Annotated in this window: 63 protein-coding genes, 2 tRNA genes and 1 other RNA gene (1 of these 66 running past the window's edge); 7 read left to right on the forward strand and 59 right to left on the reverse strand. The window is 37.0% G+C overall.

The window, feature by feature from the left end:
* The 16 genes from HMPREF9013_RS00405 to HMPREF9013_RS00475 form a co-directional block, all read right to left on the reverse strand.
* The coding region (locus tag HMPREF9013_RS00405; protein WP_006626387.1) for an Ig-like domain-containing protein at positions 1-1257 on the reverse strand (1257 nt) is incomplete at its 3' end.
* A 209-nt stretch (positions 1258-1466) separates the two neighbouring features.
* Entirely contained in the window at positions 1467-1976 is a 510-nt protein-coding gene (locus HMPREF9013_RS07145) for a TetR/AcrR family transcriptional regulator (RefSeq protein ID WP_006626388.1), read from the reverse strand.
* 100 nt (positions 1977-2076) lie between these two features.
* Positions 2077-2844: a nucleoside phosphorylase gene (locus HMPREF9013_RS07150; RefSeq protein WP_006626389.1), complete on the reverse strand. Its 768-nt coding sequence runs from the start codon at positions 2842-2844 to the stop codon at positions 2077-2079.
* Entirely contained in the window at positions 2841-3050 is a 210-nt protein-coding gene (locus HMPREF9013_RS00420) for a hypothetical protein (RefSeq protein ID WP_006626390.1), read from the reverse strand. Before HMPREF9013_RS00420 ends, HMPREF9013_RS07150 begins: the two co-directional genes overlap by 4 nt.
* Complete coding sequence (locus HMPREF9013_RS00425) at positions 3047-3496, reverse strand: hypothetical protein (protein ID WP_040333197.1); 450 nt, start codon at positions 3494-3496, stop codon at positions 3047-3049. Before HMPREF9013_RS00425 ends, HMPREF9013_RS00420 begins: the two co-directional genes overlap by 4 nt.
* Before the next feature lie 12 nt (positions 3497-3508).
* On the reverse strand, positions 3509-4402 hold the full coding sequence (xerA, locus tag HMPREF9013_RS00430) for a site-specific tyrosine recombinase/integron integrase (protein ID WP_006626392.1): 894 nt from the start codon (positions 4400-4402) through the stop codon (positions 3509-3511).
* Positions 4392-5690 (reverse strand): methylenetetrahydrofolate--tRNA-(uracil(54)-C(5))-methyltransferase (FADH(2)-oxidizing) TrmFO, encoded by a 1299-nt coding sequence (gene trmFO / locus HMPREF9013_RS00435; protein WP_006626393.1) that lies wholly within the window; start codon positions 5688-5690, stop codon positions 4392-4394. Before trmFO ends, xerA begins: the two co-directional genes overlap by 11 nt.
* On the reverse strand, positions 5687-7717 hold the full coding sequence (topA, locus tag HMPREF9013_RS00440; protein ID WP_006626394.1) for a type I DNA topoisomerase: 2031 nt from the start codon (positions 7715-7717) through the stop codon (positions 5687-5689). The genes trmFO and topA overlap by 4 nt, the downstream gene beginning before the upstream one ends.
* Before the next feature lie 11 nt (positions 7718-7728).
* A complete protein-coding gene (gene dprA / locus HMPREF9013_RS00445; protein WP_006626395.1) occupies positions 7729-8454 on the reverse strand; it encodes a DNA-processing protein DprA in 726 nt (241 codons plus the stop codon).
* 35 nt (positions 8455-8489) lie between these two features.
* Positions 8490-9092 carry a ribonuclease HII gene (locus HMPREF9013_RS00450; protein WP_006626396.1) on the reverse strand — a complete coding sequence of 201 codons (603 nt, stop codon included), beginning with the start codon at positions 9090-9092 and terminating at the stop codon, positions 8490-8492.
* A complete protein-coding gene (gene ylqF, locus HMPREF9013_RS00455; protein WP_006626397.1) occupies positions 9076-9936 on the reverse strand; it encodes a ribosome biogenesis GTPase YlqF in 861 nt (286 codons plus the stop codon). Before ylqF ends, HMPREF9013_RS00450 begins: the two co-directional genes overlap by 17 nt.
* Positions 9930-10487 (reverse strand): signal peptidase I, encoded by a 558-nt coding sequence (gene lepB / locus HMPREF9013_RS00460; protein WP_006626398.1) that lies wholly within the window; start codon positions 10485-10487, stop codon positions 9930-9932. Before lepB ends, ylqF begins: the two co-directional genes overlap by 7 nt.
* Before the next feature lie 68 nt (positions 10488-10555).
* Positions 10556-10906: a 50S ribosomal protein L19 gene (rplS, locus tag HMPREF9013_RS00465; protein ID WP_006626399.1), complete on the reverse strand. Its 351-nt coding sequence runs from the start codon at positions 10904-10906 to the stop codon at positions 10556-10558.
* A 207-nt stretch (positions 10907-11113) separates the two neighbouring features.
* The gene (locus tag HMPREF9013_RS07650; protein WP_050772069.1) at positions 11114-11389 is read right to left on the reverse strand and encodes an HAD family hydrolase; all 276 of its coding nucleotides are present in this window, start codon (positions 11387-11389) and stop codon (positions 11114-11116) included.
* On the reverse strand, positions 11386-11901 hold the full coding sequence (locus HMPREF9013_RS00470) for an HAD hydrolase family protein (RefSeq protein ID WP_006626401.1): 516 nt from the start codon (positions 11899-11901) through the stop codon (positions 11386-11388). The genes HMPREF9013_RS07650 and HMPREF9013_RS00470 overlap by 4 nt, the downstream gene beginning before the upstream one ends.
* Complete coding sequence (locus HMPREF9013_RS00475) at positions 11891-12589, reverse strand: 2-phosphosulfolactate phosphatase (RefSeq protein WP_006626402.1); 699 nt, start codon at positions 12587-12589, stop codon at positions 11891-11893. The genes HMPREF9013_RS00470 and HMPREF9013_RS00475 overlap by 11 nt, the downstream gene beginning before the upstream one ends.
* 84 nt (positions 12590-12673) lie before the next feature.
* On the opposite strand from HMPREF9013_RS00475, the gene HMPREF9013_RS00480 reads away from it, so the two are divergent.
* Positions 12674-13141 (forward strand): hypothetical protein, encoded by a 468-nt coding sequence (locus tag HMPREF9013_RS00480; RefSeq protein WP_006626403.1) that lies wholly within the window; start codon positions 12674-12676, stop codon positions 13139-13141.
* Between the two features lie 8 nt (positions 13142-13149).
* Here HMPREF9013_RS00480 and HMPREF9013_RS00485 read toward each other — a convergent pair whose 3' ends face one another.
* The gene (locus HMPREF9013_RS00485) at positions 13150-13419 is read right to left on the reverse strand and encodes a GNAT family N-acetyltransferase (protein WP_006626404.1); all 270 of its coding nucleotides are present in this window, start codon (positions 13417-13419) and stop codon (positions 13150-13152) included.
* A gap of 7 nt (positions 13420-13426) precedes the next feature.
* Entirely contained in the window at positions 13427-14080 is a 654-nt protein-coding gene (gene trhA, locus HMPREF9013_RS00490; protein ID WP_006626405.1) for a PAQR family membrane homeostasis protein TrhA, read from the reverse strand.
* 102 nt (positions 14081-14182) lie between these two features.
* On the opposite strand from trhA, the gene HMPREF9013_RS00495 reads away from it, so the two are divergent.
* Positions 14183-14620 (forward strand): DUF1836 domain-containing protein, encoded by a 438-nt coding sequence (locus HMPREF9013_RS00495; protein ID WP_006626406.1) that lies wholly within the window; start codon positions 14183-14185, stop codon positions 14618-14620.
* 31 nt (positions 14621-14651) lie between these two features.
* On the opposite strand, the gene trmD is transcribed toward HMPREF9013_RS00495, so the two are convergent.
* The 18 genes from trmD to HMPREF9013_RS00580 all read right to left on the reverse strand — a co-directional run bounded on the left by trmD (position 14652) and on the right by HMPREF9013_RS00580 (position 30688).
* Positions 14652-15332: a tRNA (guanosine(37)-N1)-methyltransferase TrmD gene (gene trmD / locus HMPREF9013_RS00500; protein WP_006626407.1), complete on the reverse strand. Its 681-nt coding sequence runs from the start codon at positions 15330-15332 to the stop codon at positions 14652-14654.
* Positions 15329-15826, reverse strand: coding sequence for a ribosome maturation factor RimM (gene rimM / locus HMPREF9013_RS00505; protein ID WP_006626408.1), 498 nt, complete (start codon positions 15824-15826; stop codon positions 15329-15331). The genes trmD and rimM overlap by 4 nt, the downstream gene beginning before the upstream one ends.
* A gap of 36 nt (positions 15827-15862) precedes the next feature.
* A complete protein-coding gene (locus HMPREF9013_RS00510; protein ID WP_006626409.1) occupies positions 15863-16111 on the reverse strand; it encodes a KH domain-containing protein in 249 nt (82 codons plus the stop codon).
* A gap of 2 nt (positions 16112-16113) precedes the next feature.
* Positions 16114-16398, reverse strand: coding sequence for a 30S ribosomal protein S16 (gene rpsP, locus HMPREF9013_RS00515; protein WP_006626410.1), 285 nt, complete (start codon positions 16396-16398; stop codon positions 16114-16116).
* A gap of 75 nt (positions 16399-16473) precedes the next feature.
* Complete coding sequence (gene ffh / locus HMPREF9013_RS00520) at positions 16474-17874, reverse strand: signal recognition particle protein (protein ID WP_006626411.1); 1401 nt, start codon at positions 17872-17874, stop codon at positions 16474-16476.
* A gap of 53 nt (positions 17875-17927) precedes the next feature.
* On the reverse strand, positions 17928-18449 hold the full coding sequence (locus tag HMPREF9013_RS00525) for a GNAT family N-acetyltransferase (RefSeq protein ID WP_006626412.1): 522 nt from the start codon (positions 18447-18449) through the stop codon (positions 17928-17930).
* Positions 18450-18474: 25 nt separating this feature from the next.
* A complete protein-coding gene (locus HMPREF9013_RS00530; protein WP_006626413.1) occupies positions 18475-18750 on the reverse strand; it encodes a hypothetical protein in 276 nt (91 codons plus the stop codon).
* Between the two features lie 65 nt (positions 18751-18815).
* Positions 18816-19025, reverse strand: a complete 210-nt coding sequence (locus tag HMPREF9013_RS00535) for a FeoB-associated Cys-rich membrane protein (RefSeq protein ID WP_006626414.1) — start codon at positions 19023-19025, stop codon at positions 18816-18818.
* A 96-nt stretch (positions 19026-19121) separates the two neighbouring features.
* Entirely contained in the window at positions 19122-21482 is a 2361-nt protein-coding gene (locus HMPREF9013_RS00540; RefSeq protein WP_006626415.1) for an FtsK/SpoIIIE family DNA translocase, read from the reverse strand.
* 8 nt (positions 21483-21490) lie between these two features.
* Positions 21491-23164, reverse strand: coding sequence for a ribonuclease J (locus HMPREF9013_RS00545; RefSeq protein ID WP_006626416.1), 1674 nt, complete (start codon positions 23162-23164; stop codon positions 21491-21493).
* Between the two features lie 35 nt (positions 23165-23199).
* Positions 23200-24642, reverse strand: coding sequence for a tRNA (N6-isopentenyl adenosine(37)-C2)-methylthiotransferase MiaB (miaB, locus tag HMPREF9013_RS00550; protein WP_006626417.1), 1443 nt, complete (start codon positions 24640-24642; stop codon positions 23200-23202).
* Positions 24643-24676: 34 nt separating this feature from the next.
* Positions 24677-26272 carry a ribonuclease Y gene (rny, locus tag HMPREF9013_RS00555; RefSeq protein WP_006626418.1) on the reverse strand — a complete coding sequence of 532 codons (1596 nt, stop codon included), beginning with the start codon at positions 26270-26272 and terminating at the stop codon, positions 24677-24679.
* A 52-nt stretch (positions 26273-26324) separates the two neighbouring features.
* Positions 26325-26762 (reverse strand): phosphatase PAP2 family protein, encoded by a 438-nt coding sequence (locus HMPREF9013_RS00560; RefSeq protein WP_006626419.1) that lies wholly within the window; start codon positions 26760-26762, stop codon positions 26325-26327.
* Positions 26755-28230, reverse strand: a complete 1476-nt coding sequence (locus HMPREF9013_RS00565; protein ID WP_006626420.1) for a UDP-N-acetylmuramoyl-L-alanyl-D-glutamate--2,6-diaminopimelate ligase — start codon at positions 28228-28230, stop codon at positions 26755-26757. The genes HMPREF9013_RS00560 and HMPREF9013_RS00565 overlap by 8 nt, the downstream gene beginning before the upstream one ends.
* A gap of 30 nt (positions 28231-28260) precedes the next feature.
* Entirely contained in the window at positions 28261-29301 is a 1041-nt protein-coding gene (gene recA / locus HMPREF9013_RS00570; RefSeq protein WP_006626421.1) for a recombinase RecA, read from the reverse strand.
* 44 nt (positions 29302-29345) lie between these two features.
* The gene (gene pgsA / locus HMPREF9013_RS00575) at positions 29346-29939 is read right to left on the reverse strand and encodes a CDP-diacylglycerol--glycerol-3-phosphate 3-phosphatidyltransferase (protein WP_006626422.1); all 594 of its coding nucleotides are present in this window, start codon (positions 29937-29939) and stop codon (positions 29346-29348) included.
* A 77-nt stretch (positions 29940-30016) separates the two neighbouring features.
* Positions 30017-30349, reverse strand: an RNA gene (gene rnpB / locus HMPREF9013_RS07305) — RNase P RNA component class B.
* Positions 30350-30361: 12 nt separating this feature from the next.
* Positions 30362-30688 carry a DivIVA domain-containing protein gene (locus HMPREF9013_RS00580; protein WP_006626423.1) on the reverse strand — a complete coding sequence of 109 codons (327 nt, stop codon included), beginning with the start codon at positions 30686-30688 and terminating at the stop codon, positions 30362-30364.
* Positions 30689-30786: 98 nt separating this feature from the next.
* Between HMPREF9013_RS00580 and recU the strand changes: the two genes are divergently transcribed.
* From recU to HMPREF9013_RS07415, 3 genes are all read left to right on the forward strand, one after another.
* Entirely contained in the window at positions 30787-31365 is a 579-nt protein-coding gene (recU, locus tag HMPREF9013_RS00585; RefSeq protein ID WP_006626424.1) for a Holliday junction resolvase RecU, read from the forward strand.
* 5 nt (positions 31366-31370) lie between these two features.
* Entirely contained in the window at positions 31371-34046 is a 2676-nt protein-coding gene (locus tag HMPREF9013_RS00590) for a transglycosylase domain-containing protein (protein ID WP_006626425.1), read from the forward strand.
* Positions 34047-34164: 118 nt separating this feature from the next.
* Positions 34165-34302 (forward strand): hypothetical protein, encoded by a 138-nt coding sequence (locus tag HMPREF9013_RS07415; protein WP_006626426.1) that lies wholly within the window; start codon positions 34165-34167, stop codon positions 34300-34302.
* 134 nt (positions 34303-34436) lie between these two features.
* Here the strand turns inward: HMPREF9013_RS07415 and HMPREF9013_RS07420 are convergent, their stop codons facing one another.
* The 10 genes from HMPREF9013_RS07420 to parE are packed head-to-tail and all read right to left on the reverse strand — an operon-like array spanning position 34437 to position 43651.
* On the reverse strand, positions 34437-34613 hold the full coding sequence (locus tag HMPREF9013_RS07420; RefSeq protein ID WP_006626427.1) for a hypothetical protein: 177 nt from the start codon (positions 34611-34613) through the stop codon (positions 34437-34439).
* 48 nt (positions 34614-34661) lie between these two features.
* The gene (locus HMPREF9013_RS00595; protein WP_006626428.1) at positions 34662-35555 is read right to left on the reverse strand and encodes a DegV family protein; all 894 of its coding nucleotides are present in this window, start codon (positions 35553-35555) and stop codon (positions 34662-34664) included.
* 58 nt (positions 35556-35613) lie between these two features.
* On the reverse strand, positions 35614-36255 hold the full coding sequence (gene nth / locus HMPREF9013_RS00600) for an endonuclease III (protein ID WP_006626429.1): 642 nt from the start codon (positions 36253-36255) through the stop codon (positions 35614-35616).
* A complete protein-coding gene (locus HMPREF9013_RS00605) occupies positions 36252-36782 on the reverse strand; it encodes a DnaD domain protein (RefSeq protein WP_006626430.1) in 531 nt (176 codons plus the stop codon). Before HMPREF9013_RS00605 ends, nth begins: the two co-directional genes overlap by 4 nt.
* A gap of 14 nt (positions 36783-36796) precedes the next feature.
* Positions 36797-37141: a ribosome silencing factor gene (rsfS, locus tag HMPREF9013_RS00610; protein WP_040333200.1), complete on the reverse strand. Its 345-nt coding sequence runs from the start codon at positions 37139-37141 to the stop codon at positions 36797-36799.
* Positions 37074-37910, reverse strand: a complete 837-nt coding sequence (yqeK, locus tag HMPREF9013_RS00615; protein ID WP_006626432.1) for a bis(5'-nucleosyl)-tetraphosphatase (symmetrical) YqeK — start codon at positions 37908-37910, stop codon at positions 37074-37076. Before yqeK ends, rsfS begins: the two co-directional genes overlap by 68 nt.
* Positions 37907-38200, reverse strand: coding sequence for a YhbY family RNA-binding protein (locus HMPREF9013_RS00620; protein ID WP_006626433.1), 294 nt, complete (start codon positions 38198-38200; stop codon positions 37907-37909). Before HMPREF9013_RS00620 ends, yqeK begins: the two co-directional genes overlap by 4 nt.
* A complete protein-coding gene (locus HMPREF9013_RS00625) occupies positions 38197-39243 on the reverse strand; it encodes a GTPase (protein ID WP_006626434.1) in 1047 nt (348 codons plus the stop codon). Before HMPREF9013_RS00625 ends, HMPREF9013_RS00620 begins: the two co-directional genes overlap by 4 nt.
* Complete coding sequence (gene parC, locus HMPREF9013_RS00630; RefSeq protein ID WP_006626435.1) at positions 39240-41732, reverse strand: DNA topoisomerase IV subunit A; 2493 nt, start codon at positions 41730-41732, stop codon at positions 39240-39242. The genes HMPREF9013_RS00625 and parC overlap by 4 nt, the downstream gene beginning before the upstream one ends.
* Complete coding sequence (gene parE / locus HMPREF9013_RS00635; RefSeq protein ID WP_006626436.1) at positions 41729-43651, reverse strand: DNA topoisomerase IV subunit B; 1923 nt, start codon at positions 43649-43651, stop codon at positions 41729-41731. The genes parC and parE overlap by 4 nt, the downstream gene beginning before the upstream one ends.
* 99 nt (positions 43652-43750) lie before the next feature.
* Here parE and plsY point away from each other — a divergent pair, with 99 nt between their 5' ends.
* Positions 43751-44356 carry a glycerol-3-phosphate 1-O-acyltransferase PlsY gene (plsY, locus tag HMPREF9013_RS00640; protein ID WP_006626437.1) on the forward strand — a complete coding sequence of 202 codons (606 nt, stop codon included), beginning with the start codon at positions 43751-43753 and terminating at the stop codon, positions 44354-44356.
* 34 nt (positions 44357-44390) lie between these two features.
* Here plsY and HMPREF9013_RS00645 read toward each other — a convergent pair whose 3' ends face one another.
* The 5 genes from HMPREF9013_RS00645 to HMPREF9013_RS00665 all read right to left on the reverse strand — a co-directional run bounded on the left by HMPREF9013_RS00645 (position 44391) and on the right by HMPREF9013_RS00665 (position 50441).
* Positions 44391-45113 carry a response regulator transcription factor gene (locus HMPREF9013_RS00645; RefSeq protein WP_006626438.1) on the reverse strand — a complete coding sequence of 241 codons (723 nt, stop codon included), beginning with the start codon at positions 45111-45113 and terminating at the stop codon, positions 44391-44393.
* 2 nt (positions 45114-45115) lie between these two features.
* The gene (locus HMPREF9013_RS00650; RefSeq protein ID WP_006626439.1) at positions 45116-46723 is read right to left on the reverse strand and encodes a sensor histidine kinase; all 1608 of its coding nucleotides are present in this window, start codon (positions 46721-46723) and stop codon (positions 45116-45118) included.
* A 68-nt stretch (positions 46724-46791) separates the two neighbouring features.
* A complete protein-coding gene (locus HMPREF9013_RS00655) occupies positions 46792-48561 on the reverse strand; it encodes a flavocytochrome c (protein ID WP_006626440.1) in 1770 nt (589 codons plus the stop codon).
* Positions 48562-48686: 125 nt separating this feature from the next.
* A complete protein-coding gene (locus HMPREF9013_RS00660; protein WP_006626441.1) occupies positions 48687-49112 on the reverse strand; it encodes a flavodoxin family protein in 426 nt (141 codons plus the stop codon).
* Between the two features lie 60 nt (positions 49113-49172).
* Positions 49173-50441 (reverse strand): ArsB/NhaD family transporter, encoded by a 1269-nt coding sequence (locus tag HMPREF9013_RS00665; protein ID WP_006626442.1) that lies wholly within the window; start codon positions 50439-50441, stop codon positions 49173-49175.
* Between the two features lie 51 nt (positions 50442-50492).
* Between HMPREF9013_RS00665 and HMPREF9013_RS00670 the strand changes: the two genes are divergently transcribed.
* Positions 50493-51512 carry a polyamine aminopropyltransferase gene (locus tag HMPREF9013_RS00670; protein ID WP_006626443.1) on the forward strand — a complete coding sequence of 340 codons (1020 nt, stop codon included), beginning with the start codon at positions 50493-50495 and terminating at the stop codon, positions 51510-51512.
* On the opposite strand, the gene mgtE is transcribed toward HMPREF9013_RS00670, so the two are convergent.
* The 8 genes from mgtE to aroC form a co-directional block, all read right to left on the reverse strand.
* The gene (mgtE, locus tag HMPREF9013_RS00675; protein ID WP_006626444.1) at positions 51495-52850 is read right to left on the reverse strand and encodes a magnesium transporter; all 1356 of its coding nucleotides are present in this window, start codon (positions 52848-52850) and stop codon (positions 51495-51497) included. The two genes, HMPREF9013_RS00670 and mgtE, sit on opposite strands and share 18 nt — an antisense overlap.
* An 89-nt stretch (positions 52851-52939) precedes the next feature.
* Positions 52940-53022 (reverse strand) — tRNA-Leu (locus tag HMPREF9013_RS00680).
* 5 nt (positions 53023-53027) lie between these two features.
* Positions 53028-53098, reverse strand: a tRNA-Cys gene (locus HMPREF9013_RS00685).
* A gap of 196 nt (positions 53099-53294) precedes the next feature.
* Positions 53295-53723, reverse strand: coding sequence for a type II 3-dehydroquinate dehydratase (gene aroQ, locus HMPREF9013_RS00690; RefSeq protein WP_006626445.1), 429 nt, complete (start codon positions 53721-53723; stop codon positions 53295-53297).
* Positions 53720-54937, reverse strand: a complete 1218-nt coding sequence (gene aroA, locus HMPREF9013_RS00695; RefSeq protein ID WP_006626446.1) for a 3-phosphoshikimate 1-carboxyvinyltransferase — start codon at positions 54935-54937, stop codon at positions 53720-53722. The genes aroQ and aroA overlap by 4 nt, the downstream gene beginning before the upstream one ends.
* Positions 54934-55950 (reverse strand): 3-deoxy-7-phosphoheptulonate synthase, encoded by a 1017-nt coding sequence (gene aroF / locus HMPREF9013_RS00700; protein ID WP_006626447.1) that lies wholly within the window; start codon positions 55948-55950, stop codon positions 54934-54936. Before aroF ends, aroA begins: the two co-directional genes overlap by 4 nt.
* On the reverse strand, positions 55947-57137 hold the full coding sequence (locus HMPREF9013_RS00705) for a shikimate kinase (RefSeq protein WP_006626448.1): 1191 nt from the start codon (positions 57135-57137) through the stop codon (positions 55947-55949). Before HMPREF9013_RS00705 ends, aroF begins: the two co-directional genes overlap by 4 nt.
* Positions 57119-57302, reverse strand: partial view of a chorismate synthase gene (aroC, locus tag HMPREF9013_RS00710; RefSeq protein WP_006626449.1) — the 3' end only. Its footprint extends 908 nt past the window's final position; the window shows 184 of its 1092 coding nt (coding positions 909-1092); the start codon falls outside the window, past its right edge; the stop codon is at positions 57119-57121. The genes HMPREF9013_RS00705 and aroC overlap by 19 nt, the downstream gene beginning before the upstream one ends.

Below are 57302 nucleotides of genomic sequence, written 5' to 3' on the forward strand. Positions count from 1 at the left end.
ATTTTTAATCGTTTTCTTGGCGATTTTTGTGCCTGCATCAAAATCTTGAGGAAGAACAGAGACATCTTGACTGGCAATAAATCCCTGCGGTGTCTTCGCTTCACGAATCGTATATTTGTCCGGTAACAAGCCTTCTAATTTTGCATATCCATTTTCATCTGTTTTTACTTTCCCTACAGATACACCGGATCGATCTCGAATGATATCGAATTCTACATTCTTCAATGGTTTTCCTTCAGTATCCGTTTTATGAATTTCAATGGCATATTCATATTTCAATCCCGAACCGCCGGCTCCAATAATTTTATAGGTATAGCTAGATTTATATTCTTGTCCATTATTTGTAAAAGTAGCTTTGTTTTTAAACATTTCCCCATCCAAAGGACTATAAGAAATCTTTGTACGATAACGGAACCACAACCCTTTTCCGGCCGGCAAGTTTCCAATATTAATGGTTAAAGTTGATCCATTATAAGTAACCTTATCTTTATACTTATCGGTTACAGTCACCGGATTAATCATTTTCACGTCATCATGAGCAGGTGTCAATTCCCATTTACCTTCAAAAACTTCCAATGTGCCAGGTATATAAGATACACCAGGATCCAAAAGAGTATCTACCACTTTAGCATTAATCAATTGCTTGTTTTCTTGATTGACCTTAACTTGATAAATACCAACTGTTTTATCTTGACTCCACATCCATCCGGATTTGATAACGGGCTGTAAAGAAGCGGTTCCAAGTTTATAAGGAACTGTTCCTGCCGAAACGGTTTCTCCGTTGATTGTTAAATTCACCGGAATATTTCCCGATGTGGTATGAACGGCATTATCAATTTGAGCATTAAAATAAAAATTTCCATGTATACCCGCTTTACCTTCTACATAACTGGTATAAGTCAAAACCACTTTAGCCGGATTTTCGTTGATGACCTTACCATTGGCAATCACATGGTTACCATTCTTAATTTCAAAATTAAATGGTGATGCCGGAACAATTCCTGCCGGTAAAGTGATCGTGGTGGTATCCCCTTGATGCACTGAATTATCTGGTAACCTATACTCAGCGTTAATTCGAAATGGACTCCAGGCACCAATCGGTTTTGTTAAAGGATGACCATCTGTCCCCGTGATAGTTGCCTTTGTAACAACATTGCTAAGTTCATCTGCATAAGCAGGAGCACTTACCTTTGGCAAAACAACACTCAATGTCATCAACAACGACCAAACAAAAATCAACCATTTTTTCTTTTTCATATCTTCTCTTCCCTTTCTTATTCCGACATCAATTCAAAAATAAAACGCTTCTATTTCCTATTCTTCACTTCCTCTATTTAATTAAATAGAAAAATAAGATTGTCGAGTACTAAAAATACCAAATCTTCTATCAACTAAATTCTAACAAATGAATGACAGAAAATCTACTGACCCTTCATTTCATAAAACCATAGATAATCACGGATATATTAAAGTATTTCTTTTTCCAGCGGATATTTATCAAAACAATTCAAATAGTCACGGAGTTCTTCTTGATTTTCTTTAAAACCATTTCTCATCCAATGATTCATGATACCAAAAAACATCCCGGCATACATTTCTAACACATAACCCTTCCTTGGATTATCCATCTTAGGTAATAAAGATTTATATAGGTAGTCATATAATAAATTCGTACTATTCGACATCTTTAAAACCACTAAGATCGGTTTCAACTCTTCCAATAATGGTAAATAATCTTTGAAACCATGAAGCTGGTCATGGTGTATACAACACCACTTTTTCGTGATCTCATTTAATTGTTGAATCACCACTTCTTTTTTAGAACCAAAGTTTCGGTAGAAAGAAACTCTCCCCACACCAGCCAGATCCGTTATTTCTTTGATCTTAATTTTTCCAAATTCTTTGTTACGCATCAAACGTAACAAAGCTTCTGTAATACTTTCTCTAACCACTTGATTCAGTGTTAAATTTGACATGACAATACCCCTTTGTATAAAGTGTGACCATTGTATCATTCTTTTTAAAAAATAGATGTTTAATGCCCAGTTCCTTCAAATTTCCACAAAAAAAAGCGGATCACTTTGCTTCCAGCATTTCTTCCGCAAATTTTTTAGCCAAAAAAGTCATTTCAACACGAATGTCTTTTTCTCCTTCATAGCCAAGAATACCTACTTCATGTTCTTCACCAGCTAAGGAATCGGCCGTATAGAAAAATGGATAATAATTCAAACCAAAACTTTGACTGACCGCTTGTAAAGCACTGGCTTCCATGTCCACACCAATACAACCTTGAGCAATATGTTCCTGTACTTCTTCTTTCGTTTCCCGATAAAATGCATCGGTTGTCCATACTTTTCCTTCTATATAAGCCAACTGATGTTTTTCATAAAAAGTTTGAATGAGAGCAGAACCCGGCAAATCAATAAAATCCGATGGTTCCATATAGTGATAACTCGTCCCTTCATCTCGATACGCTTCTTTCATCAACAATAAATGACCCGGCTGAAGCGGAACCAATCCACCGCATGAGCCAAAAACCACCCAATTTTTCACATGGAACAAAGCACTGGTTTCTATCATCGCTCCATGTGCGACAGAAGCCCCAACCGGAAAATGACAAATACCAATATGACAATCCTTAAATAAATAAACATAGCTGGTGACAGACGCATTACCGGAAAACTCTACATTTGGAATCTTTTCAATCCAATCTCTTGCTAATAAATCTTCAATCAAACGGGCTGAAAAGGTTGCTAAGCAAGTTTCAATTTCCACTCCTTGAAAGAAAGAATCATCCAATGTAATCATCGGTAAAGAATCTTGACGATAAGAATGAATGATCATACATAAAACCTCTCTTCAATCATAGCCTTCATTTTAGCATAGCCCTTTTCTGAGATGGTTCCCCTTTGAAGCATTTTTTCTAACTCACTATACATTTGTTTTAATTCCGGATCTTGAGCCTGATCAATACGCTCTATCATCTGTTTTTCAAGATCGCTCAAATGCCCCATAAAAAAGATTTCTTTTAATTGGCGAAAAAAATTCATTTTGTTTTTACCTCTTGCCAAGAAGACCAAAATTCTTGTTTTGCATTGCCATCCACACGAACTTGATACGTCCGTCCATAAATAGGCGCAAATTGAATCACACCGTTCACCGAATTCGCATTTCCTAAGTTCCAATCATTCTTATGATCCTCTTTTGTGAACAGGTAAATCTGAACCGAAAAGCCCTGCACATCCTTTAATGCTTTTAATTCCTGACGATTAAAGTAGAAGTACAAAAGGCGATCCTTATGGTTGACATCCACTTCCATTCGCTTCTTTGTTAAGATTTGACCGTTTTCAGTCAACACCATGGTTACTGAATGAACCGGTTCTTGAACATTTAAAGATAATTGAACTAAAAATTCATCTTTGCCCACTGTTCTTGAACAACCTATTAAACAGATCGTACAAACAAAAATTAAAAAAATTGATAAATGACGTTTCATGAGAATGCCTTTCTATTTATGTGATAAAGGATGTGTTTCTGCAATCACTCTTCTCAAAGTGTCTTGCGAAACATGGGTATAAATTTGCGTCGTGCTTAAATTTTCATGACCTAACAGAGATTGTACAATTCTTAAATCAGCTCCATTATCTAGTAAATGAGTTGCGAAACTATGTCGCAATACATGCGGATGAAGTTGAAAAGGAAGTTTTAATTCCCGACCCTTCTTTTCTAATAATAACTGAATAGAGCGAACAGAGATAGCTTTTCCTTTCGAACCTTTAAAAAAAGGATCGCTCAGTTGAGAAAAAGAACCATATTTCTTAAGATACTTGGTTAATAAATCTCCTAATTCTTTATAAAAAGGAACGATTCTTTCTTTGCTTTCCTTTCCCATGACTCGAACATAATAATCACGAAAGTGAATGTCCTGAATTTTTATATTGGCACACTCACTAATACGAAGACCACAAGCATATAAAAGTTCCACAATACAACGGTTGCGTAAACCTTTTTTATCTTCTAAATCAAATGAATCCAATAAATCTTGCACCTGATCTACGGTAAGATATTCCGGCAAGGGACGCGAAGTTTTCACATTTTTGAAAGAAGACATTGGATTATGACCAATTCCTTCTACCACATTTAAATATCTGAAAAATGAACGCAAAGAAGATAAATGGCGGTCATAACTACTATTAGAAAGATGATTCTTTTGACGCAAAGTGGTGAAATATTCTAATAAAAAATTCTTATCTACTCTTTTCCAAGTATGAATTTTCTTTTTTTCTAAATAGGCAATAAAATTCTCCACATCTCTTCGATAAGCTTTCTCCGTATGCAAAGAACCTGTTCTGGCTAAGCGAATATAATCCAAGAAGGATTTCAACGATTTCTTATAATCCATATTTTTCTTTCAACTCTTGAATATGAACTATGGATTGAGGAGCATACGCCTCTTTTTTCTCTTTCTTTTTGACCATCTTTTCCAAAACCATAATGCCAAAGTTAGCGTTCATCGGTTGAAAATTTGTTGTCGAAGCGTGCGATATATAATGTGCCATAGCCCCAATCATAGTTCCCTGACCAAAATGAATTTCTTCCTGGCCTTGTAGAATTTGTGCCATATTTATTCCTGCCACAAAACCGCTGGCACAAGATTCAATGTATCCCTCTACTCCCGTCATTTGTCCTGCAAAAAACAGCTTTTCCTCTCGTGAAACTCGATAAGTATCTTCTAAATATTTTGGTGAATTGATATAACTATTTCGATGCATGACACCATAACGAACAATTTCCGCCTTTTCCAAACCGGGAATCAACTGAATGACTTTCTTTTGCTCAGGCCATTTCAAATGTGTTTGAAAGCCAACGATATTGTACAAAGAAGCAGCCGCATTATCTTGTCGCAATTGAACGACCGCATAGGGATTTTCTTTCCCTTTTTGTTCTAAACCGACCGGTTTCATCGGTCCAAACAATAAAGTTTTCATTCCTCTTTTAGCCATCACTTCAAATGGCATGCACCCTTCAAAATAAATTTCTTTTTCAAAGTGGTGCGTTTCAGCTGTTTCAGCTGTTATTACCGCCTGATAAAAAGCCATAAACTCTTCTTGATTCATAGGACAATTAATATAATCGTCGCCCCCTTTATCATAACGAGACTTTCGATAAGCTTTATTAAAATCAATGGATTCTAAAGTCACAATGGGAGCTGCTGCATCATAAAAATAAAAATCCTTTTCTTGAAAATACTCTTGAATAGATTTTGAAATAGCTTCGGAACTCAAAGGACCGGAAGCCACAATTGTCGGAAGAGAAACATCTAATGTTTGAATTTCTTCATGATGAATGGTGACATTTGCCATTTTCTGAATACGTCTGGTTACTTCCAAAGAAAAACGATCACGATCTACCGCCAAGGCAGATCCAGCCGGAATTTTTGTTTCATCCGCCACTTTCATAATGAGAGAATCCATCATTCGCAATTCATTTTTCAAAACGCCAATCGCATTGGTCAAGGCATCACTTCGAAAACTATTGGAACAAACCAATTCCGCAAAATAATCACTATGATGTGCTGGTGAAAATTTTATCGGCTTCATCTCATATAAATCAACTTCAAAGCCTCTTTTAGCTAACTGATAAGTAGCCTCACACCCTGCCAATCCGGCTCCAATCACCCTAACCCTCACGTTGACTTCTTCTTTCTAAGATGACTTTTCTTTTTCAATTCAATAGGTTCTCCCTCTAATGTTTCCATATGACGGCATTTTGGATAATTTGAACAACCCACAAAATAAGTCCCAAATCTGGATTTCCGCTTCACTAATTCGCCACCACAATCTGGACAAACTTTACCAATCGGTTCCGGTTTTTCTTTTTCTTTCTCCACTAAAGGTCTTGTATAGCGGCAAGTCGGAAATGTCGAACAAGAAATAAATTTTCCAAAACGTCCATTCCGATAAACCAATTCATTTCCACAAAGAGGACATTCTTCTCCTACTTTTTCCAGTTCTTTAACTTCCATTCTTTCGTACGCATTGGTTAATAGAGGTTCAAAAGTTTCATAGAATTTCCGAAGTGTTTCCACTTCATCCAATCGACCATCCGCAATTTCATCCAATTGAGATTCCAAACCGGCAGTATACTTCACATTAATGATGGAAGAAAAATACCGGTCCAATTGTTCCGCAGTCAATACTCCTTGTTCGCTTGGCTTAAAGACTTTTGTCTTCGAATTTTCTGAACTCTTCTCCAAAGACACATAACCACGTGCCACGATTGTATCAATAATGGTCGCATAAGTAGATGGACGACCAATACCATCTTCTTCCATCGCTTTGACTAACTTCGCTTCCGTATATCGAGTTGGCGGTTCCGTAAAATGCTGGTTACGAGATAGCTTCTTCGCCTTCATTTCTTCTCCTTCCAAAACCTCCGGCAATAACACATCTTTACTACTATCAAAAGAACCATAGGCCTTTAAATATCCATCAAACTTTAAGGTCGATCCTGAAACAGAGAAATCATAATCACCTTGACTTAAAATAATGGTTTTAGAATCATATTGAGCCGCTACCATAAGAGAAGCTAACGAACGATAATAAATCAAATGATACAGTTTATATTGTTCACTGGTTAAATATTCTTTAATTGATTCCGGTGTATACGTCACATTGGTTGGTCGAATAGCTTCATGAGCATCTTGTGAGTTCACATCATTTTTAACACGATATCTTCCAACATAATTCCGACCATAGTCACTTTCAATCTTCTTTTTAGCAGCATGACGATACACATCCGATAAGCGAGTGCTATCGGTACGCATATACGTAATCAGACCTTCTAAGCCATGACCAACATCCATCCCCTCATACAATCGTTGTGCAATTGACATGGTTCTTTTTGGTGAAAAACCCAATTTAGTAGCCGCTTCTTGTTGAAGTGTTGAAGTAATAAAAGCAGGCTTCGGCTCTCTTTTACGAACAGAAGATTTCACCTCTGTAACCACAAAGTTTCCTTGACACGCTTCATAAATTAAATTGGCTTCTTCCGCATTTTGAACTTTCGCTTTTTTACCATTGATTTTAGCTAAACCGGCTTCAAACTCTCGATGATCTTTTTCAAATAAAGCTTCCAATGTCCAATACTCTTCCGGTCGAAAAGATTGAATCTCCTTTTCTCTTTCAACAATTAACTTCAAAGCGACCGATTGAACACGTCCAGCCGACTTGGAACGAATCTTTTTTTGAAGTAACTTTGACAACTTAAAACCAATGATGCGATCTAAAATACGACGAGCTTCTTGAGAATGAACCAAATCCATATCAATGGTTCTCGGTTGTTCAAAAGCTTTTTGAATGGCATCCTTAGTGATTTCATGAAAAGTAACACGATCAATATCTGTTTCTTCCAAACCCAACTCTTGTGCCAAATGCCAAGAAATAGCTTCACCTTCCCGATCCGGGTCGGTTGCCAAATATACCTTTTTTGCCTTTGACGCTTCCGCTTTCAATTCTTTAACTATCTCTTTTTTATCTTTAGAAATCACATAAGTAGCCGCAAAATCATTGTCAACATCGACTCCTAAGCCATCCTTGCCTCGAGTAGCTAAATCACGAATATGTCCTTTACTGGAAACAACCATATAGTCTTTTCCCAAATACTTTCCAATGGTTTTCGATTTTGAGGGGGATTCCACAATAACTAAATTTTTCATTTCATTCTCTCCTATTCAAAAACTTCCTCTATGTATAAAGAAGCTCCTTCTTGTATCAATTGATTGCATCCGCTACCCTCTATTTCATCTAGGGGGTATGGTAAACAATACACATCTTTTCCTAATTGTAACGCTTCTTGAACTGTAATCATCGTACCGGATCTGGATTTAGCTTGCGTTACAATGATCTTTTCACCTAAAGCAGCCAATAAACGATTACGCCATGGAAAATGAACTTTTTGTACTCCGACATAACCCGGCCATTCGCTTAATATCAGATGATTTCGACTCAACTGTTGATAAAGTTTTTCATTACAGCGAGGATAATGTACCTCCAGACCTGATCCGATCACGGCAATCGTAAGACCGTCTTCCAGACAACTTTGATGAACCATCGCATCCACACCTTTAGCCAGTCCAGAAACCAACACAAAGTCCTTTTTTAATTTAGCACAAACTTGCTTAGTATAGTATTCTCCTCTTTCACTTATTTTCCGTGAACCAACAATGGTTACCTTTCTTTTCTCTAAGATAGCTACATTTCCTCGATAAAACAAGACCCAAGGAGGATATTCCAAATGGCGAAATTCTTCTGGATACTCCGGATCTAAATAAGTGATATACGGTTCATATACCGTGTAATAAGGATTTTCTTCTTCTTGCAAAATAGCTTGTTCAACCGCTTTCCAATTACCCGCATACCGGTAACTGTATTGAGCAATATCTTCTCTTGTCATATTTCACCTCTAAGGTGATATTCCCCAAAAGAAGATTATTCCTCTATGATTTTTTTCACCGGTCCATAACTTCTTCGATGAATCTTTGTAATACCTAATGCCTTTAAAGCCTCTCGATGTTCCTTGGTTGGATAGCCTTTATTTTTAGCTAGACCATAGCCCGGAAATTGGCGATCCAATTCCACCATTACATGATCCCTAGACACTTTAGCCAAAATACTGGCCGCCGCTATAGAAATGGATTTTTGATCTCCTTTTACCAAGTCATGCACTTCTTTGTCCAAATTCAATGGCATAGCATCGGTTAAAACCACTTCGCAAGGAGCTTTTTGAGCAATTTCAAGCATCGCTTCTTTTGTGGCTTGGTAAATGTTCTTTTCATCAATCACTTCTACCGGCACTTCAATAATTTGAAACCATATCGCATCTTGCTGAATTTGTTTAAACAGGTGCTCCCTTTTCTTTTCCGATATCGCCTTTGAATCATAGATTTCTTCATTCTCATAGCCTATTGGGAAAATCACTCCCGCCACGAACAACGATCCAGCTAAAGGCCCTCTTCCCGCCTCGTCAATACCGACCAATCTTTTCGAAGAAAACCAGGCTTTTTTTTCATATTCATTACCGCATATCTTCATGAACACTCTCCAAACTAATACCGCCAAACTTTCCCTTGCGCAAATCATGAATAAAAGATTGAGCCGCTCGTTTAGTATCCCAAAGATCTCCCTCTAACTTAAAACCTCTTTTCTGAGCAATGGCTTTTAACATTTGATTTGGATTTAAATTTTCTTGAATTCCGTAGACCTGTGAAAAGAAATGAGGATATCCTTCTTGAATGGAGCGAATCGTGTCCATGGCAATGAATTTTTGATCCAAAATATCTTCATTGATTGAACCTAACACAGCCAATAAAGATCCTACCCTTTGATCTTCAAATTTTGGCCATAGAACCCCTGGTGTATCCAGTAAATCTAATTCTCTATCGGCATGCAACCAAGTCAAAGAACGTGTTACCCCAGGACGATTAGCTACTTCTAAACGATTTTTTCCAGAAATACGATTGATCAGTGTACTCTTTCCTACATTGGGAATTCCACAAACCATTGCTCGAATCGGTCTAGGCTCTATTCCTCGACTTCTTTGTTTGTCTCTTTTTTTCTGATTTAATTTTAAGCAAGCTGAGACAATTTCTTTTTGGAAACCTTGCCCTTTTTTCATATTCACAGCTATTGCTTTTTGATTTTCCCGATCAAAATAACGAATCCATTCCTTTATTTTAATCGGATCAGCTAAATCAATTTTCGTCAATAAAATCAATCTTGGTTTTTGACCTATTAATTGATCGATCAAAGGATTCTTAGAAGCTAATGGAATTCGTGCATCCCGACATTCAATCACCATATCCACCACTTTAACTTTTTCACTCATCTCACGACGAGCCTTTTCCATATGCCCCGGATACCATTGAATATTTACCATGACTTCACCCCAAAATCAGAAAATGGAAATAAAATAAAGACACCTTTCGAAATAATTTGTTTTTTTGCAAACGGTCCATACACCCGAGAATCGGAAGAATTAGGCCGATTATCTCCTAAACAAAAATAAGAATGATTAGGAATCGTTTGTTCAGGAATTTCAGAAGTAAATGAATTTCCATATCGCTTGCGATATTCATGATTCAAGAATGGTTCTTCCATTTCTTTTCCATTGATAAATAACTTTGAATCTCGATAGGCGATCGTTTCTCCTGGCAAACCGATAATTCGTTTCACAATGTATTCCTTCTTTTCAGGTAAATAGATAATGACCACATCAAAACGTTTTAGACCGCCAATCGTCAATCCGATTGTATTAGAAATTCCATAAGCCCCATCCTCTAAAGTTGGATACATGGATCTCCCTTTCACTTGAATTGGTCGAAAAACATAATGAACTACGATCATAACGACCGCAAAAGAAATGAGCATATCACGTATAAATAAAACCAATTCACTTTTTTCTTTTTTCACTTTTTTATTTTCATCCATACCAAGACTCCTTTACTACTCTACCACAAAAAAAGAGAAAGATACCTCTTTCTCTTTCCCAAATTTTCTTAACGACGACGTTCCTTGATACGAGCGTTTTTAGCCGATCTACCCTTAAGATAAGTTAACTTAGCACGACGAACCTTACCTAAACGAACCACTTCGATCTTTTCAATGATTGGAGAATGCACAGGGAATGTACGTTGCACCCCAACTCCATTGGAAATCTTACGAACCGTAAAAGTAGATCCGATCCCACCATTAGAACGATCCACTACAACACCTTCAAAAATCTGAATACGAGATTTCTCACCTTCACGAATACGAACGTGAACTTTCACTGAATCTCCAGAACGAAACTCCGGAACATCATCGCGCATTTGTGACTTTGTAATCTTGTCAATTAAATTTAAATTCATTTTTTTCTCCTTTTCTGACAAATATCTAGTTTGGCTCATGGCCTTTTGCCAGCGGAACCTAGATGCACATAGTGCCCTAATAGATTACCACAAACAAAAAGACTTGCCAAGGTTTTTAGCATTCAACCTGAACCCTCTACGATTCAAACATCTTTTTAGATAGCCTTGCCAATTCATTCACCGATTAGCCACCATCATTTTTTATCTTTAATCCTCTACTTTCTCAAACCATCCAAAATGCATACATGTCTTATAAATTCCATCATGATAAGAACAATCCGCGACATAATCAGCCATTTCTTTCAGAGCTGATTCTCCATTACCCATTGCTACTTTAAAATAGTCCGGTTCAAACATCACTTTATCATTATTCCCATCTCCAAAAACAACCACCTGATCTGGTTTGGCTTGAATCACCTGTAATAGATTTCGAATCCCTTCATTCTTTTTGTCGTACTGAACCACTATATAATCTCTACTCATCCGCAAATGACCCAGACTTTCAATCCATGGGTATTTTTTTCGTCTTCTTTCTGAACAGCTAAATAAATTTTATAAATATCCCTCAAAGAAAAAATTTCTAAACCCGGTCGATAGTGATAAGTCGTCAATTCCTTACGAAGCCCAGCTTGTTCTAAAAAACGAAAATCCTTAAATTCTACACTGTCGTTATCTTCTCTTAGCAAAAGATAGCCTAGATGATGCCGATCAGCTTCCTTTAAATAATCGTGAACCAATTCTGCATCCAAAGTTTCATTACTGATGATTTCATCATTTAAAACCAAACATCCTCCGCCCGCACAAACAAAATGATGAATCCCTAATTCTCGAGCAACATCAACCGTTTTATAATGCATACGCCCTGTTGCAATTGCCACAAAATGACCGGCTTCTTGAAGACACCGTATCGCCACTTTAGCACTAGGCACAATTTGATGCGTACGATCATCGGTCAAAGTGCCGTCAATATCAAAGAAAAAAACTTTAAACTTCATGAACTTTCTCCCAAACCATTTGGCATTGATGGTTTTCCCATACTACCCGATTCACCCCTTGGAAACAATCCACTTGGGTACATAATTCAAAATCTTCTTTTGGAAATTGCGGTTGTGTTGGATCAAAGAATTTCTTTCCTTCACTTTGCTTTAAAGACTCTATTTTCGCTTCTAAATTAGGAAATTTCTCTCCTTTTAAAAGTGACATCATATACTGTGCACATAAGTTATCTTCTTCACTCATTCTTTTCCCATTCCAACCCATAGGTACAATAGAGACAATATCACACTTTTTTCGTTGAATGTAAGAAATCGTTGCTTTCGCATTTACCAAAGCTCCTGTTACCATTTCATCTGCTTTCGTTGCATTCATAATACCTTGTACACCAGCACTAGTGGTGTGGATTATGATTTTATCCCTTAAATCTTGATCTATTATCTCACTAGGAGAATTTCCATAGTCAAAACCATTAATTTGAATGCCATTTCTTTCCCCAATCAAAATAGCTTCCGGATATATTTTTTTTAAGGCAAAGGCTTCCTCTATTTTTTGAACAGGAAAAATAGCTTTCACTGCTTTCTCGTGCAAATACACTTCTAAAGAAAAAGCCCGAAAAACATCGATAATAACTGTCAATCCGGTAGCCTCTTTCGCTCCTTTTAATAGTGGTAAAATTTGTATATTCAAAACCAATCTCCTCCTTTTTGAATATACCATTTTCACTTGAAAAATACACGTATTAAAGCTATGATAAAAACAAGGTAACTATATATGGGTCAAAACAATTATACAAATTTTCAATTCCGCCATTATGCGGTTTCCACCGTTGCGATCTATGGAACCAATAGCCCGACTTTAGTTTCTGGTAATTTGGTTTTACGACGCTATTATAAAGACGCTTCTTGTAAAGATATGGATATTCCTAGAACGAATCGTTCTACCTTAGATACCATCTTCTTTGAAACCAATAAATTAATTCGTATTCCTTTAGAAGACCAGTATACCGGTAAACGAGTTCTTACTTCCACACCGATTCCTGCTTTTGGATCTCAATATGTGATTGCCTATAACACAGCTGAAATTCCAAGCGAACGTTATGATGATCAGCTGGCCATCTTAGCCCCGGTCGATCAAGAGGCTCATGGAGTAGCGATTATCCTAAAGAAAGATAAAGATGGATTGATTCAATGGTTGGATCACAAAGAAGCTAAAGAGATCATTCATAAATTAAAGGGTTAGCCTACCAGCTAACCCTTTAATACGTCCTTTAGACTTTCATCTTTTTCGAATTGATGAATGGCATACGAACAAATCGGTACGATCTTTTTACCTTGTTTACGAGCTTCTTGTACTACTTTGAGGAAGACTTTTTTAGCTAATCCTTGACCTTGATATGCCTCATCTACAACAGTATGCTCAATCATCCATACATCTTTTTCTTCCACAAAAGAACAATACGCAACCACTTTTTCATCATCAATTAAAACAGCTCGATCTTCTCTCATTTCTAATTTCATATATCTATTATGCCACAAAAAAGAACATGAGTAGATAATGACACAACGATCCAAGCATCACCAATACATGAAAGATTTCATGATTTCCAAATTCTTTAGTACCAATAGGTCTTTTAGAAGCATATAAATACGCTCCAACACTATAAAAAATACCCCCTAATAACAACCAGAAAAAACCACCAATTCCAAATTTCACCAACATCATTGGAACTAATAACACAGAAATCCAACCCATTCCTAAGTATAAAATAGAAGATACCCATTTGGGACAAGTCACCCAGCACATTTTAAAAATAGTCCCGATAATGGCCAATATCCAAATACCAATTCCTAAATACTTGGATTCCGGATAAAAGATTCCTAAGCACAAAGGAGTATATGATCCGGAAATGAAATAGAAAATGGATATATGATCTATTCTTTTTAAAAGCAATTCCTTTTCTCGTGCCAAGCGAAAAGAATGATAAGTTGTACTAGCTCCATACAACAAAACCATGGTAGCCATAAAGACAGCTAATGTCACTAATATTCGTATATCAGCTTGATGAATGGCAGCTCGAATCAATAAAATAGGAGTCGCCATCAACGATAAAAGAAAGCCAATAAAATGAGTAAGGGAAGAATACTTATCTTTTACTTTGAAGAAGTTTATTTCATTCATACCAATATCCTCCTAAAAACCATATTATCGGTTATTAAAAAACCTGTCAATGATTATTGTTAATCTGATTGAAAAATTTTATAAAACTCTTATAATCAAAGTATGAATAAACCATTACTTTTACCTGAATACAATCAAATACCAAGTGTCGGTCTCTATTTAGAACAAGTGGTGAAACTCATCAATCGTTCCTTTGAACATTACCCCAGCCTGATGGTGACACCATCCATGATTTCCAACTATGCTAAAAAAAAGCTTATTGGAAGAGCTACTAAAAAACAATACTCCCTTGATCAAATTGCAACCCTCTATTTTATTGCCTTGTGTAAAAATGTGATTTCTATTGAAAATATTGCTCAATTTTTGAAAGAGAATCCTTTAGAAACCAAAGAACTGTATGAAACTTTCCGCAACTCTCTTCTCTATCATTTATCACAATCTATGCCAAGTGCTAAAAAAACAACAGATACTTTAGATCATTTATCTCTAGCCGTTACTTACCACATTATTTTACTCAATGACTTTCAAAAAAATCTTTAGAATTCCTAGTTCTAAAAAATAAAAGAAGGAGTTACTCCCTCTTTTGATAATCTTGGTATAAATCAGGTCTCATTTTTTTAGTTCTTAAAAGAGACTGTTCTTGCCGATACGCATGAATCTTAGCATGATTTCCACTACGTAATACTTCCGGTACTTCTTTTCCTTCAAAGATGGCCGGTTGGGTATATTGAGGATATTCCAACAAACCATTTTCAAAAGATTCTTCTTCTGTACTACCTTCACTAATCACTCCCGGTAATAGGCGAACAACAGCATCTGTAATGACCATGGCAGCCAATTCTCCCCCACTTAACACATAATCGCCAATAGAAAGAATCCCATCGCAATACTCTTCAATACGATAATCAAATCCTTCATAATGACCGCATAAAAGAATAAGATGTGAACATTGAGCCATTTCATGGGCTTTTTTTTGTTTGAAAAGGCAACCGCTTGGAGCCAATAAATAAACCTGACTATCTTCTTTTCGAATTGAACGAATAGCTTTTAAAACAGGTTCGCATTGAATCACCTGACCCTTGCCCCCACCAAAAGGGCGATCATCCACCGAACGATGAGCGCCTTTCCCAAAGTTCCTCAGTGCAACATATTCCACTTCTACTAAACCTTTTTCTTGAGCTCTTCCTAAAATAGAACTATTCAAATAAGCAGGGAAAACCTCGGGAAACAAAGAAATAATACTAATTTTCATTGAAATTCCTCCCAGCGATTCACATATACTTTTCTCTCTTCTTGATCCACTCGATCAATGAAGCTGGGAATAAAAGGATAGAGAACCTCCTTTTTCTCAGTCTCGACCCGCAAATTATTTTGAGCACCAAGAGTTTCTTCTACCGCTAAAATAGTTCCTACCAAACTTCCCTTTTCCGAAATGACGCTTAATCCAATCAGTTGATGACGATAATATTCTCCCTTTTTCAAATGAACTTGATCGTTTTGATCAATGTACAATCCTTTCCCTTTCCAATCTTGAACCAAGTTAATATCTTGATATCCCACAAATTGAAGAAGATACATCTCTTTCTGAAGACGGCTAGAGGATATTAATAATTCCTTTTGATCGTCTAAATACAATTTTTTCCCTTTTTTGAAATGAATATTTGGAAAATCTGTTTCTGATCGAACCTTCAGTTCTCCTTTGATACCATGAGTATTTTGAATCCATCCCACTTGAATTTTCTTCATAAGCCTCCTTAGAAAAAAGAATGCTTGTCGCATTCCTTAATCTTGTTCAAACTTGATCACTATGTGACGATGATCACTATGTGACGAAATAGACATTACTTGTCTAAGAGAACTGGCCATAGATCCCTTACGACCAATCAAACGAGCAATATCCGAACGATTGGCATGGACCTTTAAAACGACATCTTTCCGATTCTCATCGCCCTCTTGTTCAATGCGCAAAGTTTCCGGTTGATCCATCATCGGCTCAATCAGACCCCTTAGGACTTGCTTTAAATCTGCCATGTTTAAGCCTTCTTCTTAGCAGCTACTTTTTCATCGTGGAACTTCTTCATAATACCCTTATCTGAAAGAAGACTACGAACTGTATCTGATGGTTGAGCACCATTTCTTAGCCACTTCAATGCTTTTTCTTCATCTACAACCAATTCCTTAGGTTGAGAAGTAGGATTATAATGACCGATGGTTTCAATATTTCTTCCATCACGAGCGAAATGTGAATCCGCTGCCACAATTCTGTAACGAGGAGCCTTCTTAGCACCCATTCTCTTTAATCTTAATTTAACCGACATATTTTCCTCCTAGTTAAAATCCTCTAGTATCCTATCAAAGATAAAAAAGACTGTCAAGCTTTAAACCTTGACAGCTTAAAATTTATATTTCTTTTTCTTCATCGCATTATTCATGCCACCCAAATGGGAATCAAACATCTTTTCTAAGTTTTCTTCATCCAGATGACCACTACGAGATAAACCGCCCATCGCATCCATCAACTTCTTCATTTTATTAAATTGATTAATCAGCTTATTGACTTCATCTACTGTTCTTCCCGAACCAGAAGCAATACGTTTTTTCATACTACCACGCATCTTATCCGGAAAAGCTCTTTCATAAGGAGTCATAGATTGGATAATCGCCTTCATATGAGCCATAGATTTACCGGCCTTGGCTTCATCTAACATGCCAGCATATTGATTCATGCCAGGAATCATTTTCAAAATACCACCTAGTGGCCCCATCTTTTGAATTTGCTCAAATTGTCTCAACATATCACCCATGGTGAATTGCCCATTCATCATCTTTTCAGCCAAACGAGCATTTTCTTCCATGTCTAATTTTTCTTGAGCTTTTTCAACTAAGCTGACCACATCCCCCATCCCAAGGATACGATCTGCCATGCGATCCGGATGGAAGACATCCATATCTTCCACTTTTTCACCCTCTCCGACAAATTTGATAGGAACACCTGTAATCTTACGGACAGATAAAACACCACCACCACGAGAGTCACCATCAAATTTCGTGACCACTAATCCCGTTAACGGTAAAGCTTCTTTAAAAGCATTCGCCACATTCACAATATCTTGACCCGTCATGGCATCCACTGTCAATAAAATTTCGTCCGGATGAACCAATTGATTGATATCCTGCAATTCTTTCATCAACTGTTCATCAATATGTAAACGTCCTGCTGTATCAATAAAGACCGTATCATAATTCTTTTCCTTAGCATAAGCCATGCCTTTTTCAACCGTTTCCAATGCTGAAACATTCAACCCCATGCTAAAGACTTCCGTATTAATTTCTTGCCCTAATGTTTTCAACTGATCAATCGCCGCCGGACGAATCACATCAGCCGCAATCAAAAGAGCTTTTCGACCTTGTTTCACTTGAACCTGGTTCGCTATTTTAGCAATTGAAGTAGTTTTACCAGTTCCTTGTAAACCAACCATCATAATGGTTGTCATGCCGCTGTCTTTCCATTGAACCAAGGCATCCTCGCTGCCTAACAACACCATGATTTCATCATGAATGATTTTTACCAGCTGTTGACCAGGCTCCACTGATTTTAAAACTTCTTCACCCCGTGCTTTCTCACGAACAGTATTTAAAAATTCTTTAACGATACCGTAGTTAACATCCGCTTCAAGTAAGGCTACACGAACCTCCTTGAGCATTTCCTCCATATTATTATCACTAAGAGTCCCTTTGCCACTTAGATGACGAAATGTTTTATTTAGTCGTTCACTTAATGAATCAAATGCCATAATTTCACCTCAACCATTATTCTACCATAGAAATACCAACTTCAAAAAAGCCACTAGAGTGACTTCTCATATAATTCCACCACAAGATACCCTGTATCCTCATAAAACACCTCTTGATCTTGACAATACTCAAAGCCTTGACACAAATAAAGATTCTTAGCCGCTAAATTATCTTTGATCACATCCAATCGTAAAAGTTCAATTCCTCTTCCTTTTAAATACGAAAAAAGAAACTCTAAAAAAACAGAGGCTAGATGTTGACGACGAAAATCTGGATGCACCGCGACTAAATGAATATAAGCTATTTTACTTGAAGGTAAACAATATCTCCATTTCACTCCGGCATACATTGAATCATCACCCACTGTCCAAACAGCAGCGGCTACCATTTTCTTTTTTTGCCGGCCATATACCAGCTCTTCTTTTAAAAGATGATTTAAAATATCTTGTTCACTAGGATAAATTCCCCAATGCCAATCCGCTCCATAAGCATCAAAAACTTGATGCCGGCATACTTCTTGATAAAAATCATTCAATTCCAAAGCATCTTCTGGCTTTCCAAGCACCATTTTCATATTTCTATTATAGCGAAAATGAGAGCTATATTGGCAAATATCCTAGCTTTTCCACGATCAAAGAAACAGCTCCATTTGCACACATTTCTAAACGCCCCTTAGCTACAATATATTGATTTTCTTTGACGATTGAAAGACACTCTCTTTCAATCCCTCGCCAAAGCTTTAGTTCAAAGTGATCTTCCTTCAATTCTCCTTGTGCATCTAAAAACGCTTTTCGACTACGAACCTTTAAAGAAACCTCTTGTGGACTTTTCAAAATCTTTTCAACCTGGCCTACCATCATAAATTGATTTAACATACTATCTTTTTCTCCTATACCTCTTTATTACCAAACGAATCAAAACTCCACAAAAAAAAGACCTCTTAGGTCATGTGAAAGAACGCTTTAATTTTATTCATGCGAGAAATATGACGATGAGCCTTGTTCACATCTCCCACCCACTTACAATGTCCTTTACAAGCCCCATGACAGTCTCCACTACAAGCATCCACTCCATTTTTCATCATATATCGAATGCTCCAAATCACTAAAGCCAATATAATCAAAACAACAATTCCATCACCTGCGTTCATAAATTCCTCTTTCTCATTAGCTTTTACTAATTAATTTATACCAAAATCCATCTTAACCATCAAGACATATACCTTTCAAAGCGAAAAAGAATCCGTTTATTCACGGATTCCTCCTGTTTCAGTTCGTTTCGATTCGCCTTCCTTTTTACGTAAAACTTCTCTTGGTTTAGAACCACGAGACGGACCAATAATACCATGATCTTCTAAGACATCAATCATCCTTGCCGCTCGATTATACCCAATTCCGAATCTTCTTTGCAATAAAGAAGTAGACGCTTTTTGAGCCTCTATCACATAGTCAGTGACCTCTTTAAATAAAGGATCATCTTCCATTGCCATAATAGCTCCATCGCCACCGTTTTCAACCATATCTAAGCGTAAGAACGCATCATTATACATCGGCACAGCCTGGTCAACACAAGATTTTGTTATGCGCTGAACTTCTTCATCTGTCACATAGATACCTTGTACTCTTTTGATTGAATTGGAACCATTTGCCAGATATAACATATCCCCATTTCCCAATAAACGTTCCGCTCCTTGGTGATCCAAAATGGTTCTAGAATCAATAGCACTAGAAACTGAAAAAGCAATACGACTAGGAATATTAGCTTTGATAACCCCCGTAATAACATCTACCGACGGACGTTGTGTAGCGACGATCATATGAATGCCGGCCGCACGACCTAACTGCGTGATTCGCATGATAGAGGATTCAACATCTTTACCAGCCACTGTCATTAAATCTGCCAACTCATCCACAATCACTACAATATAGGGCAATGGATTTGGGGGTGATGTTCCATCTGAATTAGGAAGACCCATTTGTTTCTTAACTAAAGCATTATAATCTTCTAATTTTCTAACCCCTAAAGACGCAAAGATATTATATCGTTGATCCATCTCATCCACCATGACTTTTAAAGCATTGGACGCTTTGGTTGGATCATTGATCACCGGACCAATCAAATGAGGAATTTCTCGATAGGGGGTAAATTCTACCTTCTTTGGATCAATCAAAAGTAGCTTCACTTCATCCGGCCTTGTTTTTAGTAAATACGATGTGATAATCGTGTTCATACAAACCGACTTACCCGACCCGGTCGCTCCGGCAATCAATAAGTGAGGCATCTTTGCCAAGTCACAATACACTGAATTTCCTAATAAGTCCTTACCTAAGAAAAACATTAAAGGTTTATACCCTTGTGGTTGATCACGTAATAATTCTTTCATCTTAACCGCTGTACTTTTCACATTAGGAATTTCAACTCCTACTGCATTCCTGCCCGGAATCGGAGCTTCAATCCGAATATCCTTCGCTGCCATTTGCATCTTCAGATTATCCGCCAAGCCCAAAATCTTAGAAACTTTCACGTTTGGATCCAAACGAATTTCAAATTGTGTTACAGCTGGCCCAATATGGGTATTCAGTAATTGAGCCTCAATATCAAAGTTTCCTAAAATAGAAAGTAACGCCTGAGCTTTTTCTTTAGCCGCTCGAATATTTTCGAAATTCTTATTTTTTCCACTAATCGGATCTAATAAAGTTTGACTTGGCAATTTATAACCGACTAAATTTTGATTCGCTATCGGTTTTTTTAAAATCGGATCCTCAAATTCCATTTTCTCTTGGGGCAAACTGGAAAGAAGAGCTGTTTCTTCTTCATAAGCCTCATCTGGAACAGGTTCTAATTCCTCCGTATCATCGTCCATGATGATACCAAAGTCACTTTGTGCAACATGATCGGTTAGGATATCCATTTCTTGGGTGATTTCAGGATCATCATCCACTCGTATATCTTTCATTTTCGTTGCTTTATGTTCATCAATCATCTTCCAAAGATTCACCGGCTCCTTAGGTTCTGATTCCATTTCTTCCTTTTCCTCTTTTTCCGGAAGTTCAAAGAAATGATACACCTTCTTGAAAGCACGCTTGTACACATCCGCTCCTGTCCATACCAAAACAGAAATCATAATCAACAAGAATAAGATCATTAATGAACCTAGTCTTGCAAACAAAGCTGATAGTAATCCATACAAAAAATAACCAACAAGGCCTCCGCCTACTTTCATCATTGGAAAAGCACTAAAAAAACTTTTGGTCGATAAAAAGTATTGCTTAAAAACCGCAAACCCAACCAGCTTATCATTGGTGACCAAATAGGTAGCTAATAAAGAAGTCGCCAGCATCAACAAAACAAGAGGGAAAATTCTTCTTGGTCGAATCGATCTTTTACGAATCAAAATGGATAATGTGAAGTAGAGAATTCCCAAAAAAAGAATGATCCAATACCAGGTTCCAAAAAGATACATTAATAAACGGTTTAAGAAAATTCCCACAATCCCTAGCTTTAAAATAGATATGGCTAAAAGAACCACTAAAACAAGAACTAATATCGCCTTAGTGATTTGTTCATTAAATTCCTTTTCCTGTTGTGCTTTTGATTTTCTTGCCACAATGACTCCTATTCTTGAATGTTAATTTCGACAATAGCCGGTAAAATCATTGGTCTTTTACCGGTTTCTTTCAATAAGTAACGAGCGATTTTTTCTCGTGCTTCTGAACGAGCTTCCAGATTGTCATAACGCTTTTCTTTCACCATCGTATTAATAGTCGCTTCTAAAATATTTCCGACTTCCTTCATGATGTAGTCTGCATCCTTTAAATAAATAACCCCACGACTTTGAATATCCGGTCCACCAATAATTTCTTTATTACGATGGTTCATCACCACACCCGCTACAATGACACCGTCTGTGCTTAAGATATCACGATCTTTTAAAACCATACCGCTAGCGTCTAAGCTATCTTTACCATCAACCATGACATCTCCCACTTTCACAGACTCATATTTCCGATCTAAAATACCATCTCTAAAAGTCGCCACTTGGCCATTGGCTAAAACGATAATTTTATCCGCTTGATATCCCATACCTAGTGCAATATTTGCATTGGCAATCAGTTGACGGTATTCTCCTTTGACCGGTACATAATATTTTGGATTCATCAGATAAATCATCATCTTCAAATCTTCTACAGAGGCATGCATGGAGTAACTACGTTTTGCGTCCACTGTCAAAACACGATTCGCTTCTTTATATAGATCATTTTCCATTGAAGCTTCTAAACGCTCGGTACCCGGAACCGCCGGAGAAGCAATGACCACTGTATCACTCTTTCTTAATTCAATAACGGAATCTTCCTTGTTTGCAATTCGATGCACTTTTTGGAAAATCGAATCACCGGTTCCACCAACTAAAACCAAAACCCGCTCATCCTCATTATTAAATTTAGACGGAACTATCTCTAATCCTGCCGGAATATGGTAATACCCAAGCTTTGCCATATCTGACATCATTGCCTTTAGACCCTCATCATACAAGAAAACACGACGATTATATTTATTCGCCAGTTCAATAATTTCAATCACACGATACAGATTCTGATTGAAAACCGTAATTAAAATACGATCCTCACTATCTTCAAAAATTGGTTCTAATGTATTTGTCAAACGATGATGAGGAGCCGAATTTCCCTCGCGAGTCGCCGCTACCGATTCACATAAAAGAGCTAAAACTCCTTCTTTTGCCAAATCGGTTACATTGGTGATGTCAAACACAAAACTAGGCATATGGGTATCATAATCCACGATAAATTCTGAACTATAGACCACATATCCTTCGGAAGTCTGGATAGCCAACCCAAATCCATCCGCAATGGATTGCATGGTTCCAAATGTACGAATATTGGTGTTACCAACCTTAAACTTTGCATTACGACGAATACGATGCAAATTAATTTTCCCCATTCCTTCCGCCTTTAATTTTCTTTCAATCATTAAAGCCGTTAAGGGAGCCGTATAGATAGGAGCATCCGGTATTTGTTTCAATAATTGCAACAAACCTCCCATCACATCATCATGACCATGCGTTAAGAAAATCCCTTTGACACGATCTTTATGTTCAACCAGATAACTAATATCCGGCACAATCATTTCAATGCCTAAATTATCACCATTGACAGGAAAACGTAAGCCACATTCAATCACAAAAATATCATTATTATTTTCAACAACATAGAGATTCTTTCCGTCTTCATCAAGACCTCCAAGCGCAAATAAGCGCACAATATTATTCATATTTTCCTCCAAATTTTTTCTTCTTTTATTATAAATTATTTTTCCAGCACCCGTCCATTTAAGGTATAAGAATGAGTTTCTGTGATTTCCACATCCACAATCTCATCCATACAATTCCAAGGGCAAGAAAAGTTCACTAATTTATTATCTTCTGTATATCCAGCATATATTTTTTCGTTTTTCTTAGAAATGCCTTCGCATAAAACTCTAACAATCCGACCTAAATAAACCTTGTTTTTTTTGGCAGCTATCTCGCGTAATCGCTGATTTAATCGCTGTAAGCGAGCCTTTTTTACCTCTTTGGAAATAGAATCCGTCATAGAAGCCGCAGGCGTTCCCACACGAGGAGAGTACAAGAAGGTATACGCCATATCGTATTGGCAATGTTCCACAAGATTCATGGTCTTTTCAAAATCTTCATCACTTTCCCCAGGAAAGCCTACAATAATATCCGTTGTAAAGGTCATATTCGGTATCTTTTTCATCATTTCATCATACAAAGAAATATAATGTTCCACTGTATAACCGCGAGCCATTCTTTTTAAAATCTCATTTGATCCTGACTGTACCGGGAAATGAAGAAAAGGCATAATATTCTTTCTTTCAGCCATCAAATCAATCAATGAAGAACGATAATCTCGAGGATGAGAGGTGTAAAAACGAATGCGTTCAATTCCTGTATCTGAGATAGCTCTTAACAAATCTGTAAAACCATCTTCCATATGAAGATCTTTTCCATAAGCATTTACATTCTGTCCCAATAAAACCACTTCTTTGCGACCACTTTTTTTCAAAGCGGATACTTCCTCTAAAATATCTTTCATTCGACGCGAGCGTTCTTTTCCCCGGGTATAAGGAACAATACAATATGTACAAAACTTATCACAACCATACATAATATTCACGAAGCCTTTAGAGGACATAGATCTTTTAACCGGCAAAGATTCTACGACTTCTCCTTCTTGTGAATACACCTCTACCTTTTGAATTTTCTTCACCATCACTTCTTGTAAAAGAGCAGGAAAACGATATAGATTATGCGTTCCAAAAATCAAATCTAATTGCGGATGTTTCTGCAATAATTCTTCCACTACATCTTTTTCTTGTGCCATACAACCACAAAGCACAAAAATAATGTTCGGTTTTTCTTTTTTAAGATATTTTAAATTTCCGATTTCCGCCATCACTTTTTCTTCTGCCGCTCGGCGAATGGCACAGGTATTAAAAAGAATGACGTCTGCTTTTTCAGGAACTTCTGCATACGTAAAACCCATCATTTCTAACATACCGGAAAGGGATTCTCCATCTCGAACATTCGCTTGACAACCATAGGTTTTAACATAATATTTCTTATCTTGGCCTAAACGATTGGCTTCTAAACTCATTTGGAAATCACGATAGGCAGTTTCATTATCTTTTTTCGAGCTTCTTTTCTTTTCTAATTTCAAATCCGGCATTAAATAATCTTTGCGTTTCATAGGTTATCATTATAGCAAAAAATAGGGATAATCCCTATTTCGCTAATTCTTGTGCACGAACTTCTCGAATCAAGGTGACTTTTATTTGACCCGGATACGTCAATTCTTTTTCGATTTGGTCTTTGATATCATGAGCTACTTTGACCATAGTTACATCATCCACTACTTCCGGTTGAACCATAATCCTTAACTCACGACCTGCCTGAATGGCATACGCTTTTTCAACACCTTTGTAACTCGTTGCAATCTTTTCAAGATTTTCCAAACGAGTGATATAACCTTCTACCGATTCATAACGAGCCCCAGGACGAGCAGCACTGATAGTATCAGCCGCCGCTACTAAAACAGAAATAATATCCGTTGGAGCCACATCACCATGATGTGATTCAATCGCATTGACAACTATTTCATGTTCCCCATATTTTCGAGCTACCTTAGCCCCTAATTCAACATGGCTTCCTTCTTGTTCAAAATCTAAAGCCTTACCAATATCATGCAATAACCCGGCTCTTTTCGCTAAAACTTGGTTTAAGCCCAATTCAGCCGCCATCATACCTGCAAAACGAGCCACTTCTTCAGAATGTTGTAATCCATTTTGACCATAACTATAACGATATCGCATACGACCGACCAGTTTGATCAATTCTCGATTCATCTTACCAACTCCAAGACGATAAACAGCCTCATTACCAATCTTAAAGATGCTATTTTCCATCTCACTTTGAACTTTTTCTACCACTTCTTCAATACGACCCGGTTGAATACGACCGTCTTTTAATAAAATTTCCATCGCTTGACGAGCCACTTCACGACGAATTGGATTATAACAAGACAAAGTAATCACATCCGGTGTATCATCAATAATCAGATCAACCCCCGTTGCTTGTTCGATGGCACGGATATTTCGACCTTCACGACCGATGATACGCCCCTTCATTTCTTCATTTGGCAATGTCACGGTACTGACCGTTCTTTCTATGACTTCTTCTTGTGAATAACGATGAATCGCCTGAGCAATAATATTGCGAGCTTGGGCTTGTGCATTATCTTCCGCTTCTTCCATCCTATCCCGTAAATAAGCACCAATTTCTTTTTCACTTTGGCTTTCTACCTTCGCCATAAGTTCCGCCTTGGCATCGGCTTGACTCATTTGTGCCATCTTCTCTAAAAGAGAAGTTTGTTCTTGTAATTTTTGTTCCAAGGTTTCTTGCTTCATCTGAAGAGATTGTCGTTGCTTCTGTAACGACTCTTCCATCTTGTGAAGATTAGCCATTTTATCATCGATAGAGCGATTCTTATCTTCCCATTTTTTCTGGTTCGATTGAACTTCATTCTCCTTAAAACGCAACGCATCTTCTTTCCTTAACAACTTATTTTCCCGTTGAATTAATTGTTCTTGTTTGCGTTGTGCTTCTTTCTCCGCTGTTAATTGTACTTCGTATGCTTTTTCTTTGGCTTCTAAAGTTGCTTCTTTTAAAACACTATCTGCTTTACTTTCAGCATCTTTTACGATTTGTTTAGCAACCGTTTTTGATTTTGAAATACCAACTGAATTTGCGATTAACATGACGACGATTCCGATTATCAAACCGACTAATCCCACAAAGAAATTAATCATTTCTGGACTCATATGTCCTCCTTCTTTGTTGAACGTTACTTGTTTCGTCTTTTCTATTATACGGTCAAATTAGCTTTTGAACAATATAGCTCACCAGGATACCGCTGACAATGCCCATGATCATTCCTGCTAAAACATCACTGAAATCATGAACCTTTGTTTTCACTCTTAAAAAAGATAAATAGAAAGAAGTTAAAAAGGAAAACACATTCAACCAAACAGGAAAAATTCCCCAAGTTGAACAAGCCACATAGAAGGCAGAATAGCTATGTCGAGAAGGCCAAGCCTCTCCCTCTTTTTCTTTTCCTAAAATATTATGATTGGGACGTTTTTTATTAACCATTTTACGAATCCAAGTCACAAGTCCTAAATTCAAAGCAGACAGCAAGATATATGCTCCTAACTTCACTAAACTCTTTTGAGCAAGAAACCAACATACTAAACCTTCTAAAATCACAAAGAAAGTCGTACAAAGATCGTTACTGATTTTCCACTTATTCATGAGCTTTCTTTTCTAAAGCCTCTTTCACAAATTGAGCTTCATGAAAAGGGATTTTTTCACAACCAATCAATTGATAAGGTTCATGTCCCTTTCCTGTAAAGAAAAGAATATCTCCCTTTTGTCCTAAAGCGACTACCCGATCAATCGCCTTATGCCGATCTTTCACAAATTCATAGTGATGAACCTCTAACCCATTAACCATTTCTTTCATGATTTTCATCGGATCTTCCTCTCTTGGATTTTCGGAAGTAAAGACCACATAATCACTATATTCCAGTGCAATCCGTCCTAAATCTTGGCGAATGGAATTATCTCGATTACCACCATCATGACCGATCATGGTGATGATTCTTTTGTGATTCAGTTTTTTCAAAGCCGCCATCGCTTTTTCTAAACCATCCGGAGTATGAGCAAAATCCACAATGGCATGGATTCCTAAGTCATTTTCAATAGTTTGCATACGTCCTTCCACACCCGAAAAACTGCTTAATGCTTCAATCCCTTTTTCCAAATGACGTTCTAACGCATAATATGCCGCTAAAGCTGCCAACGCATTTTGCACATTAAATTCCCCAATCAAAGGAGAAATCACCGGATATTCAAGACCTTGAAATACCAAAGTAAATTCAGTTTTAGAGGCTAAATACACCATATCCTTTGCATAAAACTCAGCACTCGGATCTTTCGTACTATAGTACCAAATCGTCGCATTGCAGCGAGAGGCGATCACCTTTGCATAAGTATCATCTTTATTTAAAATAGCTATTTTTCCATTATTTCCTGATCCTAATTGAGCAAACAAAAGGCTCTTAGCCATACCATACTCTGCCATAGTATGATGTGTTTCTAAATGCTCATGAGTTAAATTCGTAAACACCGCTACATTAAAATCCACATTTTGAACTCTTCCCATGACTAAAGCATGAGAAGAAACCTCAGATGTGCAGATGAAAACTCCCTCTTCTTTCATCTTCGCTAAGCTCTTTTGTAGAGTTAATGAATCTGGAGTTGTATTAGGAGTATAGATATGCTCCTGGTGATACCAAATCCCATTTGTACCAATCATGCCACAGGATTTTTTATTCTTTTCAAATAAATGACGGATGATGTGCGTTGTCGTTGTTTTCCCATTCGTTCCCGTTACCCCAATCAAAGACATGGATCCACTTGGATCATGATAAAAACGCATAGCCAAAAAAGCCATCGTCTTAATCACATCTTCCACATAAACTACTGGAATCTTGACATCGACATGTTTAGAAGCCACCAAGCAGACCGCTCCTTTTTCCTCAGCCATTTTAGCAAACTGATGCCCATCAAAAGTTGTTCCGGGAACACAAAAGAATAAAGTGTTATCTTGAATATCCCGTGAATCTTGCGATAAATACTCAATATTCACTTCTTCAATCGTTCCTTGGATAAGGTGATAAATTTGGTTCTTTACGTCCAATAAATCCACTAATTTCATAACAGCCTCTTTCTGAATAAAAAGCAGAAGTTATTCTTCTGCTTGTGTTTCTTTAGACTCGCTTGGGAATAATTTTTCCTTCACTTGTGCACTGATTTGAGCCTCCATTTCCGGTGAAGATTTCAAGAAATCACGGACAGCATTGAAGCCTTGACCAATCTTTTCACCCTCATACGAAAACCAAGCTCCAGCCTTATCAATAATGTCATATTCTACCGCCAAATTAATGATTTCATCTACATGAGAGATTCCTTCACCAAAAATCATATTCACAATAGCCACTTTAAATGGTGGTGCCACTTTATTTTTAACCACTTTTATTTTCGTAGCCGAACCAACCACATCTGCACCGCTTTTTAAAGCTTCTCCCTTACGAACATCTAAACGAACCGAAGAATAAAATTTCAGTGCCCGTCCCCCTGGTGTGGTCTCCGGATTGCCAAACATAATACCGACTTTTTCACGCAACTGGTTGATAAAAATTGCCGTTGTATTTGATCGATTCATCGCTCCGGCCAACTTACGCATCGCTTTAGACATCAAACGAGCTTGAAGGCCAACTGAAGCATCCCCCATTTCACCATCCAACTCCGCTTGTGGAACTAATGCAGCTACTGAATCAATCACAACCAAATCAATACCACCTGATTTAATTAAAATCTCAGTGATTTCTAACGCTTGTTCCCCTGAATCCGGTTGCGATAAGATTAGCTTTTCAATATCTACACCCAATTTAGCCGCATATTGAGGATCAATGGCATTTTCAGCATCAATGAAAGCACAACAGCCACCTTGCTTCTGACATTCTGCAATCGCATGCAAAGCCAATGTGGTTTTACCGGAAGATTCAGGTCCATAGATTTCAATGATTCTGCCCTTTGGATAACCGCCAATGCCCAATGCTTTATCTAAGGCAAGGGATCCTGATGGGATCGCATCAATCGATACATCTGCTCGATCTCCTAAACGCATGATTGATCCTTTACCATATTCTTTTTCAATTGTTTTTAAAGCTTCTTGGAGAAGTACATCTTTTTTATGTTCTGTCATAACTGCTTTCTTTTCCGCCATAATAGCCTCCTAATTTAGTATTACCAAAGGAAATTTCTTTCCTTTTAAATCGTTTCAAAAATATCTTCTTTTAATTGATTTAAGTATTGAATACCGGATAAAACAGACACAAAAGCTGCCAACCACAATAAAACAAGACTAATTGGTAAATGAAGAATTTCAAATGGCAAATTGTTCAATAGGATCAACGCTACCGTTACCATTTGTAAAACTGTCTTCAACTTCCCCATCATACCGGCTGCCACCACCTTACCGTTACTGGAAGCAATCATTCTTGCCCCATCCACGACCGTATCACGAGCAATCATCAGAATTACCGGAATAACAGGAATTATACCTCTTGAAAGAAACAATAAAAACATGGTGGTCGTTAATAATTTATCTGCAATTGGATCCGCAAACTTACCGAAAGTAGTAATCATATGGTGTTTACGAGCATAATGACCATCTATGGCATCCGTTATTGCTGCAATGATATAAATCACCAAATTAATCATATTGATTAAACTAATGGAAACACCCGCTACCATATAGGATGGAACTTCAATTCCAACTTGAGCATAAGGAAACAGATAAAGCAAAACAATCAGCGGGATCAAAATAATCCGAAATAAAGTTAAACGATTCGGTAAATTCATAAAACTCCTCTTTTTTCCTGTCTATTATATCATAATCAAAAAATAAAAAGAGGAGGCAACTCCTCTTTTCTGTATACATGCATAAGCCATGTTCTGTCCTGTTGCCAGTGCAGCCATTTATCTGTATTACTACTTTTCTTCTTTTTCATTTCAAAGTTGAAAATTCCCCTACCAAATTTGGGTTTCTCGCTTGTGGGGTTTATCTCGTTCCACTTCTTTTCTTTCGAAAAGACTACGTCACTGTGACACCTTAAGGGCTCAAATCATAGATTTCTCCGTAGACTATATTGCTCCGCCGTTATCCGAAGATACCTGACCTTATTAATTGGATCAGCACAAACACTACCATCATCGCAGATGGTGCGAGCATGGACTTTCCTCTACCATAAAGGCAGCGACCGCCTTCTGTATACACAATTGATTTATTTACGAAATACTTCCTTTTCCAAACGAGATAACCGTTTCAAAATATCCACATTCGTCATTCCGGTTGGAAAGTTTTCCTCCGAAGCCTCATGAACCTTTAAACGACCTTCCAATTCAATTTGTTTCGCTCTTAAAGAAGCATTGGTTCTTTCTAAATCTTGAAGCTGTTCATTCGCTTGCTGTAAAAGACGATCATAGGTTTGGTAATCTTGAATCACTAAATCAAAGAAGCCATCAACCTGATCAGCGTTGTACCCTTTGAAGTCAATATCAAAACGCTTTTCAACGATAGCGACCGGATCTAAATTAAATGGTTTTGCCATAAAAACCTCCCCTAGTTTTTTATATTATAAGGTTGTCTTATATGAAATTCAATTAAGGAGAAAAATTTCGTGAAAATTTAGTATAATATCGTTACATTATGATTAAATATCCAAACGGAAAAATAAAAGTTACCTTACAAACCAATGTCCATTCCGCTTACAACCGTGGCATGGAATTAGAAAGTGAGATCAATCGGTCCAATGAATACTACTTAAATCACAAAATAGCGGTCATTCATAAAAAACCGACTCCCATTCAAATTGTTAAAGTGGATTATCCGAAAAGAAGTGCAGCCAAAATCACAGAGGCCTATTTTCGTCAAGCTTCCACAACGGATTACAATGGCATCTATCGAGGAAAATACATTGACTTTGAGGCAAAAGAAAGCAAAAACAAAACGGTCTTCCCTTTAAAACTGATTCATCCCCATCAAATTCGTCACTTAAAAGAGATTCTCTATCATGGTGGAATCGGGTTTTTCATTATTCGTTGGGTCAGCTTAGAAGAAACCTATTTAGTCCCTGCCGAAAAAATGATACACTTTTACCAGATAACAACCCGTTCTTCCATACCGCATCATTGGTTTGAAGAAACTGGTTACTTAATCCAAGGCAATTATGTCAATCCGATCGATTATTTAAAAATCGTGAATCAGTTATATTTTGAAAAGAGGTAAAAATTGTGAAAGAAAAACAACTAACAGTAAAACCTCGTGGTAAACGTCGTTACCATGGTTTAAAAATTGCGAACACTTTAATGGCTATTTTCTTAGGAATTGAATTGGTCATTGTCTTAGTCGGAATCACTATGTTACACTCCACTCTTAGTCGAACTCCTAAATTCAAACTGGAGAACTTTAGCACCAGTCAAAGCACGTTGATTTATGATCGAGAAGGCAAACAAATTGCTGACGTTGGTAATCAGTTACGTGAAAATGTCACTTATGAGCAACTGCCGACTTCTTTAGTGGATGCCTTCTTATCCGTTGAAGACTCTCGTTTCTTTGCCCATAACGGCTTTGATACACCTCGCTTTACCAAGTCTGTGATTGAAACTATTCTACATAGCAATATGCAAGGTGGTTCTACTTTCACCATGCAATTAGTAAAACTGACTTATTTTGTCAATGATGAAACGGGTAAAACTTACACTCAAAGTATTGACTATAAACTCCAACAAATCGCTTTATCCTTGAGTTTGGAGAAAAAATCCAGCAAAAAAGACATCTTCACTATGTATGTAAACAAGATGAACTTCGGCGGTATTGGAAATATTCGTGGAGTACAAAAAGCTTCTCTTCAATACTTTGGCAAGAAAGTCAGTGAATTGAGTACGTCAGAATCCGCTCTACTAGCCGGTATCGTGAATTCTCCTTATTCTTATGATCCCCATAACTATTTAGATAAAGCCACCGCTCGTCGAGATACAGTCTTAGATTTAATGGTCTATCATGGTTATATTTCAGCAAAAGAGGGCGAATTGGCGAAAAATATCAAAGTAGAGGATTTATTAATTGATGCTAAAAAGACCTTGCCTACCGGCAATGCTAATCAGGCCTATATTGATGCCGCACTGAAAGAAGCCCAAGAAGTCACAGGACAAGACCCGTTGAGTACTTCGATGGAAATCTATACTGCTTTAGATCAAAAGACCCAAGCATTATATGAACGGATTCAAGCTAATAAAGAACCAGGTATTAACCTACATAACCGTTTAGAAGTTTGTGGTATTTCCATGAACAACCAAACAGGTGAAATTGTAGCTATGGGGGGTGGACGTAATTGGAGTAAAGGCGGTTCACAATTATTGAATCGAGCGACACAACAATATAATCAACCGGGTTCTTCTGTAAAACCGTTCTTGGACTATGCCTTAGCTTTTGAAGATTTAGGATGGTCAACCAGTCATGAACTCATTGATAAGCCAATCAAGTACGGCAATTGGACTTATCGAAATGCGGATGGGGAATACCTTGGTCGTGTTAATTTGAAAAAAGCGATGAACTGGTCTTTAAACACACCAGCTCTACAAGCTTTCCAAGCCGTTCAAGACAAGAGCGGACTGAGTCGTATTCAGAATTACTTAGTAGATCAATTACATTTCAAAGGATTTAATAAAGAAGATGTTGGTATCAGTTACGCCATTGGTGGTGGCTCAATGCGTGTTACCGCTGAACAATTAGCGGCAGCTCATGCCACTATGATGAATGGCGGTCATTATACGAAACCTCATACGATCACTCGTATTCGTTTCCGTAATGGTAGTAAAGCCGATTATAAAGCTGACTTTAAAAAAGAAAAAGTGATTTCTTCAGCGGCTGCTTATATGACTGCTTACTTAATGGAAACCAACGTTTCTAAGTCAGAAGTCTATAACTACATGCAGATCCTGAAGCGTTCTTATCCGGTATACGCAAAAACCGGTACCACGGACTGGGGTAATGAGGGATTGCAGTATGGCATTCCAAAATTAGCCCAAAAAGATAAATGGATGGTCGCCGAAACAAGTCAATATACCTCCGTTGTCTGGATGGGATTTAACTCCGCCGAAAAAGGAAAACTATCCTATATCACCAGTTCCATTGTGAATCAAAATATTCCCGGTCGAATCAATTCCAAGTTGCTAGATGTCTTACATCGGGATAAAAAGCCAAGTGGTATTCCTAAACCAAGCGATGTTTCAACAATCAACTTCGTACGTGGTATTTTCCCTTATGTCGCTGCCAGTAAAGATCTTCCAAAGGAATTGATGACAACAGGTTATATTCGTAAAGAATTTTCTAAACTGAAATCTGCTCAGGAACAAATTGGTAAGATTCAAAATATCACAAATTTCAACGCCACTTATAATCCTGATCATACCCTGAGTCTTAACTGGGCCGCTTATCCGGATGCCAATGCCTTAAAAGAAGCGGATAAAGACAGCTTAGATATTCGTTTCTTAACAGGGCCAATTGTTTATAAGGCTCGGATTTCTCAAAACGGAAAGACTATTCAAGAAATTCAATCTACCAAAGAAAGTCTTCAGCAGAAAATTAGCGGATTAGCCCCTAATACAGAAACACAAGTCTGCGGTTTCTATGGATATAAGAAAATCAATATCAATTCCAATGAAGCTTGTGCCATCTTTAGAACACCCAGAGACTTAACTTTAGTACCAACCTCTAATCGAGCTTCTGATTACACCGGTTGGGCAAAAGCGAATCGTATTCATCTTAATGTCAAAAGTACACCAACTACGGATGCTTCTAAATGGGGTTCTGTTGAAAAAATTACAAATAGTAGTGGTCAAAACATTGCCGGGACACAAATCGATAAAGGGTCTACCGCCACTCTTTATGTATATGGCGTCAAATAGGATATCTTCGGATATCCTTTTTTGAGCATTCCTATTGCTTTTTCAAAATAATTCTTTATACTTAACCAAGCGAACGTTTTATAAGTCAAACCTATACATAATAGAAAGGAGCATTAAGATGTTTTTAGTGCGTTATCAAGAAACACAAATTCAAAGTGTTGTGACCGAATACACAGATCAATATGGTCTACAAACACTTCAACAAAAAGAAAAAGATGGTACCATTACCATCCTAGATAACTGTAAAATTCGATAGGCCTCAACCTATCTCAGATCGTTGACCAAGGAATTTTCTAAATAAACTTGATCATTCGGTCTTTTTTAATACTCATTTTTATGGGTATCTATTACTTTTTTATCAATTTCTCATCATTTAGAAAGAGAAAATTCTTAGAATTCATAGCCACCTTCTATTAGAAATTTATCATAAGCCTCTTTCACTTCCTGATCAACGTCTGCTGATAACCCTTTAATTTCTCCTTCTCGTTGGTATTGAACCACATATTTCAAAAACCATTTAGCTTGTTCCAAATGGCTATATTCTTTCCAATTTTTCGGCAATTTCATGATTTCCCTCAATTCTGATATCGCTTTAATGAATTTTTATCAACGCATCTAATTATTGAATTCCGATTCGATCTCTCGACGATCTCGACCCATAAAGAAAAAAGCTACCGTTCCTGGTCCTGTGTGTGAACCGACCGTTGTTCCTATATCAAAATGATGAATCTTGACACCCGGATAGGCTTCTTCCAAAAGATTCGCTAAGATTTTGGCATCTTCCAAACAATCTGAATTAGAAATAAAAATAGTCTTTTGATCGGCATCGCCATACTTTTGAACCATTTCCAAGGAAGTCGTCATGGTTTTCTTCTTGCCACGAATCTTCTTGCGAACTTTCAGCTTGCCATCGGCACCAACACTCATTAACGGTTCAATGTGTAACATATTTCCCAATGTTCCCGCCGTTTTAGAAATACGACCTCCACGAATAAAATACGTTAAATCTCCTGAGAAGAACCATAACTCCACTAAATAACGAGTCTTTAAAGCATACTCATTTAACTCTTCAATAGAACAACCGGAATCTCGCTGATTAGCCATTTGTTCCACCAACAAACCAATACCACTAGAAGCACATAAACTATCCACAATAAAAATCTTGCGATCCGAAAACTCTTCCCGTAAAGATTCGGCCACCATACAAGCCCCATTATACGTACCTGATAAGCCTGAGGATAAACAAACATGGATCACATCCAGCCCTTTTTCTAAAAAAGAACGGAAATAAGCATCATATTCTCCATTTGGAATTTGTGAAGTACGGGTCATTTCCCCTTGACGCATAGCCTCATAGAAATCATGAATGGTTAATGATTCTCCAAAGTCATCTACATATTCCTTATTGCCTAAACTATAGTGGAAAGGAATGCTGGCTATCTTCCGACTTTCTAAATATTCCCTACTCACATCCGCTGTTGTTTCTGTGCTTAATACATAGTTCTCCATCTTCTTACCTCCATTGTTCATTATTCTAACTTGTTTAATATAAAAATAAAAATATTTTCTAAACGGTTAGATTCTTATTTTTCTCATGGCAATGTTCCACAAAAGGGCATCGATAACACTGTGGTTTTCTCGCTTGACATAAATAACGACCGAAGAAAATCATTTGATGGTGGGCTTTTGTCCACCTTTCTTTTGGTAATTTTTTCTTTAATTTTCGTTCAATGACTTCTACAGAATCTTTTTGGTATACCAACCCCAAACGCTTAGCAATGCGAGAAACATGCGTATCCACTGCTAATGATGGTAGATGAAAACACTCTCCTTGAATCACATTCGCACATTTTCTCCCCACACCGGGTAAAGAAGTCAAATCTTCCATGGAAGAAGGAATCTCTCCATGAAATCGATCCACCACCCCTTTCGCAAAACCGATAATATTGGCTGCTTTAGCTCGATATAAACCTAAACGAGCAATATAAGATTCCACCTCACGTGCCTTCGCATTCGCTAACGATTCTAAATTTGGATAAGCTTCAAATAAAGCAGGAGTCACCTGATTCACCGATACATCTGTACTTTGTGCCGAAAGAATCACCGCTATCGAAAGTTCATAGGTATTTCTTGCATTTAATTCACCTTTCGCATCGGGAAATAGTTTTTCCAATTCTTCCACAATGTTTAAAGCCGACAAATTTTTCATCGTTGATCCTCTAAAATTTCTTTTAGTTTGACCGAATCCGCATAAGCTGAAAGAATGCACGTTTCAATATAAGGGAAAGAAACCTTTTCATTGATTAAAGCTTCTCTTAAAGCCCAAAGAATTACTTTCACATCATATTTTTTTTGCCAGTCAGAAAGCTTTTGAAGTTCTGTTGAAGATAAAGGACGATTGAAATTTTGATCGAAGATTGAAAATAAATCACTCTTAATTTCCACCTCTTGTCGATCATGCAAGAAAAGACCTTTCAAATCAAAGACCGGTCCTGTTTTAGAACTACGAATTTCCAAATATCCTTTTTCCAACAAAGAACTCAATTGTTTTTCCACTTCACTTTCACTTTCACCGAGTTTTTGGCTCAACTGACTTAAACTGATCAATTGACTATGTTCATTAAAAAAATCCAACACCAAAATCAATAAAATTTCTTTTTCACTCAATTGGAACTCCTCCAGATGACTCAATATCCAATCTCGATGATGAAAATAAGGTTGTTCATACCACTCCATAGTTGATCCCCCTTCTACTTCGTCAGCATTTCTTCAATTTGATATTGCGGTTGGTCAGCCCAAAGAGCTTCAAGACGATACTGATTGCGACTTTCCGCTAAGAAAAAATGAACCATAAAATCTTGAGCGTCCAATAACAACCAAGAACTGCCCCTTTCACCTTCCTGATGATATGGCTGCCTCAATCGATCTAACTCCTTTTCACAATCATTTAACAGTGACGATAGATGTCTTAAATTCTTTGCCGTTACAATCACAAAATAATCCGTATACGAACAAACTTCTCGCATATCAATGACTCGAATTTGCTCTGCCAGTTTGGTTTCTAAAAGAGTTAAAATTGCTTTTAATGTGTCCATCCTCATTCCTTTCTAAAAAAATTTTTTGCTTATATAAAACCAGTTGTACCGCTTTTTTTAAATCTTTTTTAGCTAGCTGTTCTTCCTCATCAGCATTGTATCCTCGCAAAGGTTCAATTTTATCAGCAATAAATAAAATATAATCATAGGCGGTTCTTCCTTGTTTACCCAAAGCATGTCTTTGAATGGCTTTTAAAATATCTCGATCCCAAATTCCTAGATTTTCTTTTACCCACTTAGCACCTAAATAGCCATGAATTGCCCAAGATGGCACATGAATATCAGGATAATAATACGCCATCTTTTCTTCTTGATGTTCCTCATCCTTACAAATATCATGCCATAAGCCCATCCAATAGGCTTTCTTTTCATCCAGATGATGACAATGAGCCAACTCGGCACAAACTTTCGCTACAGAAAAGGAATGAGCCACTCTCTTCGGCTTTAAATGAGCTTCCAATATTTCTTTTGCAAACGCATTTTGATTCCATAAACTTCGTCTAACACAAGTTGGTACTAAATAAAATTTTCCTTGTTGAATCTTCTCTTCTTGTTGGCATGAATACCATATTGGATTCCTAACCGTTTCTACCACTTTGATTCTTTTGACCTTTCGGAAAACCATTTTCAATAAGTTCAAGCGATATTCAAATGGCAGTTTCCCCTCTTTCAAGCACGATAAAGCCAATTGTTCCTTTTTAGCCATTTTACGAAGCTTTTGAGCGTCCTTTAGAGAAATAGGATCAAAACTTCCAATAACTTCTTTCATCGAGGCAACACAATTCTAGGTGTCTTCATGGCTTTATACAACACCACTTGACGACCAATGATCTGAACCACTTCTGATTTTGTATAATGAGCTATCTCTAAAGCCAATTCTTTTACATCCACTTCTAATCCCTTTAACACATGAATCTTGATTAATTCACGCGTATGGAATGCATTCTGAATCAATTCAATAAAAGTATCGGATAAACCATCTTTCCCACATTGAAATTTTGCTTTTTCTGTTTGGGCTAAAGAACGTAAATACGCTTTCTGTTTCGGAGTTAATATCATAAAATTGCCTTTCTAGTGTACACTTCAATCCCCTTGGGTAAATAAAGTTTAATTTCTTGAAAATGACCAGACAAACAAATCCAACCAAGACCAGGTAAAACAATATCCACCTTATCTTTTCCTTTTTCAACGTTTCTTTCTTCGCTTAAATCCTTTGTTAAACAAGGCTTCAAATCCTTCCCTTTTTGTCGCCGATATAAATCATTGGCTTGCTCTAGCTTAGTACGATGAATCTTCAATTGATCATGAAAGTAAAAAGTAGCCGAAGCTCTTTCAGTTGGTGTTAAATCCATACGGAATAAAGCACCAATAAAATAACTTTGAGGACTATATAACTGATAATTACGAGCCACTAAAGTCTTATTAGGAAGCACCTTTTTCAAATCCGATTCAGACACTTCCATAACATAAGAAGCACGAATTTCCATTCCTGGTGTATCAATAAAAGTATAGCCATCTTTTCTTAACTTAGAAAAAGATAAAGTTGTACCCGGATAGCAAGAAGCGGTTAAAGTATCCATTTCCAGTAATTGATTTAACAAAGAACTTTTACCGGCATTCGCTAAACCCATAAAAATAAAGTTTGTGCCCAAAGGATATTGATATAAATAATTAATTAGCTCTTCATTCCCTAAGTTTAACTTAACAGAGTGAAAAAATACTTGTTGAATTGGAAGCTTTTTAGATCGAATCTTTTTCACCACCATTTTCACTATCTTTTCCTCTTCAATTTCAGCCGGTAAAATATCTCGTTTGGTTAATACTAATAAAATTTCACGACCGCTGAATTCTTGGAGAAAGGGTTGTTCCAAACTTTCTTCTATCGCAAAACAATCCATAACCAAGACCAAAACACCCTCTTGATTCTGAATTCCTTGAAGAACCAATCTAGGATCTATTCCAAAGCGTTTGGAATAGACAGGATCATCATAATGTCTTAAGCGAAAGCATCGTTGGCAATACAAAGCCTCTTTTTTAGGACTATACCCTACCTCGTCAGCAGCATCATATTGAAGTTCAACCCCGCAACCTACACACTTCATTCATTCACCTCAAATAAGCCCAATTGTTCAAAAGAAACCGGTTTTTCTTGTTCTAATGGTTCATCTTCAATCAAGGCTTCTTGAATCCCTAATTTTAGATAATGATCTTTATCTAAAGATAAAGTACTAAAACCCATCTCTTTTTCTTTAAATGGAATATCGGTAGTGGATAGAATTTGTCTGAATTCTCCACCGAACTCTAAGTTTTGGCCAGTTTTCACGGCTAACACGTATTGAAGACGAGAAGGATTAGATTTATTCTTCTTACAAATCCTCTCTCCCATATTCTTAGCTCGACCACTCAATCGCAAATCTTCCAAATGAATTCTCTTAGCTTGTAAGGTATCCGTCAAGAATAAAAGATTGTCAGAAGAATAAACACTTGTCGCAAAGGCAACTTCATCTTCAAAAGCTACTTTCATTGCTTGTACCCCTTTTGAAGCTTTTACTTCTGGGATTTGATCTTGTGACATCCGCAAAGCATATCCATCCTTTGTGACCACCAGCACTTCTTGTGATTGATAGGTCATAAAAGCAGCACAAACTTCATCTTTTTCTTCCAAGTTAATGGCTTTAAATAAACGAGAGGTTCGTTCCACCTTCCAATCACTTAATTTTGTTTTCTTGATTTTATTTCCCTTTGTGACCAAGGTAATCCAAGCATAAGAATCAAAATTTTTAACCACGATAGCAGAGATCACCTTTTCTTCCGAATCAACCCGAACCAATTTATTCAAATGGCTACCAATCTCTTTCCACTTTTCATCATCTATTTGCCAAACCGGTACCATCGCATAGTTTCCCTTAGAAGTAAACAATAACAACGTATCTAACGTATTCACTTCCCGTTGGCCAATCAATTGGTCACCGGTTTTTAATCCCGTTTCTTGATCGCGAACCGCATTAAAAGAGCGCAAAGATACTCTCTTCAAATACCCATCTTTCGATACTGTGATCATAACCTGTTCACTTGGAATCATCGCTTCCTTACTGATATTAATTTCGTCAATTTTCGCTTCAATTTTTGTCCGACGAGCATCCCCATAATTTTCTTTCACTTGACGCAATTCTTGAACCATTAAATGACGTAAAACCGATTCATTTTCCAAAATGGATTTTGTTTCTTCAATTTGGTTGACCAACTGAGCAAATTCATTTCGCAAAGACACAATATCAGTATTACTTAACCGATACAGCCGCAAAGTCACGATCGCTTCCGCTTGCACTTCATCAAAGCCAAAGTTTTCTATTAAACGAAACTTGGCATCCGCTTTATCTTTAGAGGCTCGGATGATAGCTATTACTTCATCTAAAACCGAAACAGCCTTAATCAAACCCTCAATGATATGTACTCTGGCTTCCATTTTATTTAATTCAAAACGTGATCTTCGTAAAACCACTTCTTTACGGAAATCAATGAAAGCATCCAAAAGTCCTAACAAGCCCACTTGAACCGGTCTTTCTCGCATAATAGCCACATTGTTATAGTTGTAATACACTTGCAGATCCGTATTTTTAAAGAAATACTGCAAAATTAAATTCGCATCCACATCCTTACGGACATCTATCACAATACGCAATCCATTTCGATCCGATTCATCTCGTACATCTATTAAACCATCTACTTCTCTGGAAATTCGAATTTCATCCATCTTTTTTACCAAATTTCCTTTGACCACCTCATAAGGAATTTCAGTAATCACAATCTGTTGAAGATTTTTTTCCTGAATAATTTCTGTTTTTGCACGCACCACAATACGTCCTTTACCTGTAGTAAAGGCTTCTCGAATACCCTCTTCTCCCTGTACAATGCCACCAGTTGGAAAATCCGGCCCTGGAAGAATATCCATCACATCATTTAAAGAACACTCCGCATTCTGAATACGATAAATCGTGGCATCTATCACTTCATTGATATTATGAGGTGGCATATTGGTGGCATATCCTGCCGCAATACCGGTCGCCCCATTAACTAACATCACAGGAAATGATACCGGTAATACCGTTGGTTCTATATCCGTATCATCAAAATTCGGGCTCATTTCAACCGTATCTTTATCCAAATCTTCTTCCATGACTTGTGTCACTTTGGCTAAACGAGCTTCCGTATAACGCATTGCGGCAGCCGGGTCATCATCAATAGACCCATTATTCCCATGCATGTCAATAAAAGGCATACGAACCTTCCAATCTTGTGACATACGAACCATCGCATCATAGACAGAAGAATCCCCATGTGGATGATAATTACCGATCACCAATCCAACTGTTTTCGCTGACTTACGATAAGGTTTATCATGTGTATTCCCATCGTTATACATAGCGTATAAAATTCTTCTTTGAACCGGTTTCAACCCATCCCTTACATCCGGCAAGGCTCTTTCTTGAATGATGTATTTCGCATAACGACCAAAACCGGCACCCATAATGTCTTCCAAACGCTGATTCAAATATCGAGTATGATCCACCCATTCTTTTTTCTTGGTCATGACATCTCTCCCTTAAAGCTATCTTCCAATGTAAATTGAATGTTCTCTTCAATCCAATGACGACGGGATTCCGGTTTATTCCCCATCAACATGGAAACTCTTTTTTCAGCTATCAATAAATCATCAATATTGACTTGTATCAACGTTCGATGATCCGGATCCATCGTAGTCTCCCATAATTGAGTCGCATTCATTTCTCCTAGACCTTTGTATCGTTGAATTTCCACTTTCCCAAGTTTTGCTTTTAATTCTTCTAATTCTTCATCACTATAACAATATTGCACTTCTTTTCCTTTGCTGACTTTATACAAAGGCGGTAAAGCAATATAAACCATGCCTTGTTCCACAAGAGGACGCATATATCGGAAAAAGAAAGTTAATAACAGAATTTGAATGTGGGATCCATCATCATCCGCATCGGTCATAATAATGACCTTACCATAATTAACATCATCAATGATGAATTCTTTTCCTACCCCGGCACCCAAAGTATAAATCAAGGTATTTAATTCTTCATTTTTTTCAATTTCTGTCATGGATACATGTTCTGTATTTAAAACCTTACCACGCAAAGGAAGAATGGCTTGATAATGAGAATCTCTTCCCTGTTTAGCTGAACCGCCCGCTGAATCTCCTTCCACTAAAAAGAGTTCTTTGATCTTTGAATTCTTCGTCTGAGCTGGAGCCAATTTACCGGATAAAACCTTTTCTCCTTTTCCTAAATTCTTTCCTTTTCGAACATTTTCTTTCGCTTTACGAGCCGCTTCACGAGCTTGTTGCGCTCGTTGCATCTTCTTAATTAAATCATCAGCCTCATTTCGATGTTCTTCTAACCAGAAGCTTAATTTCTCCAACACCACATTCTCAACCGCTGTCTTAGCTAATGGCGTTGTTAGTTTACTTTTCACCTGCGCTTGAAACTCTAAATAATCTTCCGGAACACGAACGGAAATAATCGTGGTCAACCCTTCCCGAACATCTAAACCATCCAAATTCTTATCTTTAGCCTTTAATAAACCATATTTACGAGCATATTCATTCATCGCTTTGGTGAAAGCTCCTTTAAATCCGACTTCATGGCTTCCTCCATCACCTGTGTGAACAAGATTGGCATAACTATAGGTATTTTCTTGATAATCATCGGTATATTGAAAAATACAAGCTACTTCAACCCCTTGATATTCACCTTCAAATTTAACCGGTTCCATTATCACATGACGATCTTCATGTAAGTATTCTAAGAAAGCCACTAATCCATTTTCATAATGAAAAACTTCTTTCGCTTCTTTACCTTCTCGCTTATCTTCCACCACCATGGAAATACCCGACAACAAGAAGGCCTCTTCTCTGGCTCTTTCAGCCACTTGTTCAAAATGGAAATGAGTCACATGAAAAATAGCCGGATCCGGTTTAAAGCGAACGATGGTTCCCGTCTTGGTGGTTTTTCCCAGTTTTTCCAATTTAGAAGCCTCTTTCCCACCATTTTTAAAAGACATTCGGACATGTTCCCCATCATGAAAAGATTCAACAACCAGCCATTCACTTAACGCATTCACCACTGAAGCACCAACCCCATGTAAACCACCTGCGGTCTTATAGCCACCTTGACTAGTAAACTTACCACCAGCATGAAGAATGGTAAAAATAACTTGGATGGTCGGCATCCCCGAAACATGTCTTCCGGTAGGTATACCGCGACCATGGTCTTCCACCGTCAAAGATCCATCTTTTTCCAATGTAATTTTAATTTCCTTACCAAAACCATTGAGAGCCTCGTCAATCGCATTATCAACAATTTCCCAAATTAAGTGATGCAAGCCATGAGAATCAGCCGCTCCAATATACATTCCCGGTCTTTTTCGAACCGCCTCTAAACCTTCTAAAATTTGAATACTATCGTCATTATACTTATTCGCCATTTGATCTCCTAATAGTCTTTTCATTATACTAATTTTCACGCTTTTTTTGAAGAGATGGCAGCCTTGGTATATACTAAAATCATTCATAGGAGTTTTATTATGTTAAACAGTATTTTCGCTTGCATCATAGCGTATTTATTCGGATCAATCCCTTGGGCTTTAGTCATTGGAAAAGTTTTCTACCACACGGATATCCGGACAAAGGGATCCGGAAATCTAGGGGGAACCAATGCAGGTCGTGTCTTAGGAAAAAAAGTCGGTATTAGTGTCATTGTCTTAGATGCTCTGAAAACGATTCCGGCTATGCTGATTAGTTATTATCTAGCACCAAAGGCACTTATCTTTGCAGGATTGGCCTGTTGTTTAGGACATTGTTTTCCTATTTTTGCCCAATTCAAAGGAGGGAAAGCTGTTGCGACCAGCTTTGGTTTCTTATTAGGTATTTGTTTATTCCATCGAGGAGAATATGTCGGTCTATTTGCTATACCATTATCAGTATTGTTAATAACTCTTTATTTATCTAAGATGGTCTCTCTAGCTTCTTTGGTTGCTTTATTCTCAGCTTGTATCATGAGTCTTTTCTTAAAAGAACCAATTTCAATCCAAATGTCTTTGTTTGTTCTTTGGCTATTCGTTACTTATCGACATAAAACGAATATTGAACGCATTCGAAATAAAACTGAAGCTAAGATTACTTGGTTATAAACAAAGTCTCTATCAGATAGTCTGACAGAGACTTTTATTCTCTCCAATTTCTTAAACTATATTGCTTAGGAGATATTCCAACCACCTTTTTAAAAACTTGTGAAAAATAATATTGGTTGCTAAAACCGCAAATTTCTGCAATTTCATACAATTTATAATTAGCCTCATTATTATCAATTAAATATTTAGCATGTTGAATACGAATATCCGTTACTAGATCCACAAATGTTTTTCCCAATTCTTTTTTAATGAGCTTAGTAATATATCCATCACTTAATTGAAGAAGCTTCGCTACATCTTTAAGGGAATAGTCTTCATTCCCCATATTTTCTTGAATGTCTTCAAGTATTTTTTTAATCATAAGAGAATAATGATGTTTTGGATATTTTCTGACCTGTCTTATTGCCTCTTGAATCACCGAAATAAATTCAGTCGCATCCACCGGTTTTAATAGATATCGAAATACTCCCAATTCAACCGCTTGTTGGGCAAAACGAAAATCATCATATCCCGACACAATAATCAAAATCACTTTTTGATTTTGTTGACGAATTTCACGAATTAAATCAATTCCATTCTTAAATGGCATATTAATATCAATTAATGCTATGTCAATATCCCTTTCACTAAATAGCTGTAGAGCTTCCTTTCCGTTAGCCGCTCTATACACTTCCACAAAGGGTAATCCTTCTTTCACAATTCTCTTGACAAAATTTCGTCTAATGATTTCTTCATCATCTGCAATTAATATATTCATCTTTATCTCCCCGGTTGAATCATCCGACTAATAAAACGATGATCTTCCACTCTTAAACAAACCCCATACTCATTTCCATATTGATGTTTAATCCGTTCATTCACATTAAATAAACCATAGCCCTGTTGACCATCCGGTGTGCAACCACTCTCTAAAATCCGGTTAATATTTTTAATGTGTGTTAAATCTATGTCTTCAAAAGTATTTTCCACCTCTATTACAATATCTTCTTTTTCTTGATACACACGAATCATAATCGGTTCTTTTTTTTGCAATAATTTAACGCCATGATAAATAGCATTCTCGACCAATGGCTGCAAAGTAAATTTCAAAAATGGTCTTTCCAACTCTACATGTTGTATCTCAAAACTATATTGCAGAACATCTTGATACCTTAATTTTTGAATATTTAAATAACTTTGAACATGATTCATTTCTTCTTGCAAGCTAATAATTTGCCTGTCGTTACTTAAACTAATTCTAAAAAAGACAGCTAAATCCTGAATAGCCTTTTCCACATCTTCATCCTCATGATCAAAAGCCATGGCTTGAATGGTTTCTAATGTATTATATAGGAAATGCGGTTTGATTTGAGCATACATAGCTTTATTGTTTGCATCATTACGCTCCATTTCTTTTTCTTTTACTTGTTGTAATAAAAGATAAATTTCTTCAATCATTTGGTTATAATTTCGATTTAAATTATTGAATTCCAATATAGCTGTCTCTTCCTTGTTTTTCTCTAAGATACCGTTTTTCGTTTTAGCCATAGCTATCTCTAAACTTTGAATCGGCTTAACAAGACAATGAGCCACATGATGAGTTACCATCCTAGTCACTAATAATAAAATAACAGTTGCCAAAATGATAAAAATAACAGTCAAAAGAATCGTATTCATGTAATAACTCCGTGGAATATCCAGCACATAAGTTAAATTCAAATAAGAATACAACCTCTTTTCAATATGAATACCCGTACGATGAAATCGGTCATTGCCTAACACCGTTTCATTTTTATTATTTTTCAAATATGCATGAAAATTCCCGGCCACATTTGCCATCAGATTTTCAATATATTCCGTTTTCAAAGCCCCACTAATATACCCTTTTACTTGATGTTTTTCATCATATATTTTAGCCAAGATCAAAATGAGTTTATTTTTATTTGATTTAGATTCAATCACATCAGAAATCACCACATCTTTTCTGCCGGATTTTAATTCCGCAAAATAAGGGCGATCCTCTACATTAAAATTCGAATGATCTGTCACATACTTTCGTCCGTCAAGAGTAATAAAACCCAAAGAGTCATATTGAATATTAGATTTATTTTTAAATTCTTCCAATTTGGCAAGTAAATGTTTATAGTTTTGACCAGATATTTCTTCCTTTTGAAATTGTGTAGCATATAAACGAATCAACTCACTATTAAATTGAAACCACAAATTAATATTGCCTACTTGAGTATTCACATGATTATTCACCAATTGCTGCATATTAGGCAAAATATATCGATAAATAGTGAATACCGAAATCGAAGAAATGCAAAGAATTGATGCAATCAATAACAAAACGACACGATGAACAATGACGTTATATAATCTTTTCATACATTTATTTTAAAGTTTATCATCAAAAAACTGAAGTACAACCACATACTTCAGTTCAAATAACCCTTCTATTTAGCCGCATTTTCTCCGGCAATACGTCCAAATACAACGATGTCAGTAATCGCATTACCTCCTAAACGATTCGTTCCATGAATGCCGCCAGTCACTTCCCCAGCCGCAAATAGGTGTTGAATCACTTTACCTTGTTCATTTAATACTTGTGTTTTAGAATTGATCGCTACGCCACCCATTGTATGATGTGTTGCAGGAGCTACTTTTTGAATGTAGAAAGGACCTTTCGTAATAGAACGAAGCTTACCGCCGCGCTTTTGTTCCGGATCGCTTCCCATAGCCACGTACTTATTGTAAGTTTCCAGTGTTTTCTTTAACGTAGAGACATCAATTTTTGTTTTTTCAGCTAATTCTTCAATACTGTTAGCTTCAAATAATAACCCCGACTTCTTCAAATTTTCAAATTCATTCTTATGAATTTGTGTCATATGCCCATTACTTTCAACTTCCTGACCCCACAATAAATAAGCATATTGACCAGGTTGAGCTAAAATAGCATTCGAAATCACATCACGACGACCCATATCATTCACAAATCGTTTTCCCTTTTGATTAACTAAAATTCCCCCATCAAAACGTGAATTGGCAACATAAGAAATGATCCCTGTTTGTGGGTTACAAGTTGGATAAACTTGAATTTGTTTCATATCCACTAAAGCAGCTCCAATGTCTTTAGCCATCTTAATTCCATCACCAGAACTTGTAGAAATACAAGTTGTTTTATATTTTTCATCATAAGTTGAATTGTATTTCTTTCGCATTTCAATATTGGATCCAAAACCGCCACTGGCCAAGACAACTGCTTTCTTAGCTATAAATTTAACTTCTTTTCCGGCATTTTCACCCATCACTCCGGTCACGACCCCTTTATCATCCACCATCAATTTCTTAGCACTGGTGTTTTTAAAAATATCAACCCCTTTATCAATGGCTAATTTTTCAAGTTTAGAAATCATCTCATAACCGGAATTACCATTCGGAATGGCAGCACGTGGAACAGAATGGCCACCAAACTGTTGCACACGATCTTGAATAAAGTTCATCTTTACATCCTTCACCAACCATTGATACGCCTCAAGAGCTCGTGAAGCTAAAGTATTCACTAATTCCGGTTTCCCTAAATGATCGCCACCTTTTAATGTGTCCTTTTGATATAGATCAGCCGAATCTGAAATACCTTTCTTTTTCTGTAAATCCGTCCCCGGTACGTTAATTCCACCGCCAGATACCAACGTATTACCGCCAACTTGACTTGTTTTTTCTAAAACTAAAACTTTAGCCCCTTTCTCCCTTGCTTGAATGGCAGCTGTCAATCCTGCTCCTCCAGCTCCAACAATCACCACATCATATTGATATTCTTTTTCACTCAAGACTTGGTTAATGCTTTCCTTTGGCATCGATTCCATAGCTTCTTTCGTTAAACCTGCCTCTTTTAAAGCATCCTTTAAAGCCCTTAATGTAGCCGCTGAGCTAATCGTCGCTCCGGTAGCTGTATCCACATTTAAAGTTTGTTTTTCAATCACCTTATTCTTTATTTTTTCAATAGCAAGACTTCCGATCCCTTTCGTTTCAACGTTCTTAGAAACATCAATATCTTTGATCTTACCCTCAGCAATGGTAACCTTCACTTCTAATGGCCCATTATGACCAGTTGTGTTAGCTGTGTAGGTTCCATCTTTTAAACTTGTTTTCTTTTGTGCGCATCCCGCTACGCCCAAAGCTAACACAAAAGCCAGTGTTAAATGAAAGACACTCTTTTTCAACATAATTTCTCCTCCCATGTTTACTACCTTTGATTCAATTATAAAAAATACAATGTTTCAGGTATTTATAATATCTTGATAAAATTTATAAATTTCCACAAAAAAACCTAAATCCTCAAGACTTAGGTTTAATCTAACTTTTCACTTAGTACTTTCGCAAAACGCATGGCATCACTGACATCTTCTAATGTTGGACAATCCGGATGAAAATATAAAAAACGATCATGACAATAAAAGTGACGTGTAACTACTTCAATATGTTGCTTCTCCAGTAATTCCTTCAACTCAGAATAAGCCCTTTCCATAAAAGCGGAAGTGGAAAAAATAACCACTTTCTTAACTTGCTCAGGACGAAGCGTTTTCACAAACTCTTTGACACTAGGATCTAATCCAAACCAATAAACAGAAGCTCCTAGGAATAAAATATCGGCTTTCGAAACAGGGTGTGTCACATCCAAAGCCTCTACATGAATTTGTTTTGCCATCGCTTCAGCTAATTTTTTAATACTTCCTGTTTTACTAAAATAACGAATCGCCAAGTTTTTTTGATTCATGCTTATTTCCTCTTACCCTGTCTATTATAAACTCCCTTTTCATTTTAGGAAGAACTATTTTTAAATTCCCCAAATAAACCAAGTGAATAAACCACCACCAATAACAGCTACTAAAGTAAACGGAACTCCTATTTTCATAAAGTCTTTTGTACTCACTTCAAATCCCGCTCGATTTAAAATACCCATACCCGTAATGTTCGCTGATGCTCCAACAGGCGTTAAATTTCCCCCTAAAGTAGCTCCAATCAACAAACCAAAATAAAGAACTGTTGGATCAATACCCATATTCATAGCAATTCCACGAACCACCGGCAACATCGTTGCTACGTAGGGAATATTATCTACAAAAGCTGAAATTGCCACTGAAACAGTCAAAATCAAGACATACATCAAAAGAGCCGAACGCCCACCGACTTTTACAAAAAAATCTGCTATCGCTGCGATCACCCCGGCCTCCGTAATACCTTGAACCACAATAAACAAGCCAATCAATAACCATAAAGTCTTTAAATCAACCGCCTTAATGATAGACATGACATTTTCTTTCTTCTTACGAATCAAAACTTCATACAATAAACCTATAAAGGCAAACGCCAAACAAATATAGCCATTTGTTAATTCCGGTTTATGTTCAAATTGGGAGGCAAAAATCAAAGAACCAATGACCGCTAATAGTAAAATGGTAGGAATAAAATTGGTCACTTTTGTTGCCACTTGAGCTGAAATCTTTTTACTTTCTTTTCGAAACAGTATCAATAAAACAGGAATGGTTAATAAAGCACCAATTTCTGTCGCAAAAGCAATGGATGGTTTTCCTTGATAAATGAAAAAATCATTAAAACTCATATGGGCATAACCACCTAATAGAATAGAAGTTGTATCTCCTACTAAAGTGGCTGCTCCTTGCAAATTTGAAGAAACTGAAATAGAAATAATAATCGGTACCGGATTGATATGCAATTTTTTAGAAACAGATAAACCAATTGGAGCCAGCATTAATAATGTCGCCACATTATCCACAAAAGCACTGACAACACCCGAAAACAAACTCAAAACAATGACTGCCCACTTCACATTCGGAGTGATTTGAAGAAGCTTTTCTGCTATCAACATCGGCATTTGTGACTGAATAAATAATTCCACCACCATCATCGTACCGGCCAACATTAAAATAACATTCCAATTGATTGCTCCAAACACATGACCTATCGGCAAAATTCCCAATAAAACAAATAATGACGATGCTCCTAAAGCAATGTAAGGACGATAGTTTGGTAAAGATAAAAGTAAAACATACATGATGATGAAAATTCCTAAAGCTAGTACCATAAAAATCCCTCAATATTTTATTACTTTAACACTTCCAGTATAATATTAGCAATGAATATTCTTCCATCCAAAAAATTAGACGCTTTTTTCAATCGTTGTCTTGACCATATCCAACAAGATCATAAAGCTGATTTTTTAGCGTATCATGTGACCAAAGCTAATGAAAGAAAAGTCCAAAAATTATTAAATGAAGCGAATTTTGCGGAATTCCAAGGTCCTAAGAAACAATGGCCATCTCTTTTTCTATCTACAAAAGAGTGGGAAAACAATTCTTATCATCAACAAGTCCATTTAGACTATGTCAAGGATGATCACTTTTCATTTAAGAAAGAAAAAACCGCCGGTTTTGAATTATTTAATAGTGATGAAATTCAAAAAGACCCTCATCGTGAATTAAATGATTGGATGAAATTAAGGGCGATGGATCAACATTTTGAAACCCTATATCTTTACCAAGATGATAAAGATTGGATGGTGGATGCACCAAGTGAGTACAACACCAATTATCACCCTTCCCAAAAAGCTCATGGAAAAGTGCTTACCTTTGGGTTAGGGATTGGATATTTCTTGTGGTTTGTTTTGGATAATCCAACCGTTGAAGAAGTAACGGTTATCGAAAAAAATGAAGCGGTTCTTTCCATGTTCCAGCGTTTTATTTATCCTCAATTTCCACAAAAGAAAAAAGTCCATTTCCTTCTAGGAAATGCTTTTGACTACTTCCAAGAAAGTTACTTAAAGAACTTTGATTATGTTTATACCGATATTTGGAAGTCTACCAACGATGGTCTATTCCTAATTGAAAAACTATTAGAACAAATGGATCTTCCCTTAGAAAAAGGTGATTTTTGGATCGAGGAAAGCTGTTATGAAATGATGTGGACACTTAGCTTTTGGTATTTCTATTCCCTATACACCGGGGATCCTTTTCAGGTGAACGAAAAATATCAAGGTCTCTATAAAAAAATCCAATTGTATTACAATCAGATCAACGAAACATTAGATGAAGAAAAAATTAAATTCTATATATATGACACACAAACCATTCGTCATATTTTACACCAACAACGGTAAAAATAATTTAGCTAGAGAAAGAAAAATAAAGAAACCCAAGACATCCGTAGCAGTCGTTAGAAAGATACTGGAAGCAACAGCCGGATCGGCTCCCAGTTTTTTTAATAGAACAGGAACCGCAAAACCAAAGATGCCGCCGACAATCAAATTACCAATCATTGCAATAAAAACAATCACTGCCAAATAGAAGTTATGATAGATGATCCATACCGCTATTCCCGTTACTAAACCATTCACTGCTCCATTGATGATCCCTAACAAAATTTCCTTATTAAAGGAATAAAAATGCTTTTTAAAATGGATCTCTTCTGTCGCAATAGCACGTACCATAATGGATTGAGTCTGACTTCCGGAGTTTCCTCCCATTCCCGTCACAATAGTCATAATAGAACTCAAAGCAACTACCTGTGCAATGGTACTTTCAAACATCTTAACAGTCATAGAAGCTAAAAAAGCGGTGGCTAAATTGATTAATAACCACGGTAATCGAAGACGTACAGATTCCCATAAAGTTGTATCCAGGCTTTCTTCCTTTGATACACCTCCTAATTCCAAAATATCTTCGTTATACTCTTGAATCATAACATCAATGACATCATCTACAGTAATAATACCCAGAATGACATTGTGTTTATTGACTACAGGAATCGCATTTAAATCGTATTTTGACACCAAGTGAGCCACTTCTTCTTGATCCATTTCAGGATGAACAGAAATCACGTTTTCTTTTGCAAAACTGGAAATTAAAGTTCCTTTAGGAGAAGTTAAAAAATGGCGTAAATCAGCCGTACCGATCAATTGGCCTCGTGCATTAACCACATAAATAGTTTCAATCACTTCGGTTTTTGGGGCAATTTCACGAATTTTATTTAGACCTTCCGATACTAATAAGTCACTTCTCAAAGCAATATATGCAGTGGTCATGATACCACCGGCTGAATCTTCCGGGTACTCTAATAAACGCGAGATAATATTACGATCACCCTTGCGCATCTTATTAATCAATAGCTTACGCTTCCCAATTGGCATTTCACCAATCAAGTCAACAATGTCATCTTTCTGCATGTAACTTAAAACATCAATCACGTCATCCATAGGAATATTATCAATGATACGCATGCCTAAATCTTCATTAGCTTGTTCCAAAATAAGAGCAATATCTTGTACGCTTAAAATAGAAAGAAGCTTCCAAATTTCTTCATCTTCTAACTCTTCTGCACATTGAGCAATGTCCACTGCATTGACTTCTCGAATATACTCCGAAAGTGAGGAGGCTTCAGAATGATCTATCATTTTTCTAAGTTGATTAACACTCATTTTTTCCATAAATTCATCCATCTTATCTACCTCCTTCATACCATCTTATTATATCAATCCAAACCTTTTTCGGCATTAAAAAAAGTCAGTTTTCATCCTGACTTTTTCAATGGGGAAGATGGGACTCGAACCCACACATTGTCTCCAATACAGGATTTTAAGTCCTGTGCGTCTACCATTCCGCCACTTCCCCATAAGAGGTTCCTGCCGGAGTCGGACCGGCGCTCGCTGAGTTGCAGTCAGCTGCCTTACCACTTGGCTAAGGAACCGTTACTTATTAAGTTGCTTTAATATAGTACCGAATATTTCTTTTCTTTGCAAGGGTTAAATTCAAAAAATTAACCTTCCAAAATCCAATTTAAAAGAATAGCCATTTCAACCAAGAAATCTGCTATCCTTTTGATCTATAACATATCCCAATCCATGCCATATTTTTCCATTCATACTACCATTAAAATCTCAATTTCACTTAGAAACCAATTTTTCAATCGCCAACTGATAACCATGAAATCCCTTCCCTTGAATCTGATCTAAACAGTAGGGTTTTATATAAGAAACTCTTCTGAAATCTTCCCTATCCTCTATCTTTGAAAGATGGACCTCTATCACAGGAATCGGATGAATTGCCTTAATCGCATCTCCTAAAGCAATAGAAGTATGTGTATAACCGGCCGGATTAAAAACAATTCCATCTACCTTTTTTAAATAAGCCTCTTGAATCCAGTCAATCAATTGTCCCTCATGATTCGATTGGAAAAATTCCAAATGAATCTCTGGATTAGTTTTTAACAATTGATTTTCTAAATCTTTCAGACTTTGATTACCATAAATTTCTTTTTCTCGGATACCTAACATATTTAAGTTAGGTCCGTTGATGACCCAAATCGTTTTCATCCTTCTTCCTCCACTCTAACTCCCAGTTTTTTTAAATCTTCAAAGAAATTTGGATAACTTTTTTGAATGGCATTAGCACCCTCAATCACCGTATTCTTTGTTAAAGTAGCTAAAACTGACAAAGCCATCACTATTCGATGATCATGATGCCCACTTAGAATTTGATTAGGACGTAACTTTCCACCAGTGATAAAAGCTTCGTTCTCACCAACTTTCATTTCAATTCCCAGTTTCTTCAATTCTTCTCGCATCGCTTCAATACGATCCGATTCTTTGAAACGCAATCGCTTAATATTCACAAAATGACTAGTACCCTCCAATTGCGAAGAAACCGCCATTAATATCGGTCCCAAATCAGGGCATCCTTCCAAATCAAAGGAAGAAGCTTTTCTATTCTTCACCTGTTCTAAAAATGCCAGTATTTTAAAATCTGCTTGTTTTGAAAAGGAGTTCAGATTTTCAATAGACAATTCTTTTCGATGTAAAAAGGCTAAAGCATATAGAAAAGCTGCGGAACTATAATCTCCTTCCACCTCATATTTAAAGGCTTGGTAATGTTGATTTCCCGGAATCATAAAAAGATGATTGGTTCTTTCTATTCGAATACCGGCCAAGCAAAGCACATCCAGTGTTATTTCTACATAATCTTTTGAAACTAATTCACCTTGAATTTCTAGGGTGGAATCCCCTTTTAATAAAGGTAATGCTAATAATAAGCCCGTAATAAATTGAGAAGAAATTGTCCCGTCCACCACAAAATGACCCGCTTGAATAGGTCCCTTTACGAAAATAGAATGAGCTGTTTTTTCAAAGAAAAATTCTTTTTCTCTTGCCAGAAATTCGTAAATCGTTTGCGGTCTTTCTAACAGTCGTTTAGTCCCTTGAAATTTAACTATCCGATCCCCAATCAATACTAAAGGAATGAGAAAGCGAAGTGTTGATCCACTTTCATGGCAATCTAAAACAACTGAATTCTGAATTTTCCATTTTGGATAAATCGTGGTTTGACTTCCCTCTTGTCGAAAAGATACACCCAGCTTTTTCAAACAAGCCATTGTCGTTTGTATATCTTGATTATTTGGAAGGTTTTGAATGGTTGAAACTTCTTTAGATAAAGAAGCCGCAATCAATGATCGATGTCCATAAGACTTGGAAGTCGGCATTTTCAAAGAAATGGTTTGAATGGTTGACTGATAAATACGCACTGATTTCATAATTCACGACCGATTGCTTGAGCAACCAATTTTGCTTTTTGAACCAGTTCTTTCAATTTTTCCGGTTTTAATGATTGTGCTCCATCTGACCAAGCCGACTCCGGGTCATCATGCACTTCAATCATAAGACCATCTGCCCCGGCCGCAATGGCCGCCAAAGAAACAGCTTCAATTAATTTCCAATCCCCTGTAGCGTGAGAAGGATCAACCACAATTGGAAGATGAGTTCTCTGTTTAATAATTGGAACAACCGCTAGATCCATGGTATTGCGTGTATATTTTTCAAAACTACGAATACCTCGTTCACACAAAATGACATTGGGATTACCAGCCGCAAGAATATATTCCGCCGCCATAATCCATTCTTCAATCGTCGCAGATAAGCCTCTTTTTAATAAAATGGGTTTCTTTGTATGACCAATAGCTTTCAACAAATCATAATTCTGCATGTTGCGAGCTCCAATTTGAATTATATCCACCTTTTCAATGAATTCTTCTAATTGATTAGCTGACATCAATTCAGATATAATAGGTAGCCCTGTTTCCTCTTTAGCTTTTACCATAGCCAAGATTCCTTCTTGCCCTAAACCTTGAAAAGAATAGGGAGAAGTTCTCGGTTTATACGCTCCACCTCGTAACACATCCGCCCCACACATCTTCACTTCTTTTCCAATACGACAAATTTGATTTTTACTTTCTACTGAACAGGGACCGGCTATCAAAACAATTTTCCCTTTTCCACCAATTTTCAAACGGCCAACTTCCACAATAGAATCTTCCGGGTGGAAAGCTCGATTAGCCAATTTATAAGGAACCGAAATACGACGAACCACTTCTACCCAAGGACTGGCTTTGATGGAACTTTCATCCAAAGAAGCAGTATCTCCTGTCAACCCGATGATATTAAATTCCTCTGCCGGAATCTCATGAACTTGTAGACCAAGGCTTTCAAAATGCTCACGCATCTTTTGGATTTCTTCTCTTGGCATTCCTTTTTTCATCGTTATAATCATTTCAATTTCTCCTTCAAAGATACGATTGCCTCTTCTATAGACCGATTATTATCCAGCTCTACATCCGCATAATAGGCATATCGTTCTTTTCTTTCTTGATAGACTCTATATAAGTCTTCTTTTGAAGCATAAAGAGGTCGATTATTTTCCAAAATCATGCGATCAATATCTCTTTTGACCCAAACCAAAAGCCCATTTGCCCTTAAATAAGTCATTGCCTCTTCATTTAAAATAACACCACCACCGGTAGAAATCACTTGGTGATTCAATCGAGATACTTCTTTCGCTACCTCTAACTCCTTTTTGCGAAAATAGGCTTCTCCCTTTTCTTGAAAAAGACGGGAAATGGAAAGCCCTTCTTGTTCAACAATGATTTCATCCATTTCCACTGTTTGAGCATCAAAAGCTTTCGCTATTGTACTTTTGCCAGCCATCGCCATACCAATGAACACAATATTTCTTTGTTCAAAACATAAAGCTCTTAAACAAGCTTGAATCTCCTCTTCCGAAATCATTTTCCCCGAAAAAATCTCATCCGCTTTCGCCGCTTGACGAACCAACATTTCAAGACCACCAATAGATGGACAACCGGCTTCTTGAAGAAGCTTGGTGCGTAAAGGATTCGCGACAATATCCACCAACCATTCCATTCGTGAAAAATCCAAATATTTCGCTATACTTTCGTTCATGTTTGGGTACATGCCCAATGGGGTACAATTCACAACCGCTTGATAATTTACTTTCCCAATTTCATCGTAAAGAATGGTGTTTTCTTTTTTGTAACGAGAAACCAGTTGTACGTTAGCTCCTTCTTGGCGAAGAATGTAGCTGATGGCTTTTGAAGCCCCTCCTGTCCCAAATACCAAAACATTCTTATCTTTAGCCTTAAACCCATGAGCTTTTAAACAATCCGCAAAGCCTGAAGCATCGGTATTGTATCCTACACGATGATGAATCGTATTAACCGCCCCTATTTCTCTTGCTTCTGGACTTAGATTCTTTAAGAAAGGAATGACTTTTTCTTTATAAGGAATTGTTACATTCAAATCTTGATCTTCTGCTAAGAAAGATTTCAATTCACGTTCTTGAATATCCAATAAAGAATATTCTTTACCTAAAAAGAAATGATGAATGAAGGGAGATTTAGAGTGAGATAACGGGTGACCAATTAAACCGAATTTTGCCATAGACATTCCTGTTCTCTTTTCAAATAAGCGTCTAAAAGTACAAAAGCAGTCACGGCATCCACCACCGGTCTGACTCGATGGATAATTGCCGGATCATGTCTTCCTTGAATTTCAACTGTGGTATTGGTTTGTGTCTGAAGATCGATGGTTTCTTGAACCAAACCA

Source organism: Bulleidia extructa W1219, from assembly GCF_000177375.1.
Taxonomy (GTDB): Bacteria; Bacillota_I; Bacilli_A; order Erysipelotrichales; family Erysipelotrichaceae; genus Bulleidia; species Bulleidia extructa.

What these genes read in the sequence shown, in the direction of transcription:
- aroQ (WP_006626445.1), bottom strand. Translation starts at nt 53,723, where the DNA reads ATGAAAACGATTTGGGTCATCAACGGACCTAACTTAAATATGTTAGGT.
- rpsP (WP_006626410.1), bottom strand. Translation starts at nt 16,398, where the DNA reads ATGTCGGTTAAATTAAGATTAAAGAGAATGGGTGCTAAGAAGGCTCCT.
- nth (WP_006626429.1), bottom strand. Translation starts at nt 36,255, where the DNA reads ATGAAAAATTTGTCGGCTTTAAACATTGTGGAAGAATTGGAAAAACTA.
- HMPREF9013_RS00655 (WP_006626440.1), bottom strand. Translation starts at nt 48,561, where the DNA reads ATGTTGAAAAAGAGTGTCTTTCATTTAACACTGGCTTTTGTGTTAGCT.
- HMPREF9013_RS00480 (WP_006626403.1), top strand. Translation starts at nt 12,674, where the DNA reads ATGGGTCAAAACAATTATACAAATTTTCAATTCCGCCATTATGCGGTT.
- HMPREF9013_RS07650 (WP_050772069.1), bottom strand. Translation starts at nt 11,389, where the DNA reads ATGAGTAGAGATTATATAGTGGTTCAGTACGACAAAAAGAATGAAGGG.
- HMPREF9013_RS00485 (WP_006626404.1), bottom strand. Translation starts at nt 13,419, where the DNA reads ATGAAATTAGAAATGAGAGAAGATCGAGCTGTTTTAATTGATGATGAA.
- HMPREF9013_RS00420 (WP_006626390.1), bottom strand. Translation starts at nt 3,050, where the DNA reads ATGAATTTTTTTCGCCAATTAAAAGAAATCTTTTTTATGGGGCATTTG.
- HMPREF9013_RS00470 (WP_006626401.1), bottom strand. Translation starts at nt 11,901, where the DNA reads ATGAAGTTTAAAGTTTTTTTCTTTGATATTGACGGCACTTTGACCGAT.
- ylqF (WP_006626397.1), bottom strand. Translation starts at nt 9,936, where the DNA reads ATGGTAAATATTCAATGGTATCCGGGGCATATGGAAAAGGCTCGTCGT.
- HMPREF9013_RS00580 (WP_006626423.1), bottom strand. Translation starts at nt 30,688, where the DNA reads ATGGCAAAACCATTTAATTTAGATCCGGTCGCTATCGTTGAAAAGCGT.
- recA (WP_006626421.1), bottom strand. Translation starts at nt 29,301, where the DNA reads ATGGCGGAAAAGAAAGCAGTTATGACAGAACATAAAAAAGATGTACTT.
- trmD (WP_006626407.1), bottom strand. Translation starts at nt 15,332, where the DNA reads ATGAAAATTAGTATTATTTCTTTGTTTCCCGAGGTTTTCCCTGCTTAT.
- parE (WP_006626436.1), bottom strand. Translation starts at nt 43,651, where the DNA reads ATGGCGAATAAGTATAATGACGATAGTATTCAAATTTTAGAAGGTTTA.
- mgtE (WP_006626444.1), bottom strand. Translation starts at nt 52,850, where the DNA reads ATGGATGAATTTATGGAAAAAATGAGTGTTAATCAACTTAGAAAAATG.
- HMPREF9013_RS00650 (WP_006626439.1), bottom strand. Translation starts at nt 46,723, where the DNA reads ATGAAAAGATTATATAACGTCATTGTTCATCGTGTCGTTTTGTTATTG.
- HMPREF9013_RS00705 (WP_006626448.1), bottom strand. Translation starts at nt 57,137, where the DNA reads ATGGCAAAATTCGGTTTAATTGGTCACCCGTTATCTCACTCTAAATCT.
- HMPREF9013_RS00495 (WP_006626406.1), top strand. Translation starts at nt 14,183, where the DNA reads ATGAATAAACCATTACTTTTACCTGAATACAATCAAATACCAAGTGTC.
- HMPREF9013_RS00625 (WP_006626434.1), bottom strand. Translation starts at nt 39,243, where the DNA reads ATGAAGTGTGTAGGTTGCGGGGTTGAACTTCAATATGATGCTGCTGAC.
- recU (WP_006626424.1), top strand. Translation starts at nt 30,787, where the DNA reads ATGATTAAATATCCAAACGGAAAAATAAAAGTTACCTTACAAACCAAT.
- aroA (WP_006626446.1), bottom strand. Translation starts at nt 54,937, where the DNA reads ATGAAATCAGTGCGTATTTATCAGTCAACCATTCAAACCATTTCTTTG.
- plsY (WP_006626437.1), top strand. Translation starts at nt 43,751, where the DNA reads ATGTTAAACAGTATTTTCGCTTGCATCATAGCGTATTTATTCGGATCA.
- HMPREF9013_RS00530 (WP_006626413.1), bottom strand. Translation starts at nt 18,750, where the DNA reads ATGTTAAATCAATTTATGATGGTAGGCCAGGTTGAAAAGATTTTGAAA.
- HMPREF9013_RS00535 (WP_006626414.1), bottom strand. Translation starts at nt 19,025, where the DNA reads ATGAACGCAGGTGATGGAATTGTTGTTTTGATTATATTGGCTTTAGTG.
- aroF (WP_006626447.1), bottom strand. Translation starts at nt 55,950, where the DNA reads ATGATTATAACGATGAAAAAAGGAATGCCAAGAGAAGAAATCCAAAAG.
- HMPREF9013_RS07420 (WP_006626427.1), bottom strand. Translation starts at nt 34,613, where the DNA reads ATGAAATTGCCGAAAAATTGGAAAGAATATAGCCATTTGGAACAAGCT.
- parC (WP_006626435.1), bottom strand. Translation starts at nt 41,732, where the DNA reads ATGACCAAGAAAAAAGAATGGGTGGATCATACTCGATATTTGAATCAG.
- rplS (WP_006626399.1), bottom strand. Translation starts at nt 10,906, where the DNA reads ATGAATTTAAATTTAATTGACAAGATTACAAAGTCACAAATGCGCGAT.
- rny (WP_006626418.1), bottom strand. Translation starts at nt 26,272, where the DNA reads ATGAGTCCAGAAATGATTAATTTCTTTGTGGGATTAGTCGGTTTGATA.
- rimM (WP_006626408.1), bottom strand. Translation starts at nt 15,826, where the DNA reads ATGAAGAAAATTCAAGTGGGATGGATTCAAAATACTCATGGTATCAAA.
- HMPREF9013_RS00670 (WP_006626443.1), top strand. Translation starts at nt 50,493, where the DNA reads ATGAATATTCTTCCATCCAAAAAATTAGACGCTTTTTTCAATCGTTGT.
- rsfS (WP_040333200.1), bottom strand. Translation starts at nt 37,141, where the DNA reads ATGGACACATTAAAAGCAATTTTAACTCTTTTAGAAACCAAACTGGCA.
- topA (WP_006626394.1), bottom strand. Translation starts at nt 7,717, where the DNA reads ATGAAAAATTTAGTTATTGTGGAATCCCCCTCAAAATCGAAAACCATT.
- HMPREF9013_RS00545 (WP_006626416.1), bottom strand. Translation starts at nt 23,164, where the DNA reads ATGAATAATATTGTGCGCTTATTTGCGCTTGGAGGTCTTGATGAAGAC.
- HMPREF9013_RS00510 (WP_006626409.1), bottom strand. Translation starts at nt 16,111, where the DNA reads ATGGCAGATTTAAAGCAAGTCCTAAGGGGTCTGATTGAGCCGATGATG.
- miaB (WP_006626417.1), bottom strand. Translation starts at nt 24,642, where the DNA reads ATGAAACGCAAAGATTATTTAATGCCGGATTTGAAATTAGAAAAGAAA.
- HMPREF9013_RS07150 (WP_006626389.1), bottom strand. Translation starts at nt 2,844, where the DNA reads ATGATCATTCATTCTTATCGTCAAGATTCTTTACCGATGATTACATTG.
- HMPREF9013_RS00450 (WP_006626396.1), bottom strand. Translation starts at nt 9,092, where the DNA reads ATGAAGATATGCGGTAATGAATATGAAAAAAAAGCCTGGTTTTCTTCG.
- lepB (WP_006626398.1), bottom strand. Translation starts at nt 10,487, where the DNA reads ATGGATGAAAATAAAAAAGTGAAAAAAGAAAAAAGTGAATTGGTTTTA.
- HMPREF9013_RS07415 (WP_006626426.1), top strand. Translation starts at nt 34,165, where the DNA reads ATGTTTTTAGTGCGTTATCAAGAAACACAAATTCAAAGTGTTGTGACC.
- xerA (WP_006626392.1), bottom strand. Translation starts at nt 4,402, where the DNA reads ATGGATTATAAGAAATCGTTGAAATCCTTCTTGGATTATATTCGCTTA.
- HMPREF9013_RS00605 (WP_006626430.1), bottom strand. Translation starts at nt 36,782, where the DNA reads ATGGAGTGGTATGAACAACCTTATTTTCATCATCGAGATTGGATATTG.
- HMPREF9013_RS00620 (WP_006626433.1), bottom strand. Translation starts at nt 38,200, where the DNA reads ATGATATTAACTCCGAAACAGAAAGCGTATTTACGTTCTTTAGCCCAA.
- pgsA (WP_006626422.1), bottom strand. Translation starts at nt 29,939, where the DNA reads ATGAATTTACCGAATCGTTTAACTTTATTTCGGATTATTTTGATCCCG.
- HMPREF9013_RS00595 (WP_006626428.1), bottom strand. Translation starts at nt 35,555, where the DNA reads ATGGAGAACTATGTATTAAGCACAGAAACAACAGCGGATGTGAGTAGG.
- HMPREF9013_RS00560 (WP_006626419.1), bottom strand. Translation starts at nt 26,762, where the DNA reads ATGAATAAGTGGAAAATCAGTAACGATCTTTGTACGACTTTCTTTGTG.
- HMPREF9013_RS00665 (WP_006626442.1), bottom strand. Translation starts at nt 50,441, where the DNA reads ATGGTACTAGCTTTAGGAATTTTCATCATCATGTATGTTTTACTTTTA.
- HMPREF9013_RS00565 (WP_006626420.1), bottom strand. Translation starts at nt 28,230, where the DNA reads ATGAAATTAGTGGATTTATTGGACGTAAAGAACCAAATTTATCACCTT.
- trhA (WP_006626405.1), bottom strand. Translation starts at nt 14,080, where the DNA reads ATGAATGAAATAAACTTCTTCAAAGTAAAAGATAAGTATTCTTCCCTT.
- ffh (WP_006626411.1), bottom strand. Translation starts at nt 17,874, where the DNA reads ATGGCATTTGATTCATTAAGTGAACGACTAAATAAAACATTTCGTCAT.
- HMPREF9013_RS00525 (WP_006626412.1), bottom strand. Translation starts at nt 18,449, where the DNA reads ATGAAAATGGTGCTTGGAAAGCCAGAAGATGCTTTGGAATTGAATGAT.
- yqeK (WP_006626432.1), bottom strand. Translation starts at nt 37,910, where the DNA reads ATGAAAGAAGTTATTGGAAGTTTTGATCCTATTTCTCTAAAGGACGCT.
- dprA (WP_006626395.1), bottom strand. Translation starts at nt 8,454, where the DNA reads ATGACAAGAGAAGATATTGCTCAATACAGTTACCGGTATGCGGGTAAT.
- HMPREF9013_RS00425 (WP_040333197.1), bottom strand. Translation starts at nt 3,496, where the DNA reads ATGAAACGTCATTTATCAATTTTTTTAATTTTTGTTTGTACGATCTGT.
- HMPREF9013_RS00645 (WP_006626438.1), bottom strand. Translation starts at nt 45,113, where the DNA reads ATGAATATATTAATTGCAGATGATGAAGAAATCATTAGACGAAATTTT.
- HMPREF9013_RS00660 (WP_006626441.1), bottom strand. Translation starts at nt 49,112, where the DNA reads ATGAATCAAAAAAACTTGGCGATTCGTTATTTTAGTAAAACAGGAAGT.
- HMPREF9013_RS07145 (WP_006626388.1), bottom strand. Translation starts at nt 1,976, where the DNA reads ATGTCAAATTTAACACTGAATCAAGTGGTTAGAGAAAGTATTACAGAA.